Below are 57671 nucleotides of genomic sequence, written 5' to 3'. Positions count from 1 at the left end.
GGTCTCCGATGCCGCGCATCACCTGCGATCCGTCGACGGCATGATCCTGCCGCACGGCTTCCTCACCGACCTGCCCTACGCCGATTTGTGGTCAGACGATTGGGTGCTGCTCGTCGCGGATTCGAACACACGCGTTGGCGAGCACGCCACGATGGCGGACCTGGCCGAGTCACCGTGGGTGTTCACCTACCAATCGCGCACGGCCTACACGTCCGCGACCCAGCAGCTCCACCAGCTCGGTCTCGAACCCCGGGTGGAGGCCGTGGTGGAGAGCTTCCTCGCGCTGCCGCACTTCGTCCTGGGCAGCAATCGCCTCGCGCTCGTTCAACGACACCTCGCTGACTCGTTCCGCGGCATGTCGGGCATCCGAATCCTGCCCCTTCCGTTCGACGCGACCCCCATCGTCAACGCCTTGTGGTGGCATCCGGTGCACAGCCGCGACCCGGAGCACACATGGATGCGCGAACTCATCACACAGGCGGCGACCGAGCTCACCGCGCCGTAGGGCGTCGGCGTCACGTTGCGGAAGTGCCGGCGTCTATCGCCGACTTCCTATTCGTCGCCCAGCGCGTCATTCGCCGGAGCGATGAAACGGTCGTCGAGCAGCGCGTCGAGATCGACCTCCTCGGTCAGTTCTCCCGCGTCGGTCAGGCGCTGCACGGTCTCCTGCCAGACCTCCGCGTCGAGCTGGCCGTAGTCGGCGCCCTCGCGCGGCGACCAGCCATCAAGCCCGAACTCGAACAGGGAGCGCGCGACTTCCTCGTTCTCCCATTCCTCCGGCACGCGTTCGCGGAGGAGCTGCTCGAGCTCATCCGGGTTCTGCAGCCCCCAGTCTGTGCCGCGCGCGACGGCGCGCAGGAACCCCTCGACGGCGGCATCGTCGGCTTCCTCACCGATCACGAACGCGCCGGACGGCGTCTCCGCGATCGACTCGGGCGTGATGTCCTGCAGCTCGTAGCCGACCGCCTGCACCGCGGCGAAGTCGAGCACGGAACCGGCAAAGGCATCGAACTGCCCGCCGTCCAGCTCGTTCGCGATCACCTGGCCACCGCCGCCGACGGTGACGAGGGTCACGTCGTCGAGCGTCAGCCCCGCAGTGTCGAGCGCCGACGCGATCAGCGCGCGCTCTTCGTCGGAGGAGATGCCGATGGTCGCGCCGTCAAGTCCGGAGACGTCGACGATGTCGCCGCCCGCCGGCACCACGATCCCCTCGGGTGAGAGTCGCGTGGCGTCGTAGACGACCGCCAAGGACGGATCGCTGGCAAGGGCGAAGAAGATCTCACCGGCTGACGCCGCGGCGATGTCGGCCGAGCCGCTCGCCACGAGCGACGAGGTCGGCAGGTCCTCACTCGCCGGAGCGACTTCGACGGCGACACCCTCATCCTCGAAGTAGCCGTTCTCCTCCGCGACGATCACGGGGAAGTACGCCATCGACTCGGGCGTCGGCTGCGCCCATATCAGTTCCAGTGCGTCGCCGTCCTGCGGCTCGCTGCCGCAGGAGGCGAGGGTCAGAGCTGCCGCGCCCGCAAGGGCGAGAGCTGCGACGCGGGTCCGTGTGGTGATGTGCATGGTCACTCCTCGTTGAGTAGGCACTGACTGGATCTCTGAATCTCGGGTGTGGGTCACGAACGCCGGGGCGACGGAGGCTCCTGGGCACCGACCACAGTCGTCGCACGATGCTGAGCACGTGCCTCGCGGCCGGCGAGCCTGGCGTCGTTGCGCCAGAAGACGACCCACCTCTCCGCCCCGGCCATGGCGAGATACAGCAGGAGGCCGAGGACGGTGAGGGCGATCACGACGGCAAAGGCAGACGCCACGGCGAGCTGATAGCTGTACCGGGTCACCAGCACTCCGAGCCCGCGCTCGGCCGACACGAACTCGCCGACGACCGCACCGATCAGCGCGAGGGTCATCGCGGTCTTGAGACCGGCGAAGATCGTCGGGAGCGCACGCGGCAGCTGCAGACGCACCAGGGTCTGGAAGCGCCTGGCACCCAGGGAGCGGAACAGCTCCTCCTCCGTGCGATCCGCGGAGAGCATTCCCGCCGCCGTGTTCACGTAGACGGGGAAGAAGCAGATCAGCGCCGCGATCGCGATCTTCGACGAGTACCCGAAGCCGAGCCATGCGATGATCAGCGGTGCGACGGCGACGAGCGGGGTCACCTGCAGCGCAACCACGTAAGGCGACACGGCGCGACGCAGCAGGCTCGACATCGACGCCAGCACCGCGAGGACGAAGGCGAGCCCGCTTCCGATCCCGAACCCTGCGACGGTTTCGAAGGCCGTGGCCGCGATGTGCTCCCAGATGCGCGCCTCGGCGAACTGGTCGATGAGTGCGATCACGACTTCGCTTGGTCGGGGAAGAATGAGCGCACTGACGAGCCCAGCTGCAACCGCCGTCTCGACCGCCGCGACGAGCAGCACCAGCAGTGCGATCGCCGGCCAGATGATCCGGATCGTGGCGGTCGCCCCGCGCTGCGACGCGCCGCTCATGCCGCACGCCTTCCGTGGTCGAACGCATCCCTGACGCGGTTCAGCAAGTGGGCGAAGTCGCCACTGCGCAGGGTCTGAGAGGTTCTCACGTCACCGAGTCCGACCTCGACCTGCTCCGCGATGCGCCCAGGTCGCGGACTCATGGCGACGACCCGGTCGCCGAGCAGCACGGCCTCGGAGATGCTGTGTGTGACGAGTACGATCGTCGCGCCCGTGGCCCGGCGGATGTCGAGCAGCTCGAAGTTCAGCTTCTCTCTGGTGAACTCGTCGAGTGCGCCGAACGGTTCGTCGAGAAGCAGCAGGTCGGCGCCGGTCATGAGCAGACGTGCGAGCGCCACTCGCTGCTGCATACCGCCGGAGAGATGGTCGGGGTAGCGGTACTCGCTGCCTTGCAGACCGACGAGCTCGAGCAGCCGGTCGGCCTCTGCGCGATCGTTCTGCGTCGGCCTGCTGTGCAGAGACTTCGGCAGCATCACGTTCTCCCGCGCGCTCAGCCACGGCAGCAGAGTGGGCTTCTGGAACATGAATCCCACGTCGCGCCTTGGCTCTGACACCTCCTCGTCGTGCACGCTGACTCGGCCGCCGGTGGGCGAGATCAGGCCGGCCGCGAGTCGGAGCAGCGTCGACTTGCCGCAGCCGCTCGGGCCGACGATGGTGAGGAATTCGCCGGTGCGGACGGACAGGTCTATCCCCTCGAGTGCGACAGTCGTTCCGAACGACTGCGTCACCCCGTCGAATCGGAGAGCCTCGGACGAAACAGCCATGCAGATTCCCTTCTCGCGCACGTCGCTGTGCACCACTGACGCTAGGGGTGATCCGCCCCATAATCACGACGGAATGATTGATGACCACTATCGACGCGGTCGATATACCTCACCTCAGCGGCGCGGCACATCGCCCCGGAGGTCACTCCGCTGCGTCGCCTGAGCGATCCGCGTGGCCGAGGCTCTTACTCGGCGCGATCACGTCGCGGACGCGCCGCTTGAGTTCGACGATCTCAGGGAAGCCGCCGTCGCGCTTGCGGTTCCACACCCGCTCGTCGCCGATGTCGATCCGGAACACGCCGCCCATTGCCGGGATCAGCGCGATCTCACCGATCTCCTCGTCGAAGGTCTGCAGCAACTCGCCTGCGTACCACTGTGCGCGCAGCTGCCAGCGACACTGCGTGCAGTAGGTGATCTCGACCCGGGGCGTCGCCATGCGTCCACTCTGCCAGCGCTATTCGCTCGCCGCGTCACGCGGGTACTTCGGCAGTGCGAGCAGGATCGCCGAGCCGAGCACGAGGGCGATCACCGCAATCACCAGCGACGTCGAATAGCTCCCCTGCGCCGCGTACAGGTAGCCGGCGGTGACCGGCCCGAGGGCAGCGCCGATCGTGAAGCACGAGTAGATCGCGCCGTACAGCCGACCGAAGGCGCGCGGGCCGAGGTAGCGCGAGCTGAGGTACGACATCAGGTCGATCTCGGCGCCGAAGGCGATGCCGATCAGCAGCGCCGTCAGCGGTGCGAGCGCGGCGCCGCCCACGAGCAGAACCACGCAGCCGATCGCGGCGAGCACGAACAGCGGAACGCCGACATGGATCGCGTTGAATCTGTCGAACGCCCACCCCAGGATCGGACGGGCGATCACCGTGCCGAGCCCGACGAGCGACGAGAGCAGCGCGGCGGTCACGGGGTCGACGCCGCTGTCGATCAGCATCGGAATGAAATGCGGCACCATGCTCAGAAGCGCCCACCCGATGAGGAAGAAGATGGCCAGCAGCATCCAGAACTCTCGCCGACCGAGCGCGGCGCGCGGTGTCATGCCGCGCAGCGGAGCCGTCGCTGTGCGCTCGCTCGCCGCAGGGATCTTCGCGAAGATGAGACCGAACAGCGGCACGATCGCGAGAACCGCCATCGCGAGGAACGTCGCTCGCCAACCGAAGCCCTCAGCGATCGCACCCATCATCGGCGGGAACACGAGCCCGACCGACCCGAGTCCTGCCGCCAGAATGCCCAGCGCGAGCCCCCGGTGACGATCGAAGCAGCGCGAGACGACCTTCGCATACACGACGGCCGACGTTCCCGATCCGACGGCCCCGATCACGGCATACGAGGCGAGGAACATCCACAGCGCACCGTCGAAGAAGGTGAGCGACAGGATCAGCACAGCGAACAGCGGGATCGCGATGAACGAGACGATCCGGATGCCCCGCTTGTCGGCGAGCGCCCCGGTGAACGGCAGCAGCACGGCGAGACCGATGCCGCTCCACAGGTTCACCTGCACCACGTCGCCCCGACTCCAGCCGTATTCCTCGCCGAGCGGCACGACCAGCACGCCGACGAAGTAGGCAAGTGCCGCATAACCGAACGCGGCGCCGAGGGTGGCGAAGATGAGCGCGGGCAGCCCGCGGCGGAACTCCGACTCGCGAACGGCCGGCTGCTGAGGGGCTTGGGTGGGCGAACTCGTCATTGAGGATCTCCTTCGACCGAGCCATTCCACACGACCAGTGCCACGCACGAAGGTGATATCCGCTGTTCGCACCGCGCGCGTCGCCGATACCGCGCATCACGATCACCGATGCCGTGCACGCACGCGAGCAACGCTCACACAACTCTTCATTTCTGGCACATCTCCGGTGGTGCGCCCACCCGGAGATGTGCCAGAAATGAAGAACTACCGGGCCCTCAGTGCGCCCCGCGCCGCATCCGCTGACTCAGTTCGTGGGCGTGGCCGAGCAGCGCACGGCCGAGACTGTCGCGACGGTCCTCGCCGAAGCGGAACTCGACGCCGGTGATGCTCAAGGCCCACTCGGGGCGACCGGCGCGGGAGAGCACGGCGGCGCCCATGCCCCAGCTGCCCTCGACGATGAGCCCCGGGTTGACGGAGTAGCCCCGGTCTCGTGTGTCGGCGAGGCGCTCGCGCACGCTCGGAGCGGAGTGCGCCTCTCCCCAGCGCGGCACGAGGTCGTGCGCGTCGAGATATGCCCCGGCCTCCTCCTCGGGCAGCAGAGCGAGGATCACCAGCCCCGCCGATGCGACCCCGAGCGGGAACCGCACGCCCTCGCTGAGCACGTGCGACCGGATAGGGAAGGCACCGTCCTCGTGCACGAGGCAGACGGTCTCATCCCCCCGGCGGACAGAGAGGAACGCGCTCTCCCCCGTGGTCGCCGCCAGCGAGTGCACGATGTCGCGCGCTCGCTCCGTCACGTCATACCGCTCGGCGGCGACCGAGCCCATCAGGAACAGCTCCGGCCCGGGGAACCAGCGGCCGGTCGCCGGATCCTGGTCGAGCAGCGCCTCGAACCTCAGCGCGCTGAGCAGGCGGTGCACCGTGGGCCTGGACAGCCCTGCTTCCGCCACCAGGTCGGCGGTGCGGGCGCCTCCCCGTTCGCCCTGCGCCGTCACCAGTCGCAACAGCAGCGCCGCGCGCGCCACCGACTGCGCGCCGCGCGGCGACCTCTCGTCCATATTATGGACGCTACCGTCCACATCATCCGCCATGCAAGCGATTCTGGACGCGCCGCCGCCGCGCGCCGCACACTTGTCGTGACCCAAGCGCCGAACACAAGGGAGTGACACTGCGATGGACAAGACGTGGGGCTCGGCTGCCGAGGCCGTAGCCGACATCCCGGATGGCGCCAGCCTCGCCGTCGGAGGATTCGGCCTCTCCGGCAACCCGACGGCGCTGATCGAAGCGCTCTACGCGCAGGGGACATCCGGTCTCTCGGTCGCATCGAACAACTGCGGCGTCGACGACTGGGGCCTCGGCATCCTTCTCGGCGCAGGGCGCATCCGGAAGGTGACCGCCTCGTACGTCGGCGAGAACAAGGAGTTCGAGCGACAGTTCCTCTCCGGCGAACTCGAGCTCGAACTCACCCCGCAGGGCACGCTTGCCGAAAAGCTGCGCGCGGGCGGCGCGGGCATCGCGGCGTTCTTCACCAAAACCGGGCTCGGCACGCAGGTCGCCACGGGCGGCCTGCCCCGCCGATACGACGCCGACGGCAGCGTCGCGGTCGCCTCCCCGGAGAAGGAGGTCCGCACCTTCGGCAAGGGCGACTACGTGCTCGAAGAGGCGATCGTCACCGACTTCGCACTCGTGCACGCACTGCGCGGAGACCGGCACGGCAACCTCGTCTTCAACAAGGCGGCCCGCAACTTCAACCCGCTCGCGGCGATGTCCGGACGCGTCTGCATCGCTCAGGTCGAGGAGCTCGTCGAACCCGGCGAACTCGACCCCGACCACATCCACCTGCCCGGCGTCTACGTGCACCGGATGATCGAGGTCGGCACCGACACAGAGAAGCGCATCGAGCGGCGCACCGTTCGCACCGAGGGGGCATGAGCATGGCACTGACACGCGACGAGATGGCCGCCCGCGCAGCTCGCGAGCTCACCGACGGCTCGTACGTGAACCTCGGCATCGGCCTGCCGACGCTCGTTCCCAACTACGTTCCGGATGACGTGACGGTCGTTCTGCAGTCGGAGAACGGCATCCTGGGGGTCGGGCCGTACCCGACGGAGGAGAACGTCGATCCGGATCTGATCAACGCAGGCAAGGAGACGGTCACGACTCTGCCAGGCACGTCGTTCTTCGACTCGGCGACGAGCTTTGCGATGATCAGAGCGGGCAAGATCGACGCCGCGATCCTGGGCGCGATGCAGGTGTCGGTACGAGGGGATCTCGCCAACTGGATGATCCCCGGCAAGATGGTCAAGGGTCCAGGCGGTGGAATGGATCTCGTCTACGGCGCGGGCCGGGTGATCGTACTGATGACCCACGCCGCCAAGGACGGCTCGGCGAAGATCGTGAACGACTGCTCGCTGCCGCTGACCGGCCTCGGCGTGGTCGATCGGATCATCACCGACCTCGCCGTGATCGACGTCACCGCCGACGGCCTGGTGCTGCGCGAGCTCGCTCCGGGTGTCACAGTGGAAGAAGTCGTCGCCGCGACAGAGCCGCCGCTGACGGTGGCACTGAGCGACGCGGAATGACCCGCCAGATTCCGGAGGCAATCGCCATGACTTCAGCAGACGACATCGTTCTGGTCGCCGCGGCGCGCACGCCGCAGGGCCGGATGAGCGGGCAGTTCGCCTCGCTCCCCGCGACCGCACTCGGTTCGCGAGCCATCGCGGGCGCACTCGAACGCGGCGGCATCGTGCCAGGCGACGTCGACGCCGTGATCCTCGGCCAGGTGCTCGCCGCGGGCGCCGGCCAGAACGCCGCCCGCCAGGCCGCGATCGGCGCGGGGCTCGGCTGGGATGTGCCGGCGCACTCGGTCAACAAGGTGTGCCTGTCGGGTCTGACCGCCGTGATAGACGCGGCCCGGATGATCCGGACCGGGGATGCGACCACGGTGGTCGCCGGCGGCATGGAGTCGATGACCCTCGCACCCCACCTGCTGCCGAAGTCGCGGGGCGGCTACGCGTACGGCTCGATCGAAGTGCTCGACCACATGGCCCACGACGGGCTCACCGACGCCTTCGACGAGGAGAGCATGGGCGCCTCGACCGAGAGGCACAACGCCCGCTTCGCCCTCACCCGCGAGGACCAGGACGCCGTCGCGGCACGCTCGCACCAGCGCGCAGCCGCCGCACGCGAATCAGGACGGTTCGCCGCGGAGACCGTCCCCGTCGAGGTGCCGCAGCGCAAGGGCGATCCGGTCTCGATCACGGCCGACGAAGGCATCCGGCCCGAGACCACATCCGAGACGCTCGCCCGACTGCGCCCGGCCTTCGCCGCGGACGGCACGATCACAGCGGGCAACGCGTCGCAGATCTCCGACGGCGCCGCGGCCGTGGTCGTCACCACGCGTGCCCACGCCGAGGCGAAGAGCTGGGACGTGCTCGCGACACTCGGCGCGAACGGCCAGACCGCAGGCCCCGACAACTCGCTGCAGGCCCAGCCCGCCCAGGCGATCGCACGCGCCCTCGACAAGCAGGGCATCACGGCGAGAGACCTCGACGTCGTCGAGATCAACGAGGCGTTCGGCGCTGTCGTGGCCCAGTCGCAGCGCGAGCTCGGGCTGAGCGACGACGCGGTCAACCCGAACGGCGGCGGCATCGCCCTCGGCCACCCCATCGGCGCTTCGGGCGCCCGCCTGGTCGTCACTGCCGTGCACGAACTCGCCGCCCGCGGCGGCGGCACCGCGGCCGTCGCGCTCTGCGGCGGAGGCGGTCAGGGCGACGCGCTCATCCTGACGCGCTGAGACGGGCGTCGGCGGCCCTCCCGCGCCGCGATCACCCGCCTCACCGGCGTCGAGGTCACCGCACGCTGACCCACGCTCCGTAGACTCGGCTCGACGACAGTCGGTGAGCGCGAGGGAGGCGACGTGACGGCACGCACGTGGTTCGCCGCGGTCAGGTTCGCGGCGGCGGCCACCTGCATCGCGGCGCTCGTGCACCGTCTGTTCTGGGGCCTGGGCTCACAGACGATCGCCGGGCAGAACTTCTTCGCCTACCTCACGATCCAGTCGAACATCGCATTCACGGCAGTCGCCATCACCGCGGGCCTTGTCGCCCTGCGTCGTCCGGTCGATCCGCGCTGGCTCACCGACATCCGGACCATCGTGCTCAGCTGGACGATCACCGCCGGGCTCGTCTTCGCCCTGCTGATGTGGCAGGCGGGGCTGCGCGGCATCCCGATGACGGTGCCGTGGTCCGACGTGGTGCTGCATTTCGGGCTGCCGGTGCTCACGATCGCGGCATGGATCTTCGGGCCAGGACGCCCCAAAGCGCGCTGGTGGCTGATCCCGTGGGTGCTGCTGTTCCCGGTGGTGTGGGGACTGTTCACGATGTGGCGCGGCGCGTTCATCGGCTGGTACCCGTACTATTTCCTCGACCTGCGACAGGTGTCGGGCATCGGCGAGTTCCTGCTCACCAGTCTCTTCGCTTTGGCGGTGTTCGCGGGGGTCGCGAGCGGCCTGATCGGCATCAGCAAGGTGCACCAGACGGTCCCGGATAAGCGGATCGCTCCGGATGGACGGAGTCGCCCCAGCCCGGATCAGGACTCGTCGGCAGGCGCCTCGGCGAAGAACGCCAGCGAGTCGACAGCGGCCTGAGCGGCCTCGTCGTCGCTCATCTCCGCGAATGCGCGCGCGGCGTCACCGCCGATCAGCCCGACGAGGATCGGCTCGCCCGTCGACGGCTGCAGGTTGATCCAGGTGCGCACGGCGGCATCGCCGTCGACGACATGCCACAGCGCCTCGCTCGCCTGCCAGAAGGGTTCGTCGAACCTCAGCCACACGGTCTCGACGGCACCAGAGGCGACCGAATCGATTGCGGTGCGGTACGGGAACGGCAGCGCCGGTTCGAACTCGATCGAGCCGTGGCGCAGCACGCCGATCGGCGTCGTCAGGATGACGCGATCGGCCGAGAGCGCCTCCCCCGTCGACAGGCGCAGGCTCACGCCGTCGCGATCGTAGGCGACGCCGAGCACGGTCGTCTGGAGCGAGATCGTGAGGTCGTCGACGGCCTCGTCGACCACGGCACCGAGATCGCCGGAGAGCGCGACCGGCTCATCCGGGATCGTCGGCGGATACCACGACGACAGCTCGGCCGCCTCGGCCCCGGACCTGTCGGTCAGGTAGGCCAGCGCTGCAACGAGCTCCGCGCTCTCGACATCCGCCCCGGATTCGACGAGCGCATCGCTCAGCGCCGCATCGGCGCTGAGCTCCGCCGCCCGATCGATCGCAGCGCGCACGGGGTCGAGCGGCGGCACGTCGGCTGCGCCCTCCGGACCGCGGGCCGTCTCCCCCTCGAGTTCGTGAGTGACGATGCCCTGCTGGGCGAGGCTCTGGTGCAGTGCCTCGGCGTCGGAGTCGGTGAGCCACGTGCCCAGCTGCGGCGCCACGGGCCAGTCGTCGAGATCGACGGTGCGGATGCGGCCGCCCGTGCGGTCGCGCCCCTCGATCACGGTGACGTCGAGCCCGGCGTCGGCGAGGAAGCGCGCCGCTCTGGCTCCCGCGATCCCGGCGCCGACGACCATCACGCGCTCACCAGGTGAAGCGGTGTCGGCGACGAGGGCTGCGGCACGCAAGCCGTCGCTCGACGCTCCCTGCATCGTGCCGATCGGGCTGCCCAGCCCGTCGCCTGCGAAGAACACACGGTTCTGGATCGGCTCCGCGAGGACCGCTCTGTCGGCCTCGCCCGAGCCGGCCGGCACGAAGGCACGCGCACCGCGGGAGTGCGGATCGGTCGTCCACTCGCTGCGCACGAAGCCGGCGGGAGCCGGGACATCCTGCGACGGCGTCGGCGTGACATCCGGCTCTGTCGGCGTCGGATCCGGATCCGGCCCCTCCGACACACAGGACGCGAGCAGCATCGCGACGGCGCCGGAACCGGCGCCGACGAGCAGCGAGCGTCGCGTGATCCTCATGTCCGGTCAGCCTATCTCGCGCCGGAGCACGTGTGCACAGCGCGGATGCGGAGCTGTCGCAGTTCCCCCGAACCCTGGCGACGGCCCCGCATCCGCGGATCTGTCTCGCGCGCTATGCGCGCACCGCGCGGCGCAGCACCAGCGCTCCGCCGAGGAGCACGAGCGCCGCGGCCGCGATGGGCAGCACGGGCGAGAACTCCGCTCCGGTCACGGCGAGCTCGCCATCCGCATCGGCCGCCGCGACGATCTCGATCGGCGCAGAGCCGATCGTCGTGCCGTCGGCCGCCCGCACGACGATGCTGTGCTCGCCGAGCTCAGCGTCATCCGGGATCGTCGCCTGGATCGTCGCGTCTGCGGCGACCGTGCCGGTCACCAGACGCTGCGGCTCCGAGTGCAGCCACACGGCGACCTCTTCGCCTTCGCGGCCGGCGACCGTGACGCTGATCGTCTCGCCGCGCTCGGCCGAGGTCTGAACACTGACCGCGCCGTCCTGGTCGCTGTCGGCGTCGTCGCTGTCCTCGTTGCCGCCGTCGTCGCTGCCGGCGTCATCGCCGTCTCCGTCGCCGCCCGGAGTGCAGTCGCTTCCGGCCGATGTGCGCAGCGAGACGCCCTCGTGGGCGGAGTCGGACATCCACTGCACCGTCGGCACCGTCTCGGCCGCCTGGTCGCACCAGGTCATCGCGACGCCCTCGTTCGTGTACGACGGGTCCATGCCGGCCGGCGCCGCGTACTCGTCGACGCGCTCGAAGGCGCCGTCCGCGATCCGGAACTCCGCTGAGCGGTTGTCGCACTCCTCGTCGCACTGTGCGAACAGCTGGTTGCCGCCTGCACGCCAGTCCAGGCCCATCACAGAGGCCACGGCCTCGCTCGGTGCGATCGTCTGCAGCTCGGTGATGCTGCCGTCCGCCTCGAGAACGACGACGTGGATGCTGCCGGTCTGCTCGATGCCGACGGTGAAGATGCCGCCGAAGTGCTCACCGTATGCCGACGGGTCGTAGTCGAGCCCCGCCGCGAGCGCATCGGCGTCGGAGATCCACTCGATCGCCTCGGCGCCGCCGTTCGCGCCGAGTGCGCCCGTGAGCTCCGCGAGGTTCCACTCGTCGGTCGCCGCGACGGCGCCGGGCTCGCCCAGCTCGAAGCGCAGGACTGACGGACGACTCACGTCTCCTTCGTCATTGTTGCGCTCCGTGGCGAGGTAGATCGCGTCGTCTGCGACCGTGATGCCCTCGCCGTCCGGGGTGCCGGTGCCGTCAGGGTAGCTCGGCTGCCAGGTCGCGTCGACCGTGTACGTCTCGGGGCCGCCGGCCAGGCGCGAGATCTCACCTGCATCGTTGTTCACCGCGTACACCGTGCCGTCGGGCGCGACGTCGATGCCCGACATGTCATCGCCCCAGGTGCCGGCTGCGACCGCGTCGGTCACCTCGTCATTGTACGGCCACGGCGAGACCTCGATCTCCGGCTGAACGACCTCGGAGCAGTTGTTGGCGAGCTCGAACGTGCCCTCGCCTGACTCGGTGAACTCACCCGTCATGTCGGGGCAGCGCGCCAGCGTCGTCGACGCGTGCTCGGTCCACTCGACCTCGTCGACGAGCAGGCCTGCGGCATCGCGCACCGTGACGCTGTCGCCGCCGCCGAGGCCGAAGTTCGGCTCGGTGAGAACGCCCAGGTATCCGCCTGACTCGATTTCGGTTCCCTCGGCGAGCACAACCGGGTCGTGCGACGCCTTGTTGTCGATCAGCGTCCATCCGGACACGTCGACGGAGTTGTTCTCGTCGGTGTTGGCGAGCTCCACCCAGTCACCTCGGGCGTCGCCGTTCGACTCGATCTCGTTGATGACGACAGGCGCATCGCTCGGCACATCCGGCTCGTCCTGCTCCTCTTCGCGCACGACGTTCGCCTCCCCGGGGGTCGGCTCGGTCTCGACGAAGTCGCCTGTGCCGTCGGGCAGCCTGCCCTCGCTCGCCGCATGCTCGGTCCACTCGTAGCTGTCGACTGGCTGCTCCTCGGCGGTGAAGAGGCGTGCCATGTCGTTCTTGCCGAGGCCGAAACCGTCCTCGAACGACTTCGGCTCGATCACGAAGTACTCGCCGGGAGCGACGGTGGTGCCGTCAGCGACCGCGACCGCGTGCTCGTCGTCGTCGTCGCGCAGGATCCATCCGGAGATGTCGACGGGCTCTGCACCGACGTTGGTCAGCTCGACGAAGTCGGGAGCGTCGGTGCTGCTCGTGGACTGGACCTCGTTGATCACGATGTCGGTTTCGGCGGCGGCAGCTGCAGGGGCCGCGACGGCGAGGCCGCAGCCGAGAACGGCGACAGCAGTCGCCGCGAGGAGGGAGCGCTTGGCGGGGAGTGAGGTTCGGGTTGACACCCTCGCCATGGTGCGGCATCGGCATGACACGACGACCGGCTCGACGTGAACCTCGGATGAACATGGGGCGAACGCCCGCCCGTTCCAGTGGGGTGGATAGGAGGTGAGAGCGGGCGCTCGCAGTGCACACCGGGCGGGACTGACAACCGCCGAGCGCGCGTCCCGCGTCGACACGCGACGCGCTTCGACACTCCCGCCGCCGGATACCGGCGACGTTTCACCGTGATGACGATCGTGTGAAACCGAAGTGCGCCGCCGCGCAGGCGTCAGTCGGCTTCGTAGACCTCGCTCGCGATGCGGAATGCGGTGTTCGCGGCAGGCACGCCGCAGTAGATCGCCGACTGCAGGATGACCTCTTTGACCTCGTCGACCGTGAGACCGTTGCGCAGGGCGGCGCGCAGGTGCATGGCGAGCTCTTCGTGATGGCCGTGCGCGATCAGCGCGGTGATCACGGCGATCGAGCGATCGCGCCGAGCCAGACCGGGGCGCTGCCAGACGTCGCCCCATGCGACGCGCGTGATGAAGTCCTGGAAGTCGGCCGTCAGCTCAGTCTGATTCCGGATGGAACGGTCGACGTGTTCGTCCGAGAGCACCTCGCGGCGCACGCTCATGCCGTTGTGCCAGCGCTCACCGTCCTCGAGGCCGTCACCGGTGGGGCGCTCGCCGATGCGGTCGTCGTTCTCGGTCATCGGTTCTCCTCGAAGAAGCGGATCAGTTCGTCTGCGACCTCGGCGGGCTTCTCGGCCGGGGCGAGGTGGCTGGCCCCGTCGATCCGCACGATGCGGCCGTTCGCCACGGCGCCAGCGATGATCTCCTGGTCGTCGAGCGTCGAGACTGCGTCGTGCTCGCCGTACATCGCCAGCACCGGCGTTGCGGCTCCGACCAACGCCTCGCGAACGTCGAATGCGGCGAGCGCCTCGCAGCACAGCGCGTAGCTGCTGTCATCGGCGTCGGAGAGGTTGTGCAGCAGCCTGCCCGTGATGTCGGGGCGGGCGGCGATCGAGCCCGGTGCGAACCAGCGCTCGGCCGAACCGCGCACCAGCACGGGCGTGCCCTGCGAGCGCACCTGGGCGGCGCGCTCGGCCCAGGCGTCGGGAGTTCCGAACTTCGGGCTGGAGCACACGATGGCCGCCGCCGTGAGCAGGTCGGGGTGCCGGATCACGAGCTGCTGGCCCACAGAACCGCCGAGCGAGACTCCTGCATAGAACACCTGGCCGAACCCGGCGACCCGCTCGACCAGCGCGTCGGCGAGGTCCTCGGTGGTGAACGGCTCGGATGCCGGCTTCGACGCGCCGTGGCCGGGCAGATCCCAGAGCGCAACCCGGTAGCGCTGCTGCAGCGCGGGCACAACGTCTTCCCAGAGAGTCGCTGATGAGGTGCCGAGCGACGGGCCCAACACGACGACGGGTGCGCCGTCGGCGCCCTCGGGCTCGGTGACGGCGAGGTCGGGAAGAGTCATCCGGTGCTCCTGTTCTCGTTGCCTGTGATGCGGTCGACGAACTCGCCGGCCAGGCCCGTGTAGTTCGCGGGGTCGAGCAGCTCGGCGGGGTCCTCCCCCGCGCCGCGGACGAGCTCGGCGAGGTCGCCGCCCGCGGCGACGCCCGCCACGATCTCAGCGGCTCGCTCCTTGCCGAGCACGGCGCTGAGGCGCTCGGAGACGATGAGCCCGCCGGTCGCACCGAGGGTGCGGGCGACGTCGATCTCATTCACACGCAGGCCCTCGACCAGGTCGGCTCCGTGGTTCGCCGCCCCGAGCGCGGCGCGCAGCAGGTCCCGCAGCGCGGGCCACTCGGCGTGCCAGGCGCCGTCGGGGCGCTCGTCGGCCGCAAGGCCGGCGGCCAGGTGCAGGGTCGCGGCCAGCTGCGGCGCACGGATGGCGGCCGAGCGGATGAGCACGGAGCGGGTCGGGTTCTGCTTCTGCGGCATGGCGGACGAGCCGCCTCCCGAGGGCTCGGCGAGTTCGGCGATCTCGGTGCGGCTGGCGGTGGCGACGTCGGTCGCGACCTTGCCGAGCGCAGCGACCGCCTGGGCGAGCGCGTCGCCCAGCTCGGTGACGGGCCAGCGGCTCGTGTGCCACGGGACGTCGTTGCGGGCCAGGCCGAGGGCATCGGCGTAGGCGTCTCGGACGGCGAGGGCGTCGTCGATCGCGTCGCGAGCAGCTCCGGCACCCTGCCCAGCCGAGTACGAACCGTCGTCGGCATCCCCAGAGCGGCGGAAGAACTCCACGGTCCGGCGGAGCGGCGCCGCCGGCGCGCCCAGCTGGGCCGCAGCCCGCAGCGCCCGCAGCCGCTCGGCAGCGCGCTCGATGCCGGAGAACCAGTTCGCGGCGCGCAGGCCGATGGTGGTGGGCACCGCGTGCTGAGTCAGGGTGCGGCGGCGCTACGACATCCGGGGCGCGCGCGAAGGCGCCCAGAGCGCGGCCGCCCGGTCGAGGTCGACGAGCAGCCCTTCGACGGCGTCCCGGGCGACGAGCATGAGCGCCGTGTCGAGGATGTCCTGGCTGGTGGCGCCCCGATGCACCCACTCCCTGAGGCCATCCGGAGCCCCGGCGCGCAGCGCCTTGACGAGCGGGATGACCGGGTTGCCGCCCGCGACGGCATCGCGGGCGAGCCGCGCCGGGTCGATCGCGACGGCGTGCAGCGCGTCGGCGGCGTCCGCCGCGCGTCGCAGCTTCTCTGCCTCGGCGGAGCCCGCCCCCGGCGCAGCAGACTGCGCGACGGCGTCAGCGTATGCGCGCACGAGGGCGACCTCTGCCTCGACCAGCGCGCGCAACACGGCGCCGTCTGAGACGAGATCGTCTCGGCCAGCAGACACAGGGCTCAGCAGCCCCGCGTCGAAGCCAGCCGCTGGTTCGGATCGTTCGCTCACCTGATCGACGCTAGCCGGTTCTGCTGGACGGGGCGAGCCGTTGCCCCGCATCGAGGGCTCTGCCGCCCCCGCGCCGTCGGTCAGCGACGTGCGGGGCGCCCCATCACTCATGCTGATCCCTTCTCCGGGCGTCGCCATTCGGAACGTGCTCTCCACCTCGACGCCCCACCCAGATGAGTACGACCGCCCGAAACTCGGCCGGATCCATCCGGATCCCGCTCATCTCGCGCGGTCGTGCTCGTCTCGGAGACCGCAGGCACGGTGCCAGGTGCCTGCGCCGTCTCAGTAGCGCAGGAAGACCGTCTCCTTCTCGCCCTGCAGGTGGATGTCGTGCCGCAGGCTGCCGTCGGTGGTGCGCTCGGCGACCAGCGTGGTGCGCTCGGCGACCGACAGGGATGACAGCAGCGTGTCCTCAGCGAGCAGCTTCTCGTCATCCGGAAGGTAGATGCGCGTGTGCAGCTTGTCCGGCAGTCCGCGCGCGAACACGATCGCCGCGAAGAACGGCGCCCTGCCGTCGATCGCGCCGGGGTTGCGCGTCCAGAAATGGAACTCTCCGGAGTCGTTGGTCATGCATCGACCGAATCCGGTGAAGCTGAAGCCGTCGCGGGCGAGTGCGCCGCGGTCGCGCGGCACCGTGCCGTCGGTGTCGGCGCCGAAGATCTCGATCAGCCCGTCGGGGATCGGTGCACCTTCAGCGTCGTACAGCGTGCCCTTCACCACGACGGAGCCCGCGCTGTGCGGGAACGCGATCTCGTTCATCCGGTCGTACTCGAGGCCGAATCGGAAGAACGGACCGATCGTCTGACCGCCCGTGGGCTGCATGGTCTTCTCGTTCGCCATGATCAGTGCTCCTCCTCCGACTCGAACCACGTGTGGTCGGGACCGTCGACGACGATGTCCCAGTTGTAGCCCATCGAGAACTCCGGAACGGTGTCGTCGTGGTTGTACGTGGAGATGAGCCGGTCGCGAGCCTTCTCATCGCGGATCGTGTTGAAGATCGGGTCGAGCGCGAACAGCGGGTCGGCCGGGAAGTACATCTGGGTGATGAGTCGCTGGGTGAAGCCCGAGCCGAACACCGAGAAGTGGATGTGCGCCGGACGCCAGGCGTTGATGTGGTTCTTCCACGGGTACGGGCCAGGCTTGATCGTGGTGAACCGGTACTCGCCGTTTGCGTTCGTCACCGTGCGGCCCGCGCCCGTGAAGTTCGGGTCGAGCGGTGCGGGATGCTGGTCGCGCTGGTGGATGTAGCGGCCAGCGGCGTTCGCCTGCCACACCTCGACGAGCTGGTTCGCGATCGGGCGACCCCAGCCGTCGAGCAGCCGGCCGGAGACTGTGATGCGCTCGCCCTGCGGCTCGCCGCGGTGCTGCAGCGTGAGGTCGGCCTCGAGTGCGGCGACATCGCGCTCGCCGTACGCCGGACTCCACAGCTCGATCGTCTCCGGATCGACCAGCTTGGGGTTCTTCGTGGGGTGGCGCAGCACGCTCGAGCGGTACGGCGAGAAGTCATAGAGCGTGGTCGGCACGTTCTCGCCTGCGGCGACGCGTGCGGCGGCGTCTGCGTGGATGCTGCGGATCTCTTCCGTGATCTGGCTCTGTGATGCCTGATCCGGGGCCGCGAGGAGCGACTCGGGTGCCGCTGCCTGGTTGTCAGCCATAGGTGTCTCCTTCGACAGGAACGATCCCGTCCAGGTTCGCGCACCCGCCCTCCCGTTGATGCCTCACCTCCCGCTGAGCGGGAGGTGGTGCGATGTCAGGCGCGCAGTGCGCGAGTGAGATCAACCGCGGCCTGACGCACCAGTCCGCCGAGCCGGCGCTCGTCGGCACGGTCGATGTGCACCACCACGCCGAGCGCAGCCGGCGGCAGACCGGGGAGCGTGCCGAGCGTCGCCGCGATCGACACGTTACCGAGCGTCATCTCCTCACGCGCGACGGCGTAGCCGCGGGCCCTGGTCGCCTCCACATCGGCACGGATGTCCTCCGCCGTCACCAGCGTGTGCACCGTCTCGTGCAGCAGCGGCGACCGGAGATACTCGGCGATCCAGTCGTCGCTCTGCGCGGCCAGGAGCGCCTTTCCCGTTCCGACCGCGTGCAGCACCTGGCGCCCGCCCATCCGGGTCAGCGTCGGAATCGAACCGTGCCCCGTCACGCGCCCGACGAACAGCGCAGCCGCCCCGCTCGGCTCCGACCGGTCGAGCACCGACAGGTGCACGTTCTCTCCCGTCGCCTCATACAGACGCTGCATGTGCGGCAGCGCCGTTTCGCGCAGGCGCAGCGAGAGCGGCGAGAGCTCACCCAGTTCGAACAGCCGGTCTCCCAGCGCGTAGCGGCGCCCCGGCACCCGCGTGAGCATCCCCGCATCGACCATCTGCGACGTGATGCGGTGCAGCGTCGAAGGCGAAAGGCCCGTCATCTCCGCCAGCTGCGACGCGCCGAGCTCGTGATCGTCCTCAGTGAAGCAGCCCAGGATGCGCATGACGCGGGCGAGCATTCCGCTGTCATCGGTCGCCGTCGTCACACCCCTACTTTAGACTTTCTCCCACTGATCAGGAGACGGGGCCCGGATGGCGAACTCACCGAGCGGCGAATCGGTCACAGAGCGCATCGTGCGCGTGCTCGAGACGTTCGACGCCGACCGCGCGGTGCAGACCGTCGCGGAGGTCTCCCGCCGCGCCGAGCTTCCGCCGTCGACGGGGCACCGGATGGTCGCCGACCTCGTCGACAGCGGCCTGCTCGAGCGCGACGATGCGGGTCGCATCCGACTCGGCCTGCGCCTGTGGGAGCTCGCCCAGCGCGGATCGCAGGCGCTGCGCCTTCGCCAGATCGCGCTCCCGCACATGGAGCACGTGCAGGCCAGGCTGCGCGAGCACACCCAGCTCGCCGTGCTCGAGCAGGACGAGGCACTGTTCCTGGAGCGGCTGTCGAACCCGCGCGCAGTGTCGAACATCACGCGCATCGCAGGTCGCCTGCCGCTGCACGCCTCCTCATCCGGCCTCGTGCTGCTCGCCCACGCCGACGACGCGCTGCGCGAGCGCGTGCTGAGCGGGCCGCTGGCCGCCGTGGGACCGGAGACCGTGACGGACCCGGATGCCCTGCGCCCGGCGCTCGAGCGGATCCGGCGCGACGGGGTCGCCATCGCCCCCGGTTCGATCGAGGACGTCTCCACCGGCATCGCCGTGCCCGTGCGCGACGGAAAGACGGGGCCCGTGATCGCCGCGCTGTCGGTGGTCATCCCGCGCGCCGCACCCACAGCCGGGGCCGTCGACGAGCTGCACTCGGCGGCCATCCGGATCTCGGGGCAGCTGACTCAGTCGCCCCAGATATGAGCGCTCACGAGCCCGGCCGCATCATGGGGTGGGAAAGCCGAACGCGGACACGTCGTCCGTCGATTCGCCGTCGAGAGCGAGCTCTGCGAGCACGCGACCGATCGCCGGAGTGAACTTGAAGCCGTGCCCGGCCGTGAGGCCGACGATGATCGCCGGATGCTGGGGCACGGGAGCCAGCACGAAGCGCCGGTTCGGCGTCAGCGCGTATTGGCAGGTGACCGTGCGCAGCGCGGGGCCCGATGAGGGAATGAGCCCGCCGACGAACTCGGCCAGTTCGCGGGAGAGCTCGTCAGAGGGTACGAATGAGCGCTCCTGCGGGAGCATCCGGTTCTCGGATACGTCGCGGCCGGCTTTGACCGTCGGTTCACCGTAGGTCGGGAATCCGTAATAGCACTCCTCGTCCTCCCAGATCCAGACGGGAAGGCGATCCGGCCCCAGCGGTTCGGGGTCGGCCGGGCGGAAGTACGTCACCTGCTCCTGCATGACGTCCAGGGGGATGGCTGCTCCCAGCGGCTCGAGCAGCGCGTTCGTCCAGGCGTCGGCCGCCACGATGACGCGACCGGCGCGCACATCACCCTCCGAGGTACGCACGATCGCTCCATCGCCGTCGGGGACGATGCTCTCGACGCTCGTTCGGTCACGGATGTCCGCGCCGTGCACTCGCGCTCGCATCTGCAGGGTCGCCACGGTGCGCGCGGCGTGCGCGATGCCGGAGTCCTCTGTGTACACCGTCTCCACCCCGTCAGGCACGCTGAACTGCGGCCAGCGCTGACGCACCTGTTCCGGGCTGAGGAGCTCGTACGGCACCCCGCACTCGTGAAGCGCCGAGGTGAAATCCGACGCGGAGTACGGGCCGTCGACCGGGAGGAAGACCACGCCGCCCGTGACGGTCAGCAACCGCTCACCCGACTCCTGCTCGAGATCCGCCCAGTCGCGGTAGGCCGACTGGGCGAGGCGGACGTACTCCGGCGCACCGTAGGAGGTGCGCACAATGCGCGAGGTGTCATGGGACGCACCGCGGACGTGGCCGAGATCGTACTGCTCGAACGCGACGACGCTCGCACCGCGACGGGCGAGGTGGTAGGCGGCGGCGCTGCCCATGGCGCCCATCCCGACGACGGCGACCTCGAACGACTCCATGACCTCTCCTCACCCCCGCGTTGCTCCGCGGATTCTCCAGGACGCCCACGCGGGGCCCTGCGTTCTGCTCCGCTGCGACGAGTGCCGCACGACCACTGTGCCCGCTGGCCCGTGCCGCGACCATGTGTCGGAGCCACACGAAGGCGAGCGACGCATGTGCCGGGGGAACGTCGCTCAGGGCATCCCCGGTGACAGCCAGCGCATCGCGGAAAGGCGAGGGCCCAGCGGCTCGGCAGGTCGATAGTCGGTGACCGGTGTGCCCGAGAAGTCCATCGGGAACCGGATGAGCCGGTAGTCGCCCTCGGTCGGGTGGTGCGCGTCGATCAGCGCCCGGCGCTGCGCGAAGTACGGGTTCTCGTCGATGCGGTCGAGATCGAGCACCGGTTCCACGGCGATGCCGAGGCACCGGCACTGCTCCAGCCATTCGGCGACGGTGCGACCAGCGATCAGTTCGGCCAGCTCAGCCTGCAGAACGGCGTTGTGCTCGTGCCTGGCACCGTTGCTGGAGAACCGGGCATCTGCGGCGAGGTCCGGCCGATCGACGGCTCGGAAGAAGTCGGCCCAGTTCTCGTCGGTGTACGGCATCACGCAGATCCACCCGTCCGCCGCACGATGGGGCCCGCGATTCGACACGAGGGTGCGGTTCCACCCGATCTCGCCCTCGGGAGGGTCGAAGGTGCCGCCGCCGAGGTGCTCCACGAGATTGAAGGCCAGCATCGCGTCGGCCATCGGCACGTCGACCCACTGCCCCTCTCCCGTCGACGCCCTGCTGTGCAGCGCGGCCAGAACGGAGTTCACGATCATCAGGCCGCAGATCTTGTCGGCCAGCACGGACGGCGCGAACGCCGGGGCGCCGTGCGCTCGGCGATAGATGTCCGACATCCCGGATGCGGCTTGGATCACGTCGTCGTACGCGGGCTCCTCGCTCTTCGTCGAGCCGGCGGCAAAGGCCTGCGCAGTGCACAGGATCGCCTCCGGATTGAGCTCGCGCACGGAGTCCCAATCCACGTCGAGTCTGCGACGCGAGCCGGGCCGCAGGTTCGTGACGATCACGTCGCACCCGCGGATCAGCTCCGCGAGCGTGCGGCGGTCGTCGTCACTGCTCCTGTCCAGCACCGCGCTGCGCTTGTTGCGCCCCAGGTTCAGGGTGACCGCACTCATCCCCTCCGAGCGGGAAGGGCCGATCCGCCGGGCGACGTCGCCGGCCGGCGGTTCGATCTTGATCACGTCGGCGCCCATGTCGCCGAGCATCGCCGTCGCGTAGGGCCCCATGATCACGGAAGTGACATCGAGCACGCGCAGACCCGCAAGAGGGCCGCTCATCATTCTTCCTCCAGCTTCGTGGGGGCGGCGCCGAGCACGGCTCGCGCCTGCCGGAGCACCGGTTCGTCGATCATCCGGCCGCGGAACCGGAACGCACCTGGCTGCGATTCCGCCTCGTCGAGCACCGCGATCGCCCACTCCCGCTCGGCGGGGGAAGGCGCATAGGCCGCGCGAATCACCTCGACCTGACTCGGGTGAATGCAGGCGGTTGCCGAGAAGCCGACGGCGGCAGCATCCGATGCCTCCGCCCTGAGTCCCTTCACGTCAGCGATGTCGAGATGCACGGCATCCACGGCAGCCTTACCCGCCGATCGCGCCGCGATCAGCACGCGGGAGCGCGCATATCGAGCCGCGTCACGGTACGTCCCGCCAGCGCTCCGGCTGGAGCGCCCTCCCATGCTCACCACGAGATCCTCCGCTCCCCACATCAGTGCCGCGACGGCGGGGTGACGGGCGATCTCTGCGGCGTTCTCCACTCCCGCGGCCGTCTCGCACAGGGCGATGACGTCGAAGCCCGCGCTCCGCAGGGCGTCGAGCTGCGCGGCGGATTCGGTCTTGGCAAGCATCACGCGCCGGTACGGGGTGTCGGCCACCGCGGCGAGGTCGAGACCGGCCTCCGGTGTGCCCGCCGGACTGATCCGCACGATCGTCGTCTCCGGCGCCAGCGACGACGCCGAGACGGCGGCACGGGCCGCGCTGCGGCCCTCCGGCGCGACGGCGTCCTCCAGGTCCAGGATGACGGCATCGGCGCACGAGGCCGCTTTCGAGAACCGCTCGGGCCTATCGGCCGGGCAGAACAGCATCGCCGGGCCCGGCACTGCACCGCTGTTGTGCATTCTCAGACCTCCCTCGGTCTCTCAACCACGGGCGAGGCGGCGCCACGCGAGCTCGGCGAGCACGGATGCCTGCAGATCGAGCACGCTGTCGTCGAACACGGCGCGCTCGGAATGCAGCGGTCCCGACCCGCCCGCCGGCTCCGCGCCGAGGAACACCAGCGTGCCCGGCACCTCATCGAGCACATAGGCGAAGTCCTCGGACGCCATCGACGGCGTCTCCAACCGAGTGACCCGCTCCGACCCCACCAGCTCGTCCAGGGCGTCGAGCACGAAGCCCGTCTCGACCGGATCGTTGTAGGTCACCGGATACGACTCGATGAACTCCGCTTCCAGCGTGCAGCCGTTCGCCTCGGCGATGCCGCGGAGCATCGGCGGCAGCTGCTCGCGGACGGTCTCCAACGTGGAGGCGGACAGCGTCCGGATGTTCGCCTCCATCCCGACCTCGGCGGCGAGCACGTTGCCTGCGGCGGAATCGCTGGCGAGCTTCGTGATCGAGACCACCGCTTGGTCGACGGCCGGCAGGCGACGGGCGACGAAGGCCTGCGCCGCCAGGATGAGCTGTGCTGCGACGGGCACCGGATCGATCGCCGTCTGAGGGAAGGCGGCGTGCCCGCCCGTACCGCGCAGCGTCATCCGCATCGCGCTGACGCTCGCCATCATGGAACCCTTTCTCGTCACCATCTGGCCGCGAGGCACTGTGCACTCCACGTGGGCGGCGTACGCGGCGACCGGGCGACCACCTGCGGCCTCGAGAACGCCCTCCTCGATCATCAGACGCCCGCCCGCGTACCCCTCCTCGCCCGGCTGGAACATGAAGACGACGCTGCCGGGAAGTTCGTCGCGTCGTTCGACGAGCAGCCGTGCCGCGCCGAGCAGACCCGCCATATGCAGGTCGTGCCCGCAGGCGTGCATCGTGTCATCGGCTGAGGCGAAGGGCAGTCCCGTGGCCTCCGCGATCGGCAGACCGTCCATGTCCGCACGCAGGAGCACGGTCGGGCCAGGCATGCCGCCGTGCAGCACCGCCGTCACAGACGACAGCCCTGCGCCGGTGGAGATCTCCAGCCCGAGCCCTTGGAGCTCACGCAGAACCACCCGCTGAGTGCGAGGCAGCAGCAGGCCCAGCTCCGGGTGCTCGTGCAGCTCTCGACGAACGGACACGAGAGCATCCCTCATCGCGCTCGCCTGCGTGGCGAACGAGCGCAGGTCCAACAGGTCGACCTCGGCATGGTGCATCAGAACGTCATCCTCTCTCCCAAAACAGGAACAGCATCCAGCAGATCCTGGGTGTAGGGGTCATCCGGACGGTCGAGGAGTTCCTCGGTGCGCCCCGACTCGATCAGGCGCCCGTCGCGCATCACGCAGACCGAGTCGCTGATGTAGCGCACCACCGCGAGGTTGTGCGAGATGAACAGCATCGACAGCCCCAGCTCGTCCTGCAGCTCGCGCAGCAGGTTCAGGATGGCGCCCTGCACCGACACGTCCAACGCGCTGGTGACTTCATCGGCGATGAGCACGGACGGCTCACCGGCGAGGGCCCTGGCGATCGTGATCCGCTGCCGCTGCCCTCCCGAGAGAGCGGAAGGTCGTTCGTCGGCGCGATCCGGGTCGAGATGCACCCGCCCCAGCAGCTCCCGCACCCGCGCAACACCCCCGGCACGGCTCCAGCGACGACCGGTCGCACGGAGCGCCTCAGCGATCGACTCGCCGATGCTCATCCGGGGGTCGAGCGCCGAGAACGGGTCCTGGAAGACCAGCTGCAGGCGTCGGCGCGCGGCGCGCGCTTGCTTCCCCGCACCGAGCGCGCTCACCCCGTCCGCGCGGATGTCGCCGGAGGCGGGGCGCACCAGCCCGACCGCCGCTGCGGCGATCGTGCTCTTGCCCGAGCCGGATTCCCCCACCAGCGCGACCGTCTTCCCGTGGGGAACGGCGAGGCTCACATCCGACACCACGTCGATGCCGCCGTAACGCACACGCAGGTTCTCTATCTCCAGAGCGTTCATGCTGACACCTCCTCGGCTGCCTCGGCTTCGGCCAGCAGCGCCTCGGAGATCACAGGCAGCGGCCGCGTCCGATCCGAGCGCATGTCGGGCAGACAGGCGATCAGCGCACGGGTGTACGGATGCTTCGCGTCCTGCTGAATCCGCTCGGCATCGAGCTCCTCGACGACGCGGCCGTCCTTCATCACGAGCACACGGTCGCAGAAGGCCGACACCAGGGCGATGTCGTGCGAGATGAAGACGATCGCGGCTCCCGTCGCCTCCTGTGCCCGCCGCAGCACCTTCATCACCTGCTTCTGCACCGTGACGTCGAGCGCCGTGGTCGGTTCGTCGGCGATGATCACCTTCGGCCTGCCCGTCAATGCCATCGCGATCATCGCGCGCTGCCGCATGCCTCCGGAGAACTCGTGAGGGTACTGGCGGAGCCTGCGCTCGCTGTCCGCGATGCCGACGGAGCCCAGGGCATCGGCGGCCCGACGTCTGGCCTGAGCCCGACTCATATGCAGATGAGCCTCCGGCACCTCGGTGAGCTGCCGTCCGATCGTGAGCGCCGGGTTCAGCGAGGTGAGCGGATCCTGGAACACCATGCCCAGCTCCACGCCGAGCCGCGAGCGGTCGGCGGCGCTGAGCGGACCGGCCATGTTCATGCCGTCGAAGGAATGCACCGAGGAGGACACGGCGGCCTCTTTCCCCAGCAGCCCTGCCATCGCCATCGCCGTCAGCGACTTCCCCGATCCCGACTCTCCGACGATGCCGACGACCTCGCCCGGCGCGACGCGCAGGTCGACGCCGCGCACACGCTCGACGAGCCCGCCTTCACCATCCGGGAAGGCGACGTGAAGATCGCGGACCTCGGCCAGCCTGGAATCGTCGTCCCGCTCGGGGGCGGCCGGGGCGGCGGCCTTCTGCCGCGAGCCGAGGACCATGCCGCGGCCGGCCCTGACGACAGAGCGCAGCCCTTGTCCCGGCTGATCGCCGACCGTCTCGGCGATCATCGTGAAGACGACGCCCGCGAAGACGACGGCGATGCCAGGGCCCAAAGCCGCCATCGGGTTCGTGTACAGGTGACTGAGGCCCTCGTTGAGCAGCCGGCCCCAGTCGTACTCCGGTGCCTGGACCCCGAGCCCGAGGAACGAGAGCCCGGCGAAGGCGAGCAGCGTCGTGCTGGCAGCCGCCGCCGACTGCACGAGCAGAGGGTTCGCGATGTTCGGCAGGACGTGCTTGGTGATGATGCCGTACGGCCCGACTCCGACGACCCTGGCCGCGCGCACGTAGTCCTGGTCCGTCACGGACGCGGCCATGTTGTAGACGAGGCGCGTGACATTCGGGATGCCGGCGAGACCGATGGCGAGCATCGCGCCCGTTGCGGTCGCGTCCCAGATGACGGTGAAGAACAGCACCAGCAGCAGCCAGGGGAAGGCCAGCAGCATGTCCATCACCCAGATGAGAGCGCGACGGAGCCTGCGCGGGAGCAGCGCAGCGGTGAGGCCGATGATCAGTCCGCCGCCGACGAGCATCGCCGTCGCCCCGATCGTCAGCAGAAGCGATGTGCGCGTGGCCACCATGACGCGCGCGAAGATGTCGCGGCCGATGTCGTCCGTGCCGAACGGATGCTCCGCACCGGCCTGCGCCCAGCGCTCGGCGATGTTGCGCACTGTCGCGGCTTCGGTCCAGATGCTGGGGCCGATGACGGCGATGGCCAGCAGCGCCGCGACGCCGACTGCGGCGGCGATGCCGGTGAAGCTCATCCAGCGGGAGCGCCTGCGCTGCTTGGCGGCGGGTTCGCCGGGGGTCGAGGTGCCGAGCCTGCCGGGGACGGAGGACGTCATCGTCTGTCACTCACCCTTCTGCGATCGTGGTTCGGGGGTCGATCGTGATCAGGATCAGATCGACGACGAGGTTCACAGCGAGGACCATGGCGGCGTAGACGAGCACCATGCCCTGGATCATCGGATAGTCCTTCGTGCCCACTGCCGAGACGAGCGTGTTGCCGGCGCCGGGAATGGCGAAGACCGTCTCGATGATCACGGTTCCCGCCACCAGGGCGGACAGCAGCAGCCCGCCGACGGTGAGCGTAGCCGTGACGATGTTCGGCAGCGCATGACGGAACAGGATGAGCCGCTGCGGAAGCCGCTTGGCACGCGCGGTGGTGATGTAGGTGGAGTCCAGCACTTTGATCATCTCCACCTGCACGATCCGCGCCAGGTAGGCCATGGCGCCGAGCGAGAGTGCCAGCACGGGCAGCGCTGCGTTCGGCGCATCGCCCCAGCCCGCGGGCGGGAGCAGCCCCAGCCACATGCTGAACACCGAGATCAGCCCGACTGCGAGCACGAAGTCGGGGATCGCGATCAGCACACCGAGGAACCCGGAGATGCCGCCGTTGATGGTCCGTCCCCGACGGGTCCGCGCGATGAGAGCCGCACCCATGCCGATCGGCAAAGCGCCGACGACGGCGACGACGAAGCCCAGCGCGGCGAGGGTCAGCGTGGTCGGGAAACGGGAGGCGATCGTGTCGCTCACGGAGAGACCGGACTGGATGGATGTGCCCAGGTCGCCCTGCAGCAGCCCCGCGATGTAGCTCAGGAGCTGCTGCGGCACGCTCTGGTCGAGCCCCAGCGCCAGCCGAGTGCTTTCGACCAGACCGGCTGGGGCTGTCGGCCCCAGCGCGGCTCTGACCGGATCGCCCGGCACCATGTGGACCAGGAAGAACGTGGCGAGAACGACGATGACGAGGCTGACGATGAGCCGCCCGAGCCTCCTGATCGCGAAGTCGGTTCGCGGCGAGAGCCGCCCTCGCAGCTGCCTGAGCCGCGGAAGCCGAACCGGCCGAGTCGCCGTCGCTGACATCAGAGGTTCCCTCACTCGGTCATGCGGATCGTCACAGGCTGGAGGTAGTCCGTGAACTCGAACTCCGCTCCGGACATGTACGTCGGCCGGATGGTGCCTGTCAGCAGCAGGGTGTGGAACTTCTCGACGATCAGCTTCTCCGCCTCCGACCAGTACTCGCACGCCTCGTCCGCGTCCGCGGCGGACCCCGCCTGCTCGGCGAGCGCGTTGTACTCGTCGTCGTCGACGCCCATGAAGTTCAGGCCACCGTCCTCCGGTGACGCTCCTCCGTAGAACAGGTTCTGCGTGACGGGGCTGCCGACGCCGATCTGGATCCAGCCGGTGTCGTAGTCGAAGGTCTCGTACAGGTACTCCGACCACCCGGCGCCGTCCATCGCGATCAGTTCCGTCGTGATGCCCAGCTCCTCCCAGTCCTGCGCCAGCAGTTCGGCGGCGGAGGTGTGGGCGGTGGACCCGGCGTCGTAGATGAAGTCGATCTCCAGCGGTTCGCCGCCCTTCTCCCTGACGCCGTCGGCGCCCTCGGTCCATCCGGCCTCGTCGAGCAGCTCTGCCGCGCGCCCTGCATCGGCGGCGGGACGCTCCCAGACCGGCTCCTCGTTGAAGCACGTGAACGGCGCGTCGGTGATCCACGAGGTGAGGTCGACGGGGCGGCCGTTCGAGACGACCTCGGATGCGTCCCCGTGGTCGAAGCCCAGGATCAGCGCTTCCCGCACGCGCGGGTCGTGCGTGGGACGGTCCTCCCGCTCATTGAAGAGCATCTGGCCGATCGGGTTGATGGTGCCGGCGAACTCGTAGCCCGCGCTGTCGATGCGCTCCTGATCAGGGCCCTCCACGGCTGCGGCGTTGACCTCGCCGGAGAGCAGCAGGTTCGCCCGCGTCGAGGCGTCCGCGACCACGCTGATCTCGAGTGCGTCCGGCAGCCCTTCGGTGTCAGAGGTCAGCCCGTCCGGCCCCCAGGTGTAGTCGTCCCTGGCATCGAAGACGTACAGATCGGCCTCGACGTCGGTGAGCTCGTAGAGCCCGGTGCCGTTGGAGGCGCCTTCGAGGCTGGACGGATCCTGCAGACCGGCGTCGCCGACCATGACGATGTCGCCGATCACGTTCGCCAGGAACGGGTCGGCCACATCGGCGGTGACCGTGAGTGTGCTGTCCTCGCCGCTCGCTTCGAGCCCCGCTGGCAGCACATCCGCGAGCGTCGTCGCGTTGTCGGGGTCGGAGTGGTAGTTGATGTTGGCCGCCGCGACCTCCGCGTCGAACGGTGTGCCGTCGTGGAAGGTGACCCCGTCTTTGAGTTCGAAGGTCACCGAGGTGCCGTCGTCCGCCAGTTCCCAGGAGTCGGCGAGCCACGGCACCTGCTGCCCCTCCTGGTCGGTGTAGATGAGCGACTCATAGGCGTAGGTGATGATCTGGATCTCTTGAGGCTGGGTGGCACTCATCGGGATGATGCTGCCGACCTCGGGGAAGATCGCATGTCGGAAGGTGCCACCGGAGACGACTTCGCCGTCGCCATCCGGTTCTGCGCCGCCGCAGGCAGTGAGGGTCAGTGCGAGGACGACGGCAGCAGCGGCTGCCGGTACTGCAGTGCTGTGCTTCATGGCTTTCTCCTCTATCGGGTATTGCTGTCGTGCGGGCGCTGCCGTTCCTACGCGGGAGAAGGAACGGCCCCGCCCAGATGGGACAGCGGGCCAGCCGCCTTGGCGGAGATGCTCACTGTCGGGTGGGACGTGTACGAGATCGGCGTCTCGAGGACTTCGACGACTTCAACCCTCAGCGGGTCTGCACCCGCCTGAATGGCCTTGGCGATCGCCGCTTCCGATGCGGCCTCGATGCCTTCGGCGCGCTCTTCGATGTGCGCGATGTGCTCGGCACGACCACCGGCGAGCGAGATCGCCGCGCCGACCGCATTGGCGACGTCGCCGTAGGCGGGGCGCAGAACGTCGCCGGCGATGTTCAGCCCGTCCGGCACAAGGAATCCGCCGCCGCCGACGACGACGAGCGGAAGGTCCATCCGCCCCAGCGAAAGGCGTTCGGCCGCCTCCTCCAACCGGTCGGCGACGATCGCCAGCGACGCCTCGAGTGCCGCTGCGGTGGCCCCATCGAGCTTCGGGAGTCGGCGGCCGGCCACCGGCGAGCCGTGCAGCGATGCGGCATCCGTGAGAGTCGCGGTCGATCCGCCGAACAGCAGCCCCTCGCGATTGATGCGATGGCCGACCGATCCGGGACCGACCCTGCCCGTGGCCACGTCGACGAGCGTGCCGCCGCCGATGCTGAGCGAGAGGATGTCCGGCATCCGGAAGTTCGTCTGCACACCGCCGATCTCCCGAGGGAGGGTGGATTCGCGCGGGAAGCCGTTCGCGACGACTCCGAGGTCGCTGGTGGTGCCGCCGACGTCGACGACGATCGCGTCCGAGGCTCCGGAGAGATAGGCCGCTCCCCTGATGGAGTTCGCCGGCCCGGAGCCGATCGTCAGCACGGGGAACATCTCCGCGACGTCGAGCGACATCAGGGTGCCGTCGTTCTGCGCGAAGAACGTCACCGCATCCAGCCGCTGCTCCTCGACGACGGCGAGCAGCGCGTGCGTCACGTCGTGTGCGACGCGGTGCAGCGCGGCGTTGAGCACCGTTGCGTTCTCGCGCTCGATCAGCCCGGTGGGGCCGATGTCCTGGCTCAGGAAGATCGGCGCATCGCGGCCGAGGTGGGCCCGGATGATCGCATCGACCTCACGCTCCTGCTCAGGGAAGGACGGGCTGAAGATTCCTGTGACGGCGATCGCGTCGCAGTGGCCGGCGGTCTCGTCGAGGAAGCGGCGCAGTCCGTCGCGGTCCAGCCGTGTGATCGGCGTTCCGTCGACCATGTGGCCGCCGCCGAGCATCACCGAGCCCGCGAGGATCTCGGCGGACAGATCGGCTGGCCACTCGGCCAGGGGCGGCCACTCGGTTCCGGCGGGAGCGCCGAGTCGGATCGCCGCCACCTTGGCCAGCCCTCGCCGCGCCACGATCGCGTTCGTCGCGTGGGTGGTGCCGAGCATCACCCTGGTCACCTGCGAGCGGCGTTCGCCGATGTCATCGAGCACGGTGCCGATGCTGGCGCGGATGCCTTCGACGACATCGTCCGCCGTCGGCTGCTTCGTGCTCGCCAGCACGGTGCCCGCGGCATCGAGGACGACGGCGTCGGTGTTCGTCCCTCCGACGTCGACGCCGATGGACAGGCCGTTCTCCAGGGTCATCGGGGGCTCTTCCGTTCGAAGGGGACGTAGGGCAGGTCGTAGCCGAACGCGGTGGGGCCGGCCAGCTCCAGGCCGCGCGGTGTGCGCCAGAGCGGATCGCACGGCCAGGCGATCACCGCGACGCGCTGACCGAACCGGATCATCTCGGTGGAGATGGCGTGGCCCGTCTCCGAGTCGAGGATCGAGATGAGGTCGGGCACGCTGGCGAGCACGTTCCCGTCCTCCAGCGCGACGAGGTTCTCGTTCTGCAGCTCGATCCGCTGCAGGCGCCCCCGGTTCTCCCCCGTTCCCGCAACGGTGACCGACCCTCGCACGAAACCGCCCTCGGTGCGCCTGGCGACGTCGACGATCTTGCCCGTGATCAGAGTCTCGGCGCCGAGTTCGTCCGCGATGGCCGGCACGGGCTCGGAAGACGACAGCAGGGCATGCCCCGCCCTGATGGCGCGGCTGATGGTGCGCGGGATCACCGCGCCGCGGACGGTCTCCGCCGTGAGCGGATAGTGCGCGGCGATGACGATGCCGCCGGAGGCGACGACGCCCGCCCGCGCGTGGCGCTCGAGCCAGGTCAGATCGATCGTCCTGCGCACGTCGACGTTGCCGACCACATCAGCCTGCACGGCGAACTCGCACGGAACACCGGCGACGTTGGGGGAGATCATGGTCGCTTCGGGGAAGGCGCGTCCCATACCGTCGGCGTCCAGCACCTTGACCCCGAGACGCGCAGCCCATCCGATCGGCGAGACTCCGTTGCTTCCGCCGATCTCCGCCGGCATGATCGTGGTGATCCGGCGCCCGAGCGCTCGTTGCGCCTCGGCGAGAAGGGTCTCGGCCTGCGCTGTCGACGAGAGCATCTCGATGCCGACCGTCGGCGCACCGACCCCGGACATCATGATGACCGCGTCGTCGGCGGTGAGGTCGTCGACACCGACCAGCTCGACGGGGCCGTGTTCGACGAGCGCGCGCTGCACGATCTGCTGTGCCGTGTGCACAGCGCCGCCGCCACCGGTTCCGAAGATCGCCGCGCCCGCTGCGAGCGCGGGCACGTCCTCCGGTCGAACCCTGGTGAGAATCTGCTCGTCGGGAATCGCCTGCTCAGTGACGGGTGCCATAGGTCGACACTAGGAGCGGGGACATAGCGTCACAATGTGCCAAAAGCACTGAGAAATCTTCTACATTGTGCTTGTGGCACAGTTCAAGGTTGCAGACCTGCTTGCTCAGGCAGATCGCCTCCGGCTGACTCTGCTCGCGGGCCCCACGGAGGCCGAAGCGGTCACCGGTGTCGAGGTGATCGAGCTCGCCTCCCTGCCGAAGAGTCCCCGCGGAACCCTGGCGATCATTGCCGGCGACATCCCCGCGCCGTACCTCGTCGACGTCGCTCTCCGGCGCGCGAACGCCCTGGGCGTCGCGGGAATCGTGTTCCCCGAGGGCTTCGGCCTCACTGTGACCGCTGCCGCGCTCGCGGACAACGGCGCAGTCGCCGTCATGGTCTCGGGAGAGGAGTCGCCGACGGACCTGGCCGTCGCCATCGACCGCGTGCTGGTGGGAGGCGCAGCGGAGTCGATGACGCGCGCCAGCTACGCGATGGAGCGCGCCATCGCCGCGGCCGGCGAGGAGGACGCTGACCCCGAGCACATCCTTGCCGCGGCATCCGGCGCGCTCGGGGCGACGCTGACGATGTCGAACGCCCCGCACGCCGATTGGACGGACAGCTCAGCAGTGTTCATCGGCGAGGTGTCCATCGCCCGGCTGTCGGCGGATCATCCGGATGATGCGACGCGAACGGTGATCCCCGTCGTCTCCTCCCTCATCTCCCGTTCCATCCAGCGCCAGATCCGCGACCGCTTCGGCCCGAACCGGTCCAGGGCGGATCTGATCGCCGAGCTGACGCTCGCCGAGGCGTCACGAGTCGACGTCTTCGTCGCCCCCGCCGCTCGCCTCGGTCTGCCCCTGCAGCTGTCGCACGCGGCGGCGTGGATCAGATCGCAGCATCGCTCGGATCCGGATGCCCCGCCGCCCCGCGGTGTTCAGCCCGCGATCGAGCTGTTCGCCCTGCAGCTCGTGGAGGACCGAGCCGAGCAATGGCACATCACCCATATCCAGGACGGTGCGCTCATCGTCTGCACCGAGGAGCACGGTGCGGGAGACCACCAGCGTCGATTGCGGGAGATCGCCGAACGGGTGCAGGCGTACGCAGGCACGCTCTCGGGGGACGACTGGACGTGGACGCTCGGGCTGGGAACGCCGCAGAGCGGACCGGCGGGTCTGCGGCAGTCCGCCGCGGAGGCGCGTGTGGCCGCCGACTCGGCGATCACCGCGGGGCGACTCGGCGGTGTGGAGACGACGGACGTGACCGGACTGCGGCGGGTGCTGCTGGATTTCTACGCCTCCCCGATCAGCAGGAGCCTGTTGGAGGACGCGCTGCATCCGCTGGACGCGCTCGGCCCGCAGCGCTCGCTCGCCGCTGTGCGCACCCTGCTCTCCTATCTCAGCAACCGCAATTCGCTCAGCCGAGCCGGGCGCGAGCTCATGCTGCATCCCAACGCCGTCGGCTACCGGATGCGGAGCATCCGTGAACGGCTCGACGTGGATCTCGACGACCCCGATGTGCGCTTCGCGGTCGAACTGGCGTGCCGGGTGCGCCTGCTCGGCACGTCCTGACCGCCGGATCAGCGTCATTTCACCCGCTGACCGTCGATCCAGGTCTCGGCGACGCGCACCGACGCGATCTCGTCCTCCGGCACGGTGAAGACGTCGCGGTCGAGCACGGCGAAGCTCGCATCGAAACCGGGGGCGAGTCTGCCGACACCGTGCAGCGGTGACAGCAGCCGCGCGCGGCCGGTGTACAGCAGCACCGCCTGCGGCACCGTGACCGCGGCGTCTGCGCCGAACTCGGTCCCGTTGTGCGCCATCCGCCGCACGGCCGCTTCAATCGAGAGCATGACGTCGTCGGCTCCGCTCCACGCGGTCGCCGGGCGGTCGGACGACAACGCGAGTGCCTCGATCGTGCCGAACAGCCGCGAGATCGGATACGCGTCAGGCACCTGCTCGGCGCGCAGTGCCGTCTCGTACCCGTCGTACTCGGCGAAGAAGAAGACCGTGTGCGTGGCGATGCCGAAAGACATCCTGGCTGCGCGCATCCGCTCCGCGCGGTCGTCGCTGACCAGGGTGGCGTGCTCGATGCGCACCGACGGCACGTCGTCGAGCCACGGCTCCCGGTCGGCGAACAGTTCGATCACGCGATCGAGGGCGCGGTCGCCCATCGCGTGCACCGCCAGCTGCACACCGTTGCGGCGCGCCCAGTCCGCTGCCGCGAGGACGTCGTCGTCTGCGACGAGGCGCAGTCCATGATCACAGGACTCCGGATAGGGCTCGTGCACCCACGCAGTTCGGTTCGAATAGGCGCCGTCCAGGACGACCTTCACGCCCGCGACGCGGATGCGGCCGGCGGTGTCGCCCGGCGCGAGATCGGCGAGCGGGTGCTCCGGATCCCATCCCGGGTACAGCGCGACGCGGGTGCGCAGGCCGCGCGAGGCCGCCTCGCGGAAGACGCCGAGCGGATCGTCGATCCGCGTGGAGAGCAGGTCGCACACGGCGACGATGCCGCGGGAGGCGAGGTCCTCGCCGAAGGTCAGGATCGTCGCGATCTGCTCCTCGCGGGTCGGCGGCGGGATGACTGAGGTGACAGCACTGACGGCGGCGATCTCGGTGAGCACACCGTTCGGGCGCCCGGCATCGTCGCGCTCGAAGCGCGATCCCTCCGGGTCGGGCGTGTCGGCGTCGATGCCTGCCAGCCGCAGCGCCTCGGAGTTGCACACGGCGGAGTGCGCATCGCAGCGCCACACCAGCACGGGTCGGTCCGCTGAGACCTGGTCGAGGTCGGCGATGGTCGGCATCCGCCGCTCAGGGAACCTGGTCTCGTCGAAACCGCGACCGAGGATCCACTCCTCGCCCGATGTCGATGCGGCGTGCGCACGCAGTGTCTCCACCAGTGCGTCCACAGAGGTGACCGCGGGCGGGAAGCACTCGACGGCGGCCGCGGTGCCCGCGATCAGGGCGGGGTGCGTGTGGCTGTCGATCAGGCCGGGGAGCACCGTGCGCCCTCCCAGGTCGACGGATCCTTCCCCCACGACCTCCGCCGCGTCGCCGACCCAGTCGATCGTGCCGTCGACGACGCGGAACGCCGAGGCGAAGCCGGTCTCCGAATCCCCGGTGAACACTTTGGCGTTCGTGAACATGTGCGTCGTCATCGCTCTCAGATCTCCCTCCAGGTGAAGCGTCCGCCGAGCATCGTGGCGGCGACGGGCATCGTGCGCAGCTCATCCCGATCGCAGGCGTACGGGTCGCGATCGACGACGACGAGGTCCGCCTGCTGCCCCACCGCCAGCGCGCCCCGAGCCGACGCGGCGAGCGCGATGTCCACGGGGAGCCGCTGCTCGGGGTGCCATGCGACCCTGTCTCCCCTGCTGCGGTCGGTTGCCGCCGACATCGAGATCCAGGGGTCCAGCGGCGCGACGGGCGCGTCGGAGCCGAGGCGCAGCCCAGCGCCGGAGCGGTGCAGCGACCCGAAGGCGAATGCACGTCCTGTGCGACCCGCCCAGTGGTGATCGGCGATGTCGCGGTCGTCCATCGCATGCTCCGGCTGCACGCTGGCGACGAGCCCGAGCTCCGCGAAGCGGGAGAAGTCCTCGTCGCGGACCAGCTGTGCGTGCTCGATCACGCCCGGCATTCCGGTGGCTTCGAAGGAGTCGAGCACCGCGCTGTTGGCGCGGTCGCCGATCGCGTGCACCGCGGCTCCGATTCCTGCGCTGTGCGCGCGCTCGAGCAGACGGCGGAGCTCCGGCACCGGAACGCTCTCCATCCCGCAGGCGTGCGCGCTGGCAGGATCGAGGCCGGGGTACGGGTCCCAGCACCACGCCGTACGGGTGTTGAGCGAACCGTCGACGACGACCTTGAGCCGTCCGAAGGTGATCAGGCCGTGCTCGTCGAGCCGGTCGCCTGTGCGCAGACCGGCTGCGATCGCCTGCTCCAGGCGGTCGGGCCATACGGCCCCCTCGACCCGCAGGCTCGTCACACCTTCCGCGACGCGGGCCGGCCACTCTGCGACGTTGTCGGTGTTCTCGAACTCCACGATGCCGACGACCCCGCGCGATGCCGCGGCATCCGCGGCATCGCGATAGGCGTCGGGTGGCAGCGCCGCTGCCTCGTCGAATGAGTGCAGCAGCCGGATCCACGGTCCCTCCCTGAGCAGACCGGTGTCGTCCAGCTCCGCGCCGAGGCGGGCCGCAGCCGCCCTGTTCATCCAGCCGCAGTGCAGGTCGCCGCTGACCAGGACGACGGGCACATCGGAGACGGTCTCCTCCAGCGCGGCCAGGCTCGCCGGCTCCGACCACAGTCCGTCCCGGAAGCCGTAGCCCATCAGCATCCCGTCGGTCAGCGGCGCTCCCTCGTCGAGCGCCGTGCGCACGGCGTCGAGCACCTCGCCGGCGCTGCGGGTCTGGGTGAGATCGATGCGCCGACGTCGGATCACGTGCTGCGTGAAGTGCACGTGCGAATCCCAGAGCCCCGGACCGACCCAGCGGCCTGCGGCCTCGACGATCTCGCCGACCGGATCGATCGCCCCCATCGGCGCGATGCCGGCGATCAGGCCGTCGCGGATGACGATGTCGACGGGCTCGGCGCCGTAGGGGCGGGCCCCGCGCAGGGTGATCGTTTCAGGGGCGTTCATGTCTGCTCCTCCAGATGCTGCACGACCGCCATCCGATCGGCCAGCGCCGGGTTCCGATACCGCCCCGACTGCCGCAGCGCCTCGATCACGCGTCCGACCACCTCGGCGGGCTTGTCCTGGCTCATCTTCTCCTTGGCATCGATGCGTTCGACGCGCATGCGGAACCCGACAGTGCCGTGCACGATCCGCGACGCATACTCAGCGTTCTCCAGTGTGCGGTTCATCAAGTACGGCTCCGGCAGCGGGCTCTCGAAGTGCGCCACGAGCCGTTCCAGCACGTCCAGGTTCTCGGCGTCATCGAGCAGCTCCGGAGTGCCGTGCAGGTGGGCGACGGCGAAGTTCCAGGTCGGCACAGCGGGCGACGTGCCGTACCAGCCGGGCGAGACGTAGCCGTGCGGACCGGAGATCACGACGAGGCACTCGTGCGCGCCCAGTTCGTGCAGGCGCTCGTCAGGCCGGCCGACGTGGCTGAGCAGCACGATGCCGTCGCTCTCCTCATCCAACAGCACCGGGTAGTGCGAGGCGACGAGCCCTCGGCCAGGCACGAAGCTGACGATCGTGGCCCAGGGATTCTCCCTGATCATGTCGCGGATCCGCTCGACGTCGTCGAGCGCGAAGTCGGAGTTCGGTCTCATTCGGCACCGCCCTGGGGTGCGCCGTCGTCGGCCCAGGTGACCTCGGCGGTCGCCAGCACGACATCGTCTTCGTCCAGTGCAGTGATCCGGGTCGCGCCGTCGCCGGTGCGCCCTGCGACGCGAACCGATCGGTCCACGAGCGTCGGCGCCACGGCCCTGACCTTCAGCCGCTGCGGGGTGCGCAACGGTTCATGTCGGCGGGCGGCGTCCATCAGCAGGATGCGCGTGAGCGGACCGTGCACGAGCAGATCCGGCAGTCCTTCGACGTCGCGCGCCCATGCGCGGTCGTAGTGGATGAGGTGCGTGTTGAACGTCAGCGCCGAGAAGCGGAACAACTGCCGGGCGTCGAGAATCCGCTCCTCCTGCCAATCGGCCGAGGACCATGCATCCGGGTCCGTGCTGGCCGGTTTGGCCGGCACATCCGGATCGCCCTGCTCGAGGAACACGTCGTGCCACACGCTGCGAACGGCGGTCTCCCCCTGCACCGCGTACTCGCGTTCGATATCGACGAAGACGAGCCGGCCGCCGGAGCCGCTCTTCTCGGCGACGGAGCCGAGCGACGTCGTCTGCGTGACCTCAGCCCCGACAGGAAGCGGTCTCAGGAATTCGGTGGTCTCGCCCGCATACATGCGACGGGGCAGGTCGATCTCGGGCAGCACGCCGTCTCGCGCCGGGGTTCCATCCGGTCGCAGATCAGCGAGAGGCGCGGCGAACGGGAAGTACGCGCCCTCCCACGCAGGCGGCAGCGGGTCGCCCGCGTGCAACTGGGCCTCGCCTTCGGCGAAGGTGCCGCGGTAGGCCTCCGCCGTCGACTCCGAGATCGTCTCGGTCCGCACCACCGTCACGGCAGAACTCCCGCTTCCCGCAGCGCGGCGATGCGCTCCGAGTCGTAGCCCGCCAGGTCGCCGAGCACCCGGTCGGCGTGCTCGGCGAATCGGTTGGCCGTGCGATCGGGTGTCGCCGGTGTCGCGCTGAGCTTGATCGGCTGACCGAACATGCGCAGCTTCCCCATCGGCCCGTAGTCCGCCTCGACGATCATGTCGCGCTCCGCCGTCGCCGGGTCGTCGACCACTTCGCCGATGTTCCTGATCGCGGTGAGGGGAACGACATCCCCGGCCAGCTCCTCCAGTTCCGCTTTGGTCCTGTCGTTCAGCCAGGCGGCCACGATCGGCTTCACCTTGCGCTGGTACACCTCAGGCACGAGCCGCTTTCGCATGGCGTCGATCTCCGGATCGGCGGCGTGCTCCGGCGTGCCGAACAGCTCGCACGCCGCCCGCCACAGCTTGTCCGTGTACGCGCCGAAGAACACCTGTCCGTCTGCGCAGTCGAACAGTTCGTACGGCTTCACCCACGCGTGCTCGTTGCCCGCAGGTACGGCGACTCTCTCGTCGACGGTGTAGTCGACGACAGCGGTCTCGGTCAGCGCCATGATGCTGTCGACCTGGGCGATGTCGACCAGTTGTCCTTCACCGGTGGCCTCGGCGTGACGCAGCGCGGCCAGGGTTCCGATGACGGCGAACAGGGTGGCGGAGAGATCTCCGATCGTCGCACCGACCCGCACCGGGGGCATGCCGGGATAGCCGGTCATCGACCACAGGCCCCCGGCGGCCTGGGCGGTGTTGTCGAACGCCGGCCGACGGCTGCGCGAACCGGTCTGGCCGTACCCGGAGATCGCCGCGTAGACGAGCTTCGGGTTCTCCTGTGCGAGCACCTCGTAGCCGACGCCGAGCTTGTCCATGGTGCCTGGGCGGAAGTTCTCGATCAGAACGTCTGCGGAACGGACGAGGTCCTTGAGCACCTGCTTGCCCTCGGCTGCGGCCAGATCGAGCCCGACACCGAGCTTGCCGCGGTTGTACTGGGCGTAGTAGGCGCTGAACTCCTCGTCCCCATCTGTGAGATAGGGGGGAAAGCCGCGCGAGACGTCGGGGTCGCGCGGGTTCTCGATCTTGACGACGGTCGCGCCGAGGTCAGCGAGCATCTGGGCGGCGTAGGGACCTGCCAGCACGCGCGACAGGTCGAGCACGACGACGCCGTCCAGGGCGCCGGGAGCCGGCAACTGAGTCATGATTCCTCCTCGGATGCGGCCGCGGCCATGGCGGTCGCGACGGTCGAAGGGGCACGGATGCCCCGGATGCGGGAGAGCCAGGTTGCCGTTGCGGCCATGCCGCCGACGTCGATCCCGGTCTCGATGCCCATGCCGTCCAGCATCCACACAAGAGCCTCCGTCGCGAGGTTACCCGTGGCACCTTTGGCGTAGGGACATCTGCCGAGTCCGCCGACTGCGGCGTCGAACTCGCTCACGCCCAGACGCAGGGCGGCGTGCACGTTGGCCAGCGACTGCCCGTACGTGTCGTGCAGGTGCAGTGCGAGCGCGTCCACCGGCACGCCTGCGGCGATCGTCTCCGTGATGACGCGGGCGGTCAGGCCCGGCGTCGCAACGCCGATCGTGTCGCCGAGGGCGATGGTGCGGCACCCGGCTCTGTGCAGGCGCACGGCGGTCTCGGCAACCGCGGCGATGTCGACCTCGCCCTCCCACGGGTCGCCGAACGCCATCGACACGTATCCGCGGACGGGCGTGCCCGACGCCGCCTCGACGACGTCCGCGGCCCGTTCGACGGCGCCCTCCCGGCTCACGTTGAGATTGGCCCGCGCGAACGACTCGGTTGCGCTCACGACGACGGCGACCTCGCGGATGCCGGCGTCCCGCGCCCGCTCGAGACCGCGCAGGTTGGGCACGAGCGCAACGCCGCGCGCCCCCTCGGGCACGTGCACGGCCGCCGTGACGTCGGCGGCATCGGCGAGCTGCGGAATCCAGGCGGGCGGCACGAAACTGGTCAGCTCGAGGTCTCGTACCCCGGTCGCGTACAGCCGACGGCACAGCTCGGCCTTCACGTCGGTCGGGACGATGTCGGGTTCGGCCTGCAGCCCGTCGCGCGGGCCGACCTCGTAGACGGTCACACGCGACGGCAGTCCGTCCTCGGGTTCGACGCGCGGCCGGGTCATGCCTGCGCTTCCGCGGCTCGCAGTTCGGCGAGCACGCCGCGTGCGTGCTCCACTCGAATGTTCTCATCGGCGACGATGCGCGCCGCGACGGCGCCGATCTCGTCCGTTGCGGCCCCCGCACTGGCCGCGACCGTGCGGGCGTGCAGCGTCATATGCCCGCGCTGAATGCCCTCGGCGACCAGCGCGCGGCATGCCGCGAGGTTCTGCGCGAGGCCCACAGCGGCGATCACGCTCGCCAGTTCGCATGCTGTCTCGACGCCGAGCAGCTGCACGGCCGCTCGTGCGGACGGATGCGCCCGAGTTGCGCCGCCGACCAGGCCGACCGCGAGCGGAACCTCGAGGGTGCCGACGAGGTTGCTGTCCGCGCCCTTCTCGAACTGCGACAGCGCGGAGTACTGCCCTGAGCGTGCGGCGTGCGAGTGGCATCCGGCCTCAACCGCGCGGGTGTCGTTGCCCGTGGCGAGCACGACCGCGGTGATGCCGTTCATGATTCCCTTGTTGTGCGTCGCGGCTCGATACGAGTCGGCTTCCGCGAAGGCGCTGGCCGCGACGATGTCGTCGACGACTCCGGTACCGCCCAGCAGCTCGGCGTCGAACACGCCGCGCGCCCTGGTGAGTCGCAGTGCCGCTTTGTTCGAGAGAATCCGCAGCAGGGAGCGTGCGCCTGCGATCTGCGCGATCCTGGGGGCGATCGCCTCCGCCATGGTGTTGACGGCGTTGGCGCCCATCGCGTCGCGCACGTCGACGTGCAGGTGCACGATGATCTGCGTTCCCGCTCGGGTGGGCACCACTCGTACCGACACGTCGAATGCTCCCCCGCCCAGCGAGACCAGCGTCGGGTCCTGCTCGTTCGCGAGTGCCAGCAGTTCGTCCCGTGCTTCCAGCAGAGCGAATCGGGAGCTGTGCGGATCCGTCGCGTCGACCACCTGGATCTGGGCGATCATGACATCGCCGGTGTACGAGGTCGTGAAGCCGCCGTGCTCCCTGGCCATTCGCGCGGCGTTGGAAGCCGCCGCGACGACGCTCGGCTCCTCCGTGACCATCGGAATGAGCCGGTCGCGACCGTCGATGGTGAAGTTGGTCGCCATGCCGACGGGAAGCCGGAAGGTTCCGATCACGTTCTCGATCATGTGGTCGGCCTGCGCAATGCCCAGCCCGCCCTCTTCCCCCAGCGCGGAGAGCGCGTCCGGGGCGAGCCCGGCGCTCTGCGCTGCCAGCGCGAGGCGCTCGTCGGGCGCATGATCCCGCAGGCCCTTGATACGGCTGTTGATCGGCATGGACCGCCCTCCTTCACGTGCGGCGTTCCGTCTTCGGCGCCGCGATGTCATGCACGACGATAGGAGGCTTCGGCCCATTGATCGATGGGGCAATAATCCGTCATGCGATCGGATCTGTAGGTGATCCGCACATGCGGAAGCCCCCGGTCCGCTCGTAGACTCGCTCGAAACGCGGAGGAGGATCCCCATGCCCTATGCCGAGTCCGACGACGTCCGGATCTACTACGAGGTCTTCGGCGCCGCCTCCGATCCGGTGCTCGTGCTCGCTTCTGGCGGCGGTGCGCAGCTGCTGTCATGGGACGAGCGCTTCATCGCCATGCTCACGGACGCCGGTATCCGCGTCGTCCGGTTCGACAACCGCGACACGGGTTTCTCCCAGCGCTTCGGCGGCGAGGAGGACATCGACGGCGGCTACGAGCTCTCCGATATGTCGGACGACATCGTGCGCGTGCTCGACGCGTTGGGAGCGGCCTCGGCGCACGTTGCGGGGCATTCGATGGGCGGGATGATGGCCCAGATGCTCGCGATCGAGCATCCGGAGCGCGTGCGCAGCATCGGCCTGCTCTCCACGCTCCCCGGCCGCGATCGCCGCTACGTGCTCCACGGCGAGCGCCCAGAGCTGCGTTCGGCCCCCGTGCGCGTGACGAAGGAGCAGGCGGTCGCCGCGACCGAGGCAGCCATCCGCTCACTGCCGCCCGGCCGCTACGACCCGCAGCTGGAATGGCATGTGAACGCGACCGCGCACGCCTACGACCGCGGCTACTCCCCCGACGGCTACGCGCGGCAGTGGTCCGCGCTGCTGCGCGCCCCCGAGCGCTTCGAAGCGCTCAAAGCCGTGACGGTTCCCGCGCTGATCTTCCACGGGCGCGAGGACGACATCGTTCACTGGCAGGCCGCCGCCGACATGGCTGCCGCCATCGCGACTTCGGAGCTGCAGGTGCACCCCCACATGGGACACCTCGCCCCGCACGAGCTGTGGCCCGAGCTCAGCGCCGCGCTCATCCGGACGGTGCGCCGAGGCGAGGAGGCCGGGTGAGCCCACTCGACACAGCGCAGGCGGTCGCCGTCCTGCTGGGAGCCGGCCACGACAGCGAGCCTCCCGATCCGACGGCGGTCGGCGATGCGTTGCGCCGGCTGGGCATCGCCGACTCCGCCGCAGCAGAGATCACCGATCGCGTGCATCGTGTCCAGCGCGAGGCGTCGCGGCTGCGCAGACGCGAGCACGAGTTGTCCGCGCTGTTCTCCAGCGCCAGGGAGCTCGCGGAGCTCCGCGACAGCGATGCGGTGCTGGCGCGCCTGGTGCAGCGCGCCCGCCAGATGATGGGCGTCGACCTCGCCTACTTGTCAGAGTTCGACCCCGTGACCCGTGAACTGCGCGTGCGGGAGACCAGCGGCTCGGTGAGCGGCGACTTCCAGCGCATCAGGGTCCCACCGGGACGAGGGCTCGCCAGCGCCGTCGTCGAGTCGCGTTCAGCGCAGTGGGCCGCCGACTACTCGGTCTACGCGCAGGAGCGCCACGACACCGGAATCGACGACGCCGTGTCGTCTGAGGGACTCGTGTCGATTCTCGGCGTGCCGATGCTGAGCCGCGACGACGTACTCGGCGTGCTGTTCGTCGCCAATCGCGAGGAGAAGGACTTCGCGCCTGAGGAGGTCGCGCTGCTGTCCGCACTCGCCGACCACGCCTCCGTGATTCTGCAGACCACGCAGATCCTGCGCGACCTTCGCGATTCCGAGGATGAGTCCCGCGGCACACTGGAGCGCCTCACGGCGCATCTGAGGGAGCGCGACCGGGCGAACACCGTGCATCAGGAGCTCGTCCAGGCAGTGCTCGGCGGGGGCGGGTTCGCCCCCGTCGCCGAGACGCTGGCCTCCGCGCTGGACAGGGCTGTGGCCATCGTCGATGCCAACGAGCAGCTCATCGCTGCGGCCGGCCTTCCGCTGCCCGAGTGGATGCTGGAGCTGGACGAGACGACCAGGGAGGCGATTGCTGAGAGCCGTAGGTCCGGGCACTGCGTCGCGGTGCCCGGAGCGGGTGTGCGCGCCGTGGCCGCTCTGAGCGCCGGCGCCCAGCACTTCGGCGCGCTGCTGCTGGGCGACGGGGACATCGATCTGGGTTCCGTCGACATGCGCACGATCGAGCGCGCCGCGCAGGTCGCCGCGCTGCTGGAGCTGCAGCAGGAGGCCGCGTCCGGCGCCGACCACCGACTGCGCAGCGAGCTCATCGCAGATCTGCTCGACGACGTGCCGGAGCGGCGCGCCGACGTGGAGCGGCGAGCGCGACGGCTCGGCGTAGAGCCGGGCTCCCTGGATTCGCTGCTGCTGCTCGCCGTGCCCGGCGACCAGCAGACCGCGGCGGCGCGCGCGCTCACCAGGCGGCTGGACGAGCACGCGCTCACCGGCGAGTACCGCGGGTACGTCGTCGCGGCGTTCTCCTCGGCCGGAACCGGGCTCGACGCCGAAGCGCTGCGAGCGCACATCGCCCGCGCCATCGATCATCCGGTGATCGCCGTGGCCCCGCCGCCCGGTTCGCGCGACATCGCCTCCGCCTTCATGTCGGCGATGCGCACCGCACGCCTGGTCGCAGCGCTCGAGCTCACCGAACTCGCGGTGTCGACCGATGACTTCCTGCCTTACTCCGCCGTGCTCGACACGGATGCCCGGGCGCTGTCGCAGTTCCTCGCCGACACGATCGGTGCGGTGCGCCGCTACGACGCCGAGCGCGGGGCGGATCTGCTGGGCACGCTGCGCGCCTTCGTCCGCAGTAACGCGAGCCCGACGCGCACGGCGCGGGCGATGAGCTTTCACACCAACACCATCCTGCAGCGGCTGGAACGGCTCGACCAGGTGCTCGGAGCCTCATGGCGCGAGGACGAGCGAATGTTCCGCATCGGCATGGCGGTGCGGCTGGACGAACTGCGCGAACGGCTTCGACCCAGCGCCTGATTGCTCCTCGCGGAGTCACGCCGCTCCGAACATCCTGCCCGTTCAATGGGAATCGAGGCGTGCCGCTGGCATCGGATCCCGGATGATCGTCCCAACAGCTCGCCGACGCGGCGAGACCGCCGCATCCGTCGAAGGAGACGCCATGACCGCAGAACGCACCCAGGTCGCCATCATCGGGGCAGGGCCGGCCGGTCTGCTGCTCTCACACCTGCTCGCTGAGGCGGGAATCGACTCGATCGTGGTCGACAACCGCACCCGCGAGGAGATCGAGACGACGATCCGCGCCGGGATCCTCGAGCAGGGCACCGTTGAGATCCTGACGGAGACCGGCATCTCCGACCGCGTGCACACTGTCGGCGACAAGCACGCCGGCATTCACCTCGGCTTCGACGGCGAGCTGCACCACATCGACTTCGGTGTGCTGACCGGCCGCAACGTCTGGCTCTACCCGCAGCACGAGGTGCTGATCGACCTGATCGCCGCGCGCTCGGCCGGCGGACAGGACCTGCGCTTCGGCGTGACCGCGGAGCGCGTCGAAGACGCCGACACACTCCGTCCCCGCGTGATCGCGCGCGACGCCGACGGGACCGAGTTCACGATCGAAGCCGACGTCGTGGTGGGCGCCGACGGCTCGCGCAGCGTCGTGCGCGAGGCCGTGACAGGTTCGCACGGCGGCTTCTTCCACGAGTACCCGTTCGCGTGGTTCGGCATCCTGTGCGAGGCACCGCCGTCGAAGGACGAGCTGATCTACTCCAACTCACCCGACGGCTTCGCGCTGATCAGCCAGCGCAGCCCAGAGGTGCAGCGGATGTACTTCCAGTGCGACCCCGATGCCGACCCGAACGCGATGAGCGAGGCCGAGATCTGGGACGAGCTGCAGCGCCGCACGCCGGGCACCGAGCTGAAGGAGGGCCCGATCTTCCAGCGCGACGTTCTGAAGTTCCGCAGCTTCGTGTCGCACAAGATGCAGTCGGGCCGCGCGGTGATCGTCGGAGACGCCGCGCACACGGTGCCGCCGACCGGCGCGAAAGGCATGAATCTCGCCGTCGCCGACGTCGTGCTGCTGAACCGCGCCATCCGCGCCCTGTTGCTCGACGGCGACGGCGAGCACTTCGAGCGCTTCACGGATGAGGCGCTGCGCCGCACCTGGAAGGCGCAGCAGTTCTCGTGGTGGATGACGAGCATGCTGCACCAGCAGCCCGGCGCCGGCGACTTCGAGCGCCACCGACAGATCGCCGAACTGCGCACCGTCACCGACAGCGAAGCGGGAAGGCGCTATCTCGCGGAGGCGTACACGGGCTGGCCGCTGCTGGGTCGATAGTCGGAGCGCACTGCCGCTCAACGAGAGGTTGCCGCTCGGCCGCGCGCGCCGAGGCGTATGGTCGCCAGGTGAGCAACGAGCAGGAACCGACGTCGACCCCCACCGCAGCGCCGGCGGCAGGACGCGGGGTGTCGATCGGTCTGCTGCTCGCGGCGATCGTCGTGATCGGCGTCAACATGCGCGTCACGATCACGGGTGTCGGGCCGCTGCTCGAGCAGATGAGTGCGTCGACCGGGGAGTCGGTCGCCCTGCTGAGCTCGCTGACGTCGGTGCCCGTGGTGCTGTGGGCTGTTCTCTCGTCATTCGCCCACACGCTGTCGCACCGGTTCGGAATGAACCGCATCGTGTTGTGCGCCCTGGTCGTCCTGACGCTCGGCACGCTGATCCGCTCGCTTCCGGGGCCGGAGTTCTCGCTGTGGTTCGGCACCGCACTCGTCGGCGTGGCGCTGGCCATCGCGAACGTGCTCCTCCCTGCCGTCGTGAAGCGCTCGTTCGGCAGGCACGTCGCCCTCGTGACCAGCATGTACACCGCGCTGTTCGCCGGATGCGGCGCCCTGGCATCCGGTGTCGTCGTCCCGATCTCCCATGCCGTCGAGCCGAACGGCGGGGACACCGGATGGCGGTTCGCGCTCGTCGCCGTCGCCGCGACGCTGCCGATCGCGATCGTGCTGTGGCTGCTGCACATGCGCCGGTTCGGCACCGACACCGGACGACGCATCGAGCGCGGATCCGCACGCGGACCGAGCGTGTGGGGCGACCCTGTGGCATGGCTCGTCGGGCTGTACATGGGGGCCCAGGCGATCATGTTCTATGTCATGATCACCTGGCTCGCGCCCTACGCCCGCTCACTCGGGCACAGCGAAGTGCTGGCCGGCTACGACGTGATGATCTTCCAGATGGTCGGCGTGCTCGGCTCCGTGCTGCTGCCCTTCACGATGCGCGGCCGCACGGAGCGCTGGGTGCCGGCGATGCTTCCCGTCTTCTCGCTGATCGGCGTCAGCGGGCTGCTGCTCGCGCCCGGGGGGATCTTCCTCTGGATCTCGCTGATCGGGCTGTGCAGCGGAGGGTCGATCGCGTGTTCGCTGACGCTGATGGCGACCCGTGCCCGCGACCACCACACCGCGTCCGCGCTCTCCGGCATGGGCCAGTCCGTCGGGTATCTCATCGCCGGCGCGGCACCGGTCACCTTCGGCGCTCTGCACGCGCTGACCGCGGATTGGACCGCATCACTGCTGTTCCTGCTGGTCTCGTGCGTCGCGCATCTCGTGATCGGAATCGCGGTCGGCCGCGATCGCTACGTCTTCGACCGTCAGCGCGAGAAGCAGAACTTTTCGTAATACTCCAGCTCTCGATATATACTCATGACATGACCGCCCTCACCCCCTCGTCGTTCTGGATCCTGACTGTGCTGGCCTCAGGCAGACGCCATGGCTACGAGATCATGCGGGAGGCGACCGAGGCATCGGAAGGCAGCGTCTCGCTCAAGGTCGCCACGCTCTACGCCGCCCTCGAGCGCCTCGAACGCGATGGACTGCTCATCGCCGACGGCGAGGAGGTCGTCGCCGGGCGCAATCGGCGGTACTACCGGCTCACCGACGCAGGCGCGACGCGCCTCGCCCAGGAGGTGGAGCTGCTCGAGCGGTCGGCGAAGGCAGCCAGGAAGCGACTTCCATCCGGCGCCGTGACCAAGGGGGCGGCGTGGGCATGACGTCGCACGAGGATCGATTCGCCCGACTGCTGCGCTGGTACCCGAAGCAGTGGCGCACCCGACACGGCGACGTCGCGCTCAGCACGATGCTCGATGCCGCTGACGGCGAGGGGCGCGACACCCCGACTGCGGCTGAATCCTGGGCGGCCGCAGCGCACGGGCTCGGGATGCGCCTCGACCTCCGCCTCGCTCGATGGTGCTCATGGGGAGCGCTGCTCATCTCCGCCGCACTGTCGGTGGTTCTGATCGGCTTCCTCTCGCAGACGTACGACGCGCTCGGCCAGGACATCGCGGCGTGGGCGATCCCCGTATCCATGGCGACAGCGGCGCCCACGCTGCTCACCGTCGCCATCGTCTCGCTGCTGCGCCATGTCGGTGCGATGACCGCTCCTCACGCACTCGGCGCCCTGGTCGCGGGGCTGACAGCCATCGCATTCGCCGCGCTCGAAGGCGCTGCGTTCTCGATCGGCTTCGACGCGGCCGATGCGGGAGTGCCGGCCGGTTGGTTCGGCGACAACTGGCTCACATTCCTCGCGGGAGGGATCGTCTTCGCCGCTGCCGCCGTCGCCGTTCCGCTGTACGCGCTGATGAGCAGCGGCCGATTGCACCCGGCGCTCGCCGTCGGCTTGTCATTCGTCTGCGGACTGCTGATCGCCCCGCTGCTGGCCGGGTTCACCGCGACGCCGTACGCCTGCGCATTCGGTGCGGTCGCCCTCCTGCTCGCCTGTCTCGTCACGCAGAGGCGAGGCAGGCGCGCGAAGGCACGTCAGGCGTAGGTCGCATAACGCCAGCATCCGACCTCAGCGTCCCCGCCGGCACGCACATCATCAGGTGCAGGTCGATCGAGCCGCCCGATGGGCCAGGCGGATCAGCTGCGAACGGTGAAGCGCTCGAGTGTCGGCGGCTCGGCGAGGAGTGCGGCGAGGTCGGCATCTGCGCCTTCCGGGCTCGCCCGGAAATCGCGATACGCCTGCTCCATCGCGGCATCCGTCCAGACCTCATAGAGCGTCCATTCGTCCGGACGCTCCGGACTGCGCAGGATGTCGATGCGCTCGCATCCGGCGAATGTGCGCGTGGTCGCAAGCGTGCTGTCGATGACGGCCGCGATCCGCTCTTCGGCATCCGGAGCGAACGTGAACCGCACGATGGCGGCGATCTTCTCTCTCATGCCGCCATCCCACACCGATCACGCTCGTCGTGCATCCGATCATCCGGCACGCGGAAGGCCCTGTCAGTCCCGCACCGGCACGTACATCACCACGTGCAGGTCGACCGCGTCGCTGGGGACGAGGCGGTGGTGCTCGAACTCGAGCAGACCCTCGTCACGGTGCCGGAAGACACGGCGACGCGACGCGAACCGCTCCACGGCCATATCGGCGGAATGCACGCGGAAGTCTTCGCTCTCCGCCATCAGACGGTCGACCACTGCCCTGTGGCCTGGCCCGGCGAGGCGCACTCCCGCCTCCGCGCGGAACTCCGCGAGGAACCGTCGACTCTCCCGCTCCCAGTCCGGCAGCATCTCGCGCAGCTCCGGATCGGTGTAGACGAGCCAGAGCAGGTTGCGATCGGCGACGTCGACGGTCGCGATGCGAGGGTAGAGCCACTCGTATCCGGTGTTCCAGCCGGCGATCCCCCAGTCCGTCGCCACGACGAACGCCGGGAAGTCCAGCGCGTCGACGAGCCGCTGCAGGTGATCCGGAATCGTCTCGCGCCGGATCTCGGGCACGCCCGTCTCGCGCTCGGCGAGGCCGATCACGTAGTCGGTCTCCGCCGACGTGAGCCGCAGCACCCGGGCGACGGAGCGGAGCACCTGCCGCGAGACGTTGATGTCGCGGCCCTGCTCGAGCCAGGTGTACCAGCTCGCGCTCACGCCGGCGAGGGTGGCGACCTCCTCGCGGCTGAGGCCCGTGTGCACGCGCCGCCCGGTCGGCGGCAGCCCGAGCGCAGTGCGGCGAGCGGCGCGGCGGCGGTCAGCGAGGAACGCGCCGAGCTCCTCGCGGCGGGGCGTGCGGGGGCGGATCATTTCCCGATAGTACTCTCAGTACTGGTACCAGCCGCATCGGCAGATGGGCATGATGTGCGCAGAGGGCGGGCGAGAATGGCACTATGCCCACACTCCGCTCACGCACTGTCACCCATGGCCGCAATATGGCGGGCGCTCGCGCACTGATGCGCGCATCCGGTGTCGAAGGAAGCGACATCGGCCGCAAGCCCATCATCGCGGTCGCCAACTCGTTCACCGAGTTCGTGCCAGGCCATACGCACCTCGCCCCCGTCGGGCGCATCGTCTCCGAGGCGGTCAGCGCGGCAGGCGGCATCCCGCGCGAGTTCAACACGATCGCCGTCGACGACGGCATCGCGATGGGTCATGACGGCATGCTCTACTCGCTGCCGTCGCGAGACCTCATCGCCGACTCCGTCGAGTACATGGCCAACGCGCACTGCGCCGACGCACTGGTGTGCATCTCGAACTGCGACAAGATCACACCTGGCATGCTGCTGGCGGCGATGCGCCTGAACATCCCGACCGTGTTCGTCTCGGGCGGCCCGATGGAGTCGGGTCGCGCCACCCTCGTCAACGGCAACCAGCGCACGCTCGACCTGGTCGACGCGATCAGCGAGGCCGTGAACGACAAGGTCTCGGATGAGGACATCCAGCGCATCGAAGAGGCCGCGTGCCCGACGTGCGGCTCGTGCTCCGGCATGTTCACCGCGAACTCGATGAACTGCCTCACCGAGGCGATCGGCCTGTCGCTGCCAGGCAACGGCTCGGTGCTCGCCACGCACACCGCCCGCCGCGCGCTGTACGAGAAGGCCGGCTCGCTGGTCGTCGACATCACGCGCCGCTACTACGACGAGGACGATGCGTCCGTCCTCCCGCTCAACATCGCCACCCCCGAGGCGTTCGAGAACGCCATGGCGCTCGACATCGCCATGGGCGGGTCGACCAACACGATCCTGCACCTGCTCGCCGCCGCGAGCGAGGCCGGAGTCGAGTTCGGTCTCGACGAGATCGACGACATCTCGCGCCGCGTGCCGTGCCTGGCGAAGGTGGCCCCGAACGTCGCCAACGGCCGCACCTATTACATGGAGGACGTGCACCGCGCCGGCGGCATCCCCGCGCTGCTCGGCGAGCTGCGCCGCGCAGGGCTGCTCCACGAGGACGTGCACACCGTGCACGCCCAGACGCTCGGTGCCTGGCTCGACGAGTGGGACATCCGCGGCGGCAAGGCGAGCGACGAGGCGAACGCGCTGTGGCACGCGGCTCCCGGCGGCGAGCGCTCATCGAAGGCGTTCTCGCAGTCGAAGACGTGGGAGTCGCTCGACACGGATGCCGCGAACGGCTGCATCCACGACCTCGAGCACGCCTACTCAGTGGACGGCGGTCTCGGCGTTCTGCGCGGCAATATCGCCGTCGACGGCGCCGTGGTGAAGACGGCAGGCGTCGACGAGTCGATCTGGACCTTCTCCGGGCCGGCGATCGTGTGCGAGTCGCAGGATGAGGCCGTCAGGCGCATCCTCGCGAAGGAGGTCGCGGAGGGCGACGTCGTCGTCATCCGGTACGAGGGCCCCAAGGGCGGGCCCGGCATGCAGGAGATGCTCTACCCGACGTCGTTCCTCAAGGGCCGCGGCCTCGGCAAGGCGTGCGCGCTGATCACCGATGGCCGCTTCTCCGGCGGCACCTCTGGTCTGTCGATCGGGCATGTCTCCCCGGAGGCGGCATCGGGCGGCATGATCGCGCTGGTCGAGGAGGGCGACACCATCACGATCGACATCCCCACGCGCAAGCTGCAGCTCGAGGTTCCGGACGAGGAGCTCGACCGCCGCCGCGCCGAGCTCGAGGCGAACGGCGGGTACCGGCCGAAGGAGAAGCGCGACCGCAAGGTGACGCCGGCGCTGCGCGCCTACGCCGCGTTTGCGCAGTCTGCTGACAAGGGCGCCGTACGATTGGTGCCCGAGATCGACTGAGGCCTGCCGCGGAGGCGCTCCGACACACGGCACAATCCTCGATTCGCGGCACAATCCACCGGATTCTGCCGTATCTCAGTGAAAATACCGCGCGCGGGAGCGGATGCCGGCGCCTCGGGCCTCGCGGCGAAGCCGGACGGTCACGCCCCGGCCAACCGCCGGAAGCGATCGTGCATCCGGTCGCGGCGAGTCGACGCACGCTCTGCGGATGCCGTGCCGAGCGATCCGGATGAGGCGACGGCCAGAATCGCCCGCGCGAGCACGTCATCCGGCTGGGTGCGGCGGGCGACGTCGTCGGCCATCATCTCGATCAGCGCCGCGACCTCGGTTTCGGCTCTGGCCGCGATCGGGAACCACGGCAGGGCGCGCCGCCACGCCTTGAAGGCCACCAGCAGCACCTCGTGGCGCTGCTCGATGTGCGCGCGCTCGTGCGCCGTGACGGCCGCGAGCTCATCCGGCGCCAGCGCATCGAGCAGGCCGCGCGAGAGCACCGTGACGGATCCGACGCCGCGCGGCAGGCAGTAGGCGACGGGTGCAGCGTCATCGAGAACCCGGGTGCGCGCCCGATCCGGATCGGGCACCGAGAGCAGCTCGACGAGGGCGAGGTGACGTCGGCGCTGCCGGTCGAACGACACGATCGCGGCGACGAGGTGCGCGAGCAGGTACGCGGCGAGCGCCATCGCCGGGATGCCCGCGATCCACCCGCTGGGCACGAACGCCAGGGCGACCAGCCAGAGCGCGCCGATCATGGTGAGCCCGCCCGCCATGCCGATCACCTGCCACAGCACGAGCGCGAGCGCCGGATGCCGCGGCGGCCATGCGGAGCGCGACAGCCAGATCGGAACGGGCCATGCCAGCATCACCGCGACGAGCGCGCACGCTGCCGCGACGACGAGGTCCCAGGCCTGTGCGCTCACCATTCCAGCGTAGGCCCGCACACCGCCAGCGGGATGCGCAGCTCGACAGCGGCGCTCAGCCCTCGAGAAGGCGGCGGAGGACGGCCTGGTCCTCTGCCGAGACGCCGCCGACGAAGCGGGCGAGCACCGCCGAGCGGTCGCCAGCGACACCGAGCACCTCGTGCATCAGCTCGGCCATGTGCGCCTCGCGCGTGCCGAGTGCGTGATACCGGTGCGGGCGCGCTGTGCGGTCGGAGGCGACGAACCCCTTCTTGTCGAGGCGCGAGAGCACCGTCAGCAGCGTGGTCGCCGCGAGATCGCGACCATCGGCCTCGAGCACGTCCTTGACGTCGTACGCAGTCAGCGAGCCGCCTGCGTCCCAGATGACCTCCATGACGGCGCGTTCCAGATCACCCAGATGTGCCATCGCCCCTCCTTCCGATCGTTACATTCTACCCGAGATCGAAGAAGTTCTACATTGAGTCGAAAAATTTCTTCTACCGGCTGTCAAAATACTTCTACGCGGCGTAGAATTCGACGCATGGACCCGCTCGACATCGCCAGATGGCAGTTCGGCATCACCACCGTCTATCACTTCCTGATGGTCCCGCTCACGATCGGACTCGGCCTCACCATTGCGATCATGCAGACGCGATGGCTGCGCACGGGAGACGAGCGCTGGCTGCGGATGACGAAGTTCTGGGGAAAGCTCTACCTGATCAACTTCATCGTCGGCGTCGCCACGGGCCTCGTGCAGGAGTTCCAGTTCGGCATGGCGTGGAGCGAGTACTCCCGCTTCGTCGGCGACGTCTTCGGCGCCCCGCTCGCCCTCGAGGGACTGCTGGCCTTCTTCGTGGAGTCGACGTTCCTCGGCATCTGGATCTTCGGCTGGGGTCGCATCCGCAAGGGCCTGCACCTGACCGCGCTGTGGTGCGCCGTCGTCGGCAGCTGGGTGTCGGCGTACTTCATCATCGTCGCCAACTCGTGGATGCAGCACCCCGTCGGCGTCGAACTCGGCGACGACGGCCGCCCTGTGATGACCGACATCTGGGCCGTGCTCAGCAACAGCACAGCGATCTCAGCATTCGCTCACGCCGTCATGGGGGCACTCGTCGTCGCCGGCATGTTCCTGCTCGGCATCAGCTGGTACCACCTGTGGCGGCGGCGGCACGACGGCATCGACACGGTCGACCAGGCCGGCCGCGTCATCGTGGGCGAAGCTCCGGATGTCCCCTCCCGCGACAAGAAGGACCACGGCGTCTGGCTGACGTCGCTGCGCCTCGGCGCCGTCGTCGCGATCGTCGGCTTCGCCGGCACGGCCATCAGCGGGCACACGCAGGGGCAGCTGATGTTCGAGCAGCAGCCGATGAAGATGGCGTCCGCCGAGGCGGCATGCCACAGCGGCTCCTCCTTCTCGATCCTCTCGCTCGGCGATCCAGGCTCGCGCGACTGCAACGACGTGATCACGCTGATCGAGGTGCCTGGCCTGCTCGGATTCCTCGCCACGGATGAGTGGGGAGCGGAGATGCCGGGCATCACCGAGTTGGAGACGCGATACCAGGACCAGTACGGCGAGGCGATCCCTGACGAGGCGATCTACGGCGAGCACGCGGGCGTCGACGTGCAGTACGTGCCGCCGATGTGGGTCACCTACTGGGCGTTCCGGCTCATGATCGGGCTGGGCGGCATCGTCGCGGCAGCCGCCGTGATCGCACTCTGGCTGACGCGGCGGGGCACCGTGCCGCGCTCACCCTGGGTGATGCGCCTGGCGATCCTCGGCATCACCGCACCGTTCGCGGCCAACATCGCCGGCTGGATCTTCACCGAGATCGGGCGTCAGCCCTTCGTGGTCGCCCCGAACCCCGACCACACCGGTGTCGACGGCGTCTTCATGTTCACACAGGCGGCGATGTCGCCGGGGGTCACGGCCGGCGAGCTGCTGTTCTCCACGATCTCGCTCTCGGCGGTGTACGGCGTGCTCGGGGTCGTCGAGATCATCCTGCTCGTGAAGTACGTACGAGGCGGGGTCGCCGCCGCCATGCCGGAGTTCTCCCACGAACCCCCGACATCCGATCCGGGTGATCCGGATGACCGAGACGACGACCGGCGGGACGACGTGCTCGCCTTCGCCTACTGACCGGAAGGAGCAGCAATCATGGACGTTCTCCCCGTCGTCTGGTTCGTCGCGATCGCGGTGCTGTGGATCGGCTTCCTCGTGCTCGAGGGCTTCGACCTCGGCGTCGGCATGCGGGTGCTGTTCGCCGCCCGCGACGAGCGTGAGCGCCGCACGATGCTCAACACGATCGGCCCCGTATGGGACGGCAACGAGGTGTGGCTCATCACCGCGGGCGCCGCGCTCTTCGCGGCTTTTCCCGCCTGGTACGCCTCGCTCTTCTCCGCGCTGTACGTGCCGCTGACGATCACGCTGCTGGCCCTGATCGCACGAGCCGTGGCGATCGAGTTCCGCGGCAAGGTGCACGACGACCGCTGGCGCCGCGTCTGGACGTGGGCGCTCGGCCTCGGCTCGCTCGTGACCGCGTTCTGCATCGGCGCCATGCTGGCGATCACCTCGACCGGGCTGCCGATCGACGCGAACGGCGACCGCGTCGGCGGCCCGTTCGTCTGGCTGGGCTGGCCGGCCGTGCTCGGCGGTCTCGGCGTGATCGGGTTCTCGCTCGTGCACAGCGCAACGTTCCTTGCGCTGAAGACCGACGGCCTCATCCGGCAGCGCGCCCGTCACTTCGCCGCCACCTGGGCCCCGCTGCTGCTCGTCCCCGCGGCGGCATGGGCGGTGTGGGTGCAGCTGGCGCACGACAGCGGATGGCTGCCGTGGACGCTGGTCGCCCTCGCCGCCGCCGGCGCGATCACCGGATGGCTCGCCGCGCGTGCCGGACGCGAGGGCCGTTCGTTCGCCGGGTACGCCGCGTTCATCGTCTGCGGGGCCGCCTCGATCTTCGCCGGCATGTTCCCCTACGTGCTGCCGTCGACGCTCGATGCGGCATACGGGCTCACTGCGTGGAACGCATCGAGCGGCGACTACACGCTCACGGTGATGACCGTCGTTGCGGCCATCGGCCTTCCCATCGTGATCGCATACCAGGCGTGGTCGTACTGGATCTTCCGCCAGCGACTCACCCCGGGCATGATGCCGGAGCCGCACACGTTCCTGCCCGCGATTCTGCGCGAGAAGCCGCAGGCATGAGCACCGCGACGATCGCGCGGCCGGATCTCGGCCCCGTGCGCCCCATCCGGCTCCTCTGGCTGGGCGTCCTCGCCGCGCTGAAGGCACTCGGTCTCGTGCTCGTCGCCGAGGCCGTCGCGCGCGGCATCGCGGGGGTCGCGGACGGATCGCTCGATGCGACGGCTGTGCTCGCCCTGGGCGTCGCGGGCGGCGTGGTCAGGGCGAGCGCCGGATGGGCGACCCAGGTCGCAGCGCGCCGAGTCGCCACCGAGGTCAAGTCCGATCTGCGCGCGAAGCTGTGGCGCCGCATCGCGGCCGGCGGAGGCGGACGCCACGGCGGCACGAGCGTGCTCGCGAGCGAGGGCCTCGACGATCTGGACGACTACTTCACGCAGTCGCTGCCCGCCATGATCGCCGCCGTCGCCGTGCCGTCGCTCGTCGGGCTGCGCATCCTCGGCGCCGACTGGGTGAGCGCCGTGATCGTCGTGCTCACCGTTCCGCTCGTGCCGGTGTTCATGATCCTGATCGGCAAGCACACTCAGGACCGGACCCAGGAGGCGACGGGCGCTCTGACCCGGCTCGCCGATCATCTCGCCGAGCTGGCGCGGGGGCTGCCCGTGCTGGTCGGCCTCGGCCGCGTCGAGGAGCAGACCGCGGCGCTGGAGAGGATCCAACGCGAGTACCGCGAACGCACGATGGCGACGCTGCGCACGGCGTTCCTCTCGGCGCTGGCGCTCGAGCTGATCGCGACGCTGTCCGTCGCGGTCGTGGCCGTGTTCCTCGGACTGCGGCTGATGTACGGCACGGTGCCGCTCGAGGCCGCGCTGGTCGCTCTGATCCTCGCGCCAGAGGTGTACTCCGCGCTGCGCGAGGTGGGAACGGCCTTCCACTCCTCGCAGGCGGGCCTGGCGGCACTCGCGCGCGTGAAGCAGCTGCTCGCGAAGCCGACGGCTCCGGATGTCCATGTTCCGGATGAACAAAGCGCGCGTGACGCGATGGCCGCGGACGTCCCCCGTGTCCGCGTCTCGGGGCTGACGGTGCGCTACGCCGGTCGCGATCGCGCCGTGATCGCCGATCTGAGCACCGGTCTGGAGGGGATCACTGCCGTGACCGGGCCGAGCGGATCGGGGAAATCGACCCTGCTGGCCGCACTGGCCGGGGTGCTGCCGGATGATGCGAGCGTGGCCGGTGCGATCACGGGCGTCCGGCGCCCTTCTGCCCCCGATGGCGACCCCGGTTCCGCGCCGGAGCTACGTGCTCGCGGCGTGGCCTGGGCACCGCAGGCGCCGCGCGCGTTCGCCACGACACCGCGCGACGAACTCGCGCTGTACGGCGCGACCGATGCCGATGGGGCGCTGGATGAACTCGGCCTGGCGCACGTCGCCGACGCGTCTGTGGCCGAGATCAGTCCCGGGGAGCTGCGCCGGCTCGCCGTCGCCCGCGCTCTGGCCCGCGTCGATGCCGGAGCGCCCCTGCTGGTGCTCGACGAGCCGACGGCCCACCTCGATGCGGCGGCGGCCGAGCTGGTGCGAGCAGCCATCCGTCGCCGCATCGGCCGAGCCGTCGTCGTGCTCGCCTCGCACGAACCGGAGACCCTCGCCCTCGCCACCCGCAGCGTCGCGGTCGCCGCTCACACCGGTCCGGTTCCGCGCGCGCCCCACGGCTTCGGCGACGCCAGGAGCACAACGCAGGAGATCCACCAGACGAACCGGCAGCGCACCAGCGATCTCGGCGATCACAGCTCGAATCGACTGCGTTCTGTCGCCGCCGACCGCGGCCCGCTCAACGGCCTGCTCCGCTCCGCCGGCTGGCGCTGGGTGGGCGCGATCGCCCTGGGCCTCGTCGCGACGGCACTCGGGCTCTCGCTCACCGCGGTATCGGGATGGCTCATCGTGCGAGCCAGCACCGAGGAGTACATCGCGACGCTGATGGTCGCAATCGTCGGCGTGCGCTTCTTCGGATTGGGCCGCTCCGTCGGCCGCTACGCCGAGCGCCTCGCCACACATTCTGCGGCCTTCCGTGTGATCGACGACCTGCGCATCCGGATGTGGCGGGCGATCGCCGCTCGCGGCGCCGGTTCCCGACGGCTGCTGGAGGGCGGATCGCCCGTCGACTACCTCGTCACCCAGACCGACGAACTGCGCGATCAGCTCCCGCGCACCCTGCCGCCGATCGCGGTCGGTGTGCTCGCGATCGCCGGAGTCACGATCACGACGTGGATCGTGACGCCGGCGA

General features: G+C 69.6%; 53 protein-coding genes (1 of these 53 running past the window's edge). 17 read left to right on the top strand and 36 right to left on the bottom strand.

Annotated elements, in window-relative coordinates:
- On the top strand, positions 1–505 hold the 3' portion of the coding sequence (locus CIK77_RS16625) for a LysR family transcriptional regulator (protein ID WP_087055182.1). It extends 422 nt beyond the left edge of the window; 505 of the gene's 927 nt are visible here — the last part of the coding sequence; the start codon falls outside the window, past its left edge; its stop codon occupies positions 503–505.
- Positions 506–552: 47 nt separating this feature from the next.
- Here CIK77_RS16625 and CIK77_RS16620 read toward each other — a convergent pair whose 3' ends face one another.
- From CIK77_RS16620 to CIK77_RS16595, 6 genes are all read right to left on the bottom strand, one after another.
- Entirely contained in the window at positions 553–1569 is a 1017-nt protein-coding gene (locus tag CIK77_RS16620) for an ABC transporter substrate-binding protein (RefSeq protein WP_087055183.1), read from the bottom strand.
- 53 nt (positions 1570–1622) lie between these two features.
- Positions 1623–2492, bottom strand: coding sequence for an ABC transporter permease (locus CIK77_RS16615; protein ID WP_087055184.1), 870 nt, complete (start codon positions 2490–2492; stop codon positions 1623–1625).
- Positions 2489–3256 (bottom strand): ABC transporter ATP-binding protein, encoded by a 768-nt coding sequence (locus CIK77_RS16610; RefSeq protein ID WP_087055251.1) that lies wholly within the window; start codon positions 3254–3256, stop codon positions 2489–2491. Before CIK77_RS16610 ends, CIK77_RS16615 begins: the two co-directional genes overlap by 4 nt.
- Positions 3257–3398: 142 nt before the next feature.
- Complete coding sequence (locus CIK77_RS16605; protein WP_087055185.1) at positions 3399–3692, bottom strand: SelT/SelW/SelH family protein; 294 nt, start codon at positions 3690–3692, stop codon at positions 3399–3401.
- An 18-nt stretch (positions 3693–3710) separates the two neighbouring features.
- Complete coding sequence (locus tag CIK77_RS16600; protein WP_087055186.1) at positions 3711–4943, bottom strand: MFS transporter; 1233 nt, start codon at positions 4941–4943, stop codon at positions 3711–3713.
- 215 nt (positions 4944–5158) lie between these two features.
- The gene (locus CIK77_RS16595) at positions 5159–5941 is read right to left on the bottom strand and encodes an IclR family transcriptional regulator (RefSeq protein WP_087055187.1); all 783 of its coding nucleotides are present in this window, start codon (positions 5939–5941) and stop codon (positions 5159–5161) included.
- 115 nt (positions 5942–6056) lie between these two features.
- On the opposite strand from CIK77_RS16595, the gene CIK77_RS16590 reads away from it, so the two are divergent.
- From CIK77_RS16590 to CIK77_RS16575, 4 genes are all read left to right on the top strand, one after another.
- Positions 6057–6815, top strand: a complete 759-nt coding sequence (locus CIK77_RS16590) for a CoA transferase subunit A (protein ID WP_087055188.1) — start codon at positions 6057–6059, stop codon at positions 6813–6815.
- A gap of 2 nt (positions 6816–6817) precedes the next feature.
- Positions 6818–7465: a 3-oxoacid CoA-transferase subunit B gene (locus CIK77_RS16585; RefSeq protein WP_087055189.1), complete on the top strand. Its 648-nt coding sequence runs from the start codon at positions 6818–6820 to the stop codon at positions 7463–7465.
- 26 nt (positions 7466–7491) lie between these two features.
- Positions 7492–8679 carry an acetyl-CoA C-acetyltransferase gene (locus CIK77_RS16580; protein ID WP_087055252.1) on the top strand — a complete coding sequence of 396 codons (1188 nt, stop codon included), beginning with the start codon at positions 7492–7494 and terminating at the stop codon, positions 8677–8679.
- A 123-nt stretch (positions 8680–8802) separates the two neighbouring features.
- A complete protein-coding gene (locus CIK77_RS16575) occupies positions 8803–9531 on the top strand; it encodes a Pr6Pr family membrane protein (protein WP_087055190.1) in 729 nt (242 codons plus the stop codon).
- On the opposite strand, the gene CIK77_RS16570 is transcribed toward CIK77_RS16575, so the two are convergent.
- The 9 genes from CIK77_RS16570 to CIK77_RS16535 all read right to left on the bottom strand — a co-directional run bounded on the left by CIK77_RS16570 (position 9474) and on the right by CIK77_RS16535 (position 18598).
- Positions 9474–10847, bottom strand: coding sequence for a flavin monoamine oxidase family protein (locus CIK77_RS16570; RefSeq protein ID WP_087055191.1), 1374 nt, complete (start codon positions 10845–10847; stop codon positions 9474–9476). The two genes, CIK77_RS16575 and CIK77_RS16570, sit on opposite strands and share 58 nt — an antisense overlap.
- A 112-nt stretch (positions 10848–10959) precedes the next feature.
- A complete protein-coding gene (locus tag CIK77_RS16565) occupies positions 10960–13215 on the bottom strand; it encodes a lamin tail domain-containing protein (protein ID WP_170934148.1) in 2256 nt (751 codons plus the stop codon).
- Positions 13216–13481: 266 nt separating this feature from the next.
- Positions 13482–13904 (bottom strand): 4-carboxymuconolactone decarboxylase, encoded by a 423-nt coding sequence (pcaC, locus tag CIK77_RS16560; protein ID WP_087055193.1) that lies wholly within the window; start codon positions 13902–13904, stop codon positions 13482–13484.
- Positions 13901–14674 (bottom strand): alpha/beta fold hydrolase, encoded by a 774-nt coding sequence (locus tag CIK77_RS16555; protein ID WP_087055194.1) that lies wholly within the window; start codon positions 14672–14674, stop codon positions 13901–13903. Before CIK77_RS16555 ends, pcaC begins: the two co-directional genes overlap by 4 nt.
- Positions 14671–15582: a lyase family protein gene (locus CIK77_RS16550; RefSeq protein WP_332841621.1), complete on the bottom strand. Its 912-nt coding sequence runs from the start codon at positions 15580–15582 to the stop codon at positions 14671–14673. The genes CIK77_RS16555 and CIK77_RS16550 overlap by 4 nt, the downstream gene beginning before the upstream one ends.
- Before the next feature lie 12 nt (positions 15583–15594).
- On the bottom strand, positions 15595–16083 hold the full coding sequence (locus tag CIK77_RS18215) for a lyase family protein (RefSeq protein WP_258861487.1): 489 nt from the start codon (positions 16081–16083) through the stop codon (positions 15595–15597).
- Positions 16084–16365: 282 nt separating this feature from the next.
- On the bottom strand, positions 16366–16923 hold the full coding sequence (pcaG, locus tag CIK77_RS16545; RefSeq protein ID WP_087055195.1) for a protocatechuate 3,4-dioxygenase subunit alpha: 558 nt from the start codon (positions 16921–16923) through the stop codon (positions 16366–16368).
- 2 nt (positions 16924–16925) lie between these two features.
- Positions 16926–17738, bottom strand: a complete 813-nt coding sequence (pcaH, locus tag CIK77_RS16540; protein ID WP_087055196.1) for a protocatechuate 3,4-dioxygenase subunit beta — start codon at positions 17736–17738, stop codon at positions 16926–16928.
- Between the two features lie 95 nt (positions 17739–17833).
- A complete protein-coding gene (locus CIK77_RS16535; RefSeq protein WP_249268604.1) occupies positions 17834–18598 on the bottom strand; it encodes an IclR family transcriptional regulator in 765 nt (254 codons plus the stop codon).
- Positions 18599–18644: 46 nt separating this feature from the next.
- Between CIK77_RS16535 and CIK77_RS16530 the strand changes: the two genes are divergently transcribed.
- Complete coding sequence (locus CIK77_RS16530) at positions 18645–19406, top strand: IclR family transcriptional regulator (protein WP_087055197.1); 762 nt, start codon at positions 18645–18647, stop codon at positions 19404–19406.
- A 21-nt stretch (positions 19407–19427) separates the two neighbouring features.
- On the opposite strand, the gene solA is transcribed toward CIK77_RS16530, so the two are convergent.
- From solA to CIK77_RS16480, 10 genes are all read right to left on the bottom strand, one after another.
- Entirely contained in the window at positions 19428–20546 is a 1119-nt protein-coding gene (gene solA / locus CIK77_RS16525; RefSeq protein WP_087055198.1) for an N-methyl-L-tryptophan oxidase, read from the bottom strand.
- A gap of 174 nt (positions 20547–20720) precedes the next feature.
- Complete coding sequence (locus tag CIK77_RS16520) at positions 20721–21869, bottom strand: CaiB/BaiF CoA transferase family protein (protein WP_170934149.1); 1149 nt, start codon at positions 21867–21869, stop codon at positions 20721–20723.
- Positions 21869–22705 (bottom strand): HpcH/HpaI aldolase/citrate lyase family protein, encoded by an 837-nt coding sequence (locus tag CIK77_RS16515; RefSeq protein WP_087055200.1) that lies wholly within the window; start codon positions 22703–22705, stop codon positions 21869–21871. Before CIK77_RS16515 ends, CIK77_RS16520 begins: the two co-directional genes overlap by 1 nt.
- A gap of 21 nt (positions 22706–22726) precedes the next feature.
- Complete coding sequence (locus tag CIK77_RS16510; RefSeq protein WP_170934150.1) at positions 22727–23938, bottom strand: M20 metallopeptidase family protein; 1212 nt, start codon at positions 23936–23938, stop codon at positions 22727–22729.
- The gene (locus CIK77_RS16505; RefSeq protein WP_087055201.1) at positions 23938–24705 is read right to left on the bottom strand and encodes an ABC transporter ATP-binding protein; all 768 of its coding nucleotides are present in this window, start codon (positions 24703–24705) and stop codon (positions 23938–23940) included. Before CIK77_RS16505 ends, CIK77_RS16510 begins: the two co-directional genes overlap by 1 nt.
- A complete protein-coding gene (locus tag CIK77_RS16500; RefSeq protein ID WP_087055202.1) occupies positions 24702–26531 on the bottom strand; it encodes a dipeptide/oligopeptide/nickel ABC transporter permease/ATP-binding protein in 1830 nt (609 codons plus the stop codon). The genes CIK77_RS16505 and CIK77_RS16500 overlap by 4 nt, the downstream gene beginning before the upstream one ends.
- A gap of 10 nt (positions 26532–26541) precedes the next feature.
- A complete protein-coding gene (locus tag CIK77_RS16495) occupies positions 26542–27549 on the bottom strand; it encodes an ABC transporter permease (RefSeq protein ID WP_087055203.1) in 1008 nt (335 codons plus the stop codon).
- An 11-nt stretch (positions 27550–27560) separates the two neighbouring features.
- A complete protein-coding gene (locus CIK77_RS16490) occupies positions 27561–29144 on the bottom strand; it encodes an ABC transporter substrate-binding protein (RefSeq protein ID WP_087055204.1) in 1584 nt (527 codons plus the stop codon).
- Between the two features lie 47 nt (positions 29145–29191).
- A complete protein-coding gene (locus tag CIK77_RS16485) occupies positions 29192–30775 on the bottom strand; it encodes a hydantoinase/oxoprolinase N-terminal domain-containing protein (RefSeq protein WP_087055205.1) in 1584 nt (527 codons plus the stop codon).
- A complete protein-coding gene (locus CIK77_RS16480; RefSeq protein WP_087055206.1) occupies positions 30772–31884 on the bottom strand; it encodes a DUF917 domain-containing protein in 1113 nt (370 codons plus the stop codon). The genes CIK77_RS16485 and CIK77_RS16480 overlap by 4 nt, the downstream gene beginning before the upstream one ends.
- A 73-nt stretch (positions 31885–31957) precedes the next feature.
- On the opposite strand from CIK77_RS16480, the gene CIK77_RS16475 reads away from it, so the two are divergent.
- The gene (locus tag CIK77_RS16475; protein WP_087055207.1) at positions 31958–33433 is read left to right on the top strand and encodes a PucR family transcriptional regulator; all 1476 of its coding nucleotides are present in this window, start codon (positions 31958–31960) and stop codon (positions 33431–33433) included.
- A gap of 14 nt (positions 33434–33447) precedes the next feature.
- Here CIK77_RS16475 and CIK77_RS16470 read toward each other — a convergent pair whose 3' ends face one another.
- From CIK77_RS16470 to CIK77_RS16440, 7 genes are read right to left on the bottom strand one after another with little or no spacing between them, the layout of a single operon-like run.
- Complete coding sequence (locus tag CIK77_RS16470) at positions 33448–35022, bottom strand: amidohydrolase (protein WP_087055208.1); 1575 nt, start codon at positions 35020–35022, stop codon at positions 33448–33450.
- A gap of 5 nt (positions 35023–35027) precedes the next feature.
- Entirely contained in the window at positions 35028–36500 is a 1473-nt protein-coding gene (locus tag CIK77_RS16465; RefSeq protein WP_087055209.1) for an amidohydrolase, read from the bottom strand.
- Complete coding sequence (locus tag CIK77_RS16460) at positions 36497–37135, bottom strand: FMN-binding negative transcriptional regulator (RefSeq protein ID WP_087055210.1); 639 nt, start codon at positions 37133–37135, stop codon at positions 36497–36499. Before CIK77_RS16460 ends, CIK77_RS16465 begins: the two co-directional genes overlap by 4 nt.
- Positions 37132–37980: an FAS1-like dehydratase domain-containing protein gene (locus CIK77_RS16455; protein WP_087055211.1), complete on the bottom strand. Its 849-nt coding sequence runs from the start codon at positions 37978–37980 to the stop codon at positions 37132–37134. Before CIK77_RS16455 ends, CIK77_RS16460 begins: the two co-directional genes overlap by 4 nt.
- On the bottom strand, positions 37977–39200 hold the full coding sequence (locus CIK77_RS16450; protein ID WP_087055212.1) for a CaiB/BaiF CoA transferase family protein: 1224 nt from the start codon (positions 39198–39200) through the stop codon (positions 37977–37979). Before CIK77_RS16450 ends, CIK77_RS16455 begins: the two co-directional genes overlap by 4 nt.
- Positions 39197–40138, bottom strand: coding sequence for a hydroxymethylglutaryl-CoA lyase (locus CIK77_RS16445; protein ID WP_087055213.1), 942 nt, complete (start codon positions 40136–40138; stop codon positions 39197–39199). Before CIK77_RS16445 ends, CIK77_RS16450 begins: the two co-directional genes overlap by 4 nt.
- A complete protein-coding gene (locus CIK77_RS16440) occupies positions 40135–41466 on the bottom strand; it encodes a hydroxymethylglutaryl-CoA reductase, degradative (RefSeq protein ID WP_087055214.1) in 1332 nt (443 codons plus the stop codon). The genes CIK77_RS16445 and CIK77_RS16440 overlap by 4 nt, the downstream gene beginning before the upstream one ends.
- A 136-nt stretch (positions 41467–41602) precedes the next feature.
- Between CIK77_RS16440 and CIK77_RS16435 the strand changes: the two genes are divergently transcribed.
- From CIK77_RS16435 to CIK77_RS16410, 6 genes are all read left to right on the top strand, one after another.
- Positions 41603–42451: an alpha/beta fold hydrolase gene (locus CIK77_RS16435; protein WP_087055215.1), complete on the top strand. Its 849-nt coding sequence runs from the start codon at positions 41603–41605 to the stop codon at positions 42449–42451.
- On the top strand, positions 42448–44361 hold the full coding sequence (locus CIK77_RS16430) for a helix-turn-helix domain-containing protein (protein ID WP_087055216.1): 1914 nt from the start codon (positions 42448–42450) through the stop codon (positions 44359–44361). Before CIK77_RS16435 ends, CIK77_RS16430 begins: the two co-directional genes overlap by 4 nt.
- A gap of 142 nt (positions 44362–44503) precedes the next feature.
- Positions 44504–45682 (top strand): 4-hydroxybenzoate 3-monooxygenase, encoded by a 1179-nt coding sequence (locus CIK77_RS16425; protein WP_087055256.1) that lies wholly within the window; start codon positions 44504–44506, stop codon positions 45680–45682.
- A 68-nt stretch (positions 45683–45750) separates the two neighbouring features.
- Positions 45751–47019 carry a CynX/NimT family MFS transporter gene (locus CIK77_RS16420; RefSeq protein WP_249268606.1) on the top strand — a complete coding sequence of 423 codons (1269 nt, stop codon included), beginning with the start codon at positions 45751–45753 and terminating at the stop codon, positions 47017–47019.
- A 29-nt stretch (positions 47020–47048) separates the two neighbouring features.
- Positions 47049–47390, top strand: a complete 342-nt coding sequence (locus CIK77_RS16415; RefSeq protein ID WP_087055217.1) for a PadR family transcriptional regulator — start codon at positions 47049–47051, stop codon at positions 47388–47390.
- Positions 47381–48166, top strand: coding sequence for a hypothetical protein (locus CIK77_RS16410; RefSeq protein ID WP_140403537.1), 786 nt, complete (start codon positions 47381–47383; stop codon positions 48164–48166). Before CIK77_RS16415 ends, CIK77_RS16410 begins: the two co-directional genes overlap by 10 nt.
- Positions 48167–48258: 92 nt before the next feature.
- Here CIK77_RS16410 and CIK77_RS16405 read toward each other — a convergent pair whose 3' ends face one another.
- The gene (locus CIK77_RS16405; RefSeq protein ID WP_087055219.1) at positions 48259–48558 is read right to left on the bottom strand and encodes a putative quinol monooxygenase; all 300 of its coding nucleotides are present in this window, start codon (positions 48556–48558) and stop codon (positions 48259–48261) included.
- Positions 48559–48621: 63 nt separating this feature from the next.
- The gene (locus CIK77_RS16400) at positions 48622–49413 is read right to left on the bottom strand and encodes a helix-turn-helix transcriptional regulator (protein ID WP_087055220.1); all 792 of its coding nucleotides are present in this window, start codon (positions 49411–49413) and stop codon (positions 48622–48624) included.
- An 83-nt stretch (positions 49414–49496) separates the two neighbouring features.
- Between CIK77_RS16400 and ilvD the strand changes: the two genes are divergently transcribed.
- Positions 49497–51359 (top strand): dihydroxy-acid dehydratase, encoded by a 1863-nt coding sequence (gene ilvD, locus CIK77_RS16395; protein ID WP_087055221.1) that lies wholly within the window; start codon positions 49497–49499, stop codon positions 51357–51359.
- A 140-nt stretch (positions 51360–51499) separates the two neighbouring features.
- Here the strand turns inward: ilvD and CIK77_RS16390 are convergent, their stop codons facing one another.
- Together CIK77_RS16390 and CIK77_RS16385 are read right to left on the bottom strand one after the other, a co-directional pair.
- On the bottom strand, positions 51500–52276 hold the full coding sequence (locus tag CIK77_RS16390) for a M56 family metallopeptidase (RefSeq protein WP_170934151.1): 777 nt from the start codon (positions 52274–52276) through the stop codon (positions 51500–51502).
- Between the two features lie 55 nt (positions 52277–52331).
- Complete coding sequence (locus CIK77_RS16385) at positions 52332–52682, bottom strand: BlaI/MecI/CopY family transcriptional regulator (protein ID WP_087055223.1); 351 nt, start codon at positions 52680–52682, stop codon at positions 52332–52334.
- 114 nt (positions 52683–52796) lie between these two features.
- Here CIK77_RS16385 and CIK77_RS16380 point away from each other — a divergent pair, with 114 nt between their 5' ends.
- The 3 genes from CIK77_RS16380 to CIK77_RS16370 all read left to right on the top strand — a co-directional run.
- Positions 52797–54392 (top strand): cytochrome ubiquinol oxidase subunit I, encoded by a 1596-nt coding sequence (locus tag CIK77_RS16380; RefSeq protein ID WP_087055224.1) that lies wholly within the window; start codon positions 52797–52799, stop codon positions 54390–54392.
- An 18-nt stretch (positions 54393–54410) separates the two neighbouring features.
- Positions 54411–55457 carry a cytochrome d ubiquinol oxidase subunit II gene (gene cydB / locus CIK77_RS16375; RefSeq protein ID WP_087055225.1) on the top strand — a complete coding sequence of 349 codons (1047 nt, stop codon included), beginning with the start codon at positions 54411–54413 and terminating at the stop codon, positions 55455–55457.
- On the top strand, positions 55454–57671 hold a 2218-nt coding region (locus tag CIK77_RS16370), incomplete at its 3' end, for an ABC transporter transmembrane domain-containing protein (RefSeq protein WP_114347291.1). The genes cydB and CIK77_RS16370, both read left to right, overlap by 4 nt.

This window comes from Microbacterium sp. JB110 (genome assembly GCF_003335195.1).
Taxonomy (GTDB): domain Bacteria; phylum Actinomycetota; class Actinomycetes; order Actinomycetales; family Microbacteriaceae; genus Microbacterium.
This window is presented reverse-complemented; position numbering and strand designations above follow the sequence as displayed.

Bases quoted from the DNA above. Each gene is read 5' to 3' on its own strand.
- CIK77_RS16620 (WP_087055183.1), bottom strand. From the start codon at position 1,569: ATGCACATCACCACACGGACCCGCGTCGCAGCTCTCGCCCTTGCGGGC.
- CIK77_RS16615 (WP_087055184.1), bottom strand. From the start codon at position 2,492: ATGAGCGGCGCGTCGCAGCGCGGGGCGACCGCCACGATCCGGATCATC.
- CIK77_RS16610 (WP_087055251.1), bottom strand. From the start codon at position 3,256: ATGGCTGTTTCGTCCGAGGCTCTCCGATTCGACGGGGTGACGCAGTCG.
- CIK77_RS16605 (WP_087055185.1), bottom strand. From the start codon at position 3,692: ATGGCGACGCCCCGGGTCGAGATCACCTACTGCACGCAGTGTCGCTGG.
- CIK77_RS16600 (WP_087055186.1), bottom strand. From the start codon at position 4,943: ATGACGAGTTCGCCCACCCAAGCCCCTCAGCAGCCGGCCGTTCGCGAG.
- CIK77_RS16595 (WP_087055187.1), bottom strand. From the start codon at position 5,941: ATGGACGAGAGGTCGCCGCGCGGCGCGCAGTCGGTGGCGCGCGCGGCG.
- CIK77_RS16590 (WP_087055188.1), top strand. From the start codon at position 6,057: ATGGACAAGACGTGGGGCTCGGCTGCCGAGGCCGTAGCCGACATCCCG.
- CIK77_RS16585 (WP_087055189.1), top strand. From the start codon at position 6,818: ATGGCACTGACACGCGACGAGATGGCCGCCCGCGCAGCTCGCGAGCTC.
- CIK77_RS16580 (WP_087055252.1), top strand. From the start codon at position 7,492: ATGACTTCAGCAGACGACATCGTTCTGGTCGCCGCGGCGCGCACGCCG.
- CIK77_RS16570 (WP_087055191.1), bottom strand. From the start codon at position 10,847: ATGAGGATCACGCGACGCTCGCTGCTCGTCGGCGCCGGTTCCGGCGCC.
- pcaC (WP_087055193.1), bottom strand. From the start codon at position 13,904: ATGACCGAGAACGACGACCGCATCGGCGAGCGCCCCACCGGTGACGGC.
- CIK77_RS16555 (WP_087055194.1), bottom strand. From the start codon at position 14,674: ATGACTCTTCCCGACCTCGCCGTCACCGAGCCCGAGGGCGCCGACGGC.
- pcaG (WP_087055195.1), bottom strand. From the start codon at position 16,923: ATGGCGAACGAGAAGACCATGCAGCCCACGGGCGGTCAGACGATCGGT.
- pcaH (WP_087055196.1), bottom strand. From the start codon at position 17,738: ATGGCTGACAACCAGGCAGCGGCACCCGAGTCGCTCCTCGCGGCCCCG.
- CIK77_RS16530 (WP_087055197.1), top strand. From the start codon at position 18,645: ATGGCGAACTCACCGAGCGGCGAATCGGTCACAGAGCGCATCGTGCGC.
- solA (WP_087055198.1), bottom strand. From the start codon at position 20,546: ATGGAGTCGTTCGAGGTCGCCGTCGTCGGGATGGGCGCCATGGGCAGC.
- CIK77_RS16520 (WP_170934149.1), bottom strand. From the start codon at position 21,869: ATGAGCGGCCCTCTTGCGGGTCTGCGCGTGCTCGATGTCACTTCCGTG.
- CIK77_RS16515 (WP_087055200.1), bottom strand. From the start codon at position 22,705: ATGCACAACAGCGGTGCAGTGCCGGGCCCGGCGATGCTGTTCTGCCCG.
- CIK77_RS16510 (WP_170934150.1), bottom strand. From the start codon at position 23,938: ATGCACCATGCCGAGGTCGACCTGTTGGACCTGCGCTCGTTCGCCACG.
- CIK77_RS16505 (WP_087055201.1), bottom strand. From the start codon at position 24,705: ATGAACGCTCTGGAGATAGAGAACCTGCGTGTGCGTTACGGCGGCATC.
- CIK77_RS16500 (WP_087055202.1), bottom strand. From the start codon at position 26,531: ATGACGTCCTCCGTCCCCGGCAGGCTCGGCACCTCGACCCCCGGCGAA.
- CIK77_RS16495 (WP_087055203.1), bottom strand. From the start codon at position 27,549: ATGTCAGCGACGGCGACTCGGCCGGTTCGGCTTCCGCGGCTCAGGCAG.
- CIK77_RS16490 (WP_087055204.1), bottom strand. From the start codon at position 29,144: ATGAAGCACAGCACTGCAGTACCGGCAGCCGCTGCTGCCGTCGTCCTC.
- CIK77_RS16485 (WP_087055205.1), bottom strand. From the start codon at position 30,775: ATGACCCTGGAGAACGGCCTGTCCATCGGCGTCGACGTCGGAGGGACG.
- CIK77_RS16480 (WP_087055206.1), bottom strand. From the start codon at position 31,884: ATGGCACCCGTCACTGAGCAGGCGATTCCCGACGAGCAGATTCTCACC.
- CIK77_RS16470 (WP_087055208.1), bottom strand. From the start codon at position 35,022: ATGACGACGCACATGTTCACGAACGCCAAAGTGTTCACCGGGGATTCG.
- CIK77_RS16465 (WP_087055209.1), bottom strand. From the start codon at position 36,500: ATGAACGCCCCTGAAACGATCACCCTGCGCGGGGCCCGCCCCTACGGC.
- CIK77_RS16460 (WP_087055210.1), bottom strand. From the start codon at position 37,135: ATGAGACCGAACTCCGACTTCGCGCTCGACGACGTCGAGCGGATCCGC.
- CIK77_RS16450 (WP_087055212.1), bottom strand. From the start codon at position 39,200: ATGACTCAGTTGCCGGCTCCCGGCGCCCTGGACGGCGTCGTCGTGCTC.
- CIK77_RS16445 (WP_087055213.1), bottom strand. From the start codon at position 40,138: ATGACCCGGCCGCGCGTCGAACCCGAGGACGGACTGCCGTCGCGTGTG.
- CIK77_RS16440 (WP_087055214.1), bottom strand. From the start codon at position 41,466: ATGACATCGCGGCGCCGAAGACGGAACGCCGCACGTGAAGGAGGGCGG.
- CIK77_RS16435 (WP_087055215.1), top strand. From the start codon at position 41,603: ATGCCCTATGCCGAGTCCGACGACGTCCGGATCTACTACGAGGTCTTC.
- CIK77_RS16425 (WP_087055256.1), top strand. From the start codon at position 44,504: ATGACCGCAGAACGCACCCAGGTCGCCATCATCGGGGCAGGGCCGGCC.
- CIK77_RS16415 (WP_087055217.1), top strand. From the start codon at position 47,049: ATGACCGCCCTCACCCCCTCGTCGTTCTGGATCCTGACTGTGCTGGCC.
- CIK77_RS16405 (WP_087055219.1), bottom strand. From the start codon at position 48,558: ATGAGAGAGAAGATCGCCGCCATCGTGCGGTTCACGTTCGCTCCGGAT.
- CIK77_RS16400 (WP_087055220.1), bottom strand. From the start codon at position 49,413: ATGATCCGCCCCCGCACGCCCCGCCGCGAGGAGCTCGGCGCGTTCCTC.
- ilvD (WP_087055221.1), top strand. From the start codon at position 49,497: ATGCCCACACTCCGCTCACGCACTGTCACCCATGGCCGCAATATGGCG.
- CIK77_RS16385 (WP_087055223.1), bottom strand. From the start codon at position 52,682: ATGGCACATCTGGGTGATCTGGAACGCGCCGTCATGGAGGTCATCTGG.
- CIK77_RS16380 (WP_087055224.1), top strand. From the start codon at position 52,797: ATGGACCCGCTCGACATCGCCAGATGGCAGTTCGGCATCACCACCGTC.
- cydB (WP_087055225.1), top strand. From the start codon at position 54,411: ATGGACGTTCTCCCCGTCGTCTGGTTCGTCGCGATCGCGGTGCTGTGG.